This is a genomic window from Stenotrophomonas sp. (genome assembly GCF_032099025.1).
Classification (GTDB): domain Bacteria; phylum Pseudomonadota; class Gammaproteobacteria; order Xanthomonadales; family Xanthomonadaceae; genus Stenotrophomonas.
This window is the reverse complement of record NZ_DAMCID010000002.1, coordinates 185,231-242,901: the sequence shown is the minus strand read 5'-3', so window position 1 is coordinate 242,901 and position 57,671 is coordinate 185,231. Positions and strand designations below refer to the sequence as shown.

Genomic DNA, 57,671 nt, shown 5'->3' with positions numbered 1-57,671 from the left:
CCGTCCACCGCGCACCCCGCGCGGACGCCGCCGTGCACGACAAACTGGCACGCCGGCTGCGCCGCCAGGTGGGCCAGGCGATCGCCGATTTCGGCATGATCGAAGAGGGCGACCGGGTCATGGTCTGCCTGTCCGGCGGCAAGGACAGCTACACCCTGCTGGACATCCTGCTGCAGCTGCAGAAGAAGGCCCCGGTGGCGTTCGAACTGGTGGCGGTGAACCTGGACCAGAAGCAGCCGGGGTTTCCCGCGCACGTGCTGCCTGACTACCTGGCCGCGATCGGCGTGCCGTACCAGATCATCGAGCAGGACACCTACTCGGTGGTCAGCCGGGTGATCCCGGAAGGGCGCACGATGTGTTCGCTGTGCTCGCGGCTGCGTCGTGGTGCGCTGTACCGGCATGCGGCCGAGAACGGCTTCACCAAGATCGCGCTGGGCCACCACCGCGATGACAGCGTGGCCACGTTTTTCCTCAACCTGTTCCACCATGCCAAGCTGTCGGCGATGCCACCCAAGCTGCGCAGCGACGATGGCCGCCACGTGGTGATACGCCCCCTGGCGTATGTCAGCGAAGCCGACATCCAGGCGCACGCGCAGGTGCGTGGGTTTCCGATCATTCCGTGCACGCTGTGCGGCAGCCAGGACAACCTGCAGCGCCGCCAGGTGACGCAGATGCTGCAGCAGTGGGAACAGCAGCACCCCGGCCGCATCGACCAGATCGCGCGCGCGCTGGGCAACATCCACCCGTCGCAGCTGGCCGACCCGGCGCTGTTCGACTTCCTGGCGCTGGGCCGTACTGCGGCTCCGCCCCGCCCCCCGACGGCCTGGGCCGACGGGTCATCCGATTCCGGCGGGGATGCCGGCCTGGCCTGAGCCACGCCGTCGCCCTCGCTGTCCCTTTCACGACCTTATTCCGGAATTCCATGTTCTTTCGCAACCTGACGCTGTTCCGCTTCCCGACCGCCACGGACTTCTCCGAAGTCGACACCCTGCTGCCGCAGGTGCTGCTCAAGCCGGTAGGCCCGCTCGAGATGAATTCGCGCGGTTTCATTTCCCCGTTCGGCCGCGAAGAAAAGGCCGTGTTCTCGCACCGTATCGGCGACGCACTGTGGCTGACCGTGGGCGGCGAGGACAAGATCCTGCCGGGTGCGGTGGTCAACGACCTGTTGGCGCGCAAGCTGGAAGAGATCGAAGAGAAGGAAGGGCGCAAGCCAGGCGGCCGCGAGCGCAAGCGCATGAAGGACGACCTGCTGCATGAGCTGATGCCGCGCGCCTTCGTGAAGAGCTCGCGTACCGACGCGCTGATCGACCTGACCCACGGCTACGTGGCGGTGGACTGCTCGAGCAGCAAGAAGGGCGAGAACATGATGTCCGACATCCGTGGCCTGCTCGGCAGCTTCCCGGCCATGCCGCTGAACGCCGAAGTGGCGCCGCGCTCGATCCTGACCGGCTGGATTGCCGGCGAGCCCCTCCCGACCGGGCTCAGCCTGGGCGAAGAGTGCGAGATGAAGGACCCGGCCGAGGGCGGCGCGGTGGTCAAGTGCCAGCACCAGGAACTGCGCTGCGACGAGATCGACAAGCACCTGGACGCCGGCAAGCAGGTGACCAAGCTGGCGCTGGTGTTCGAGGACAACCTGTCCTTCGTGCTGGGCGACGACCTGATCGTGCGCAAGCTGAAGTTCCTGGACGGCGCGCTGGACCAGCTCGAGCATGCCGACGAGGATGGCCGCCGCGCCGAACTGGACGCACGTTTCGCCCTGCAGAGCGGTGAAGTGCGGCGCCTGTTCCTGCTGCTGGAAGACGCCTTCAAGCTCAGCAAGGCCGACTGACGCACCTGTAGAACGGGGCGTTGTCCCGCGGGCCCGGCGCCCTGTGCCCCGGGCCGGCACCCCGCGCTGCGCGTCCGGCTGAACGGCGCGCAGTCATGTGCGGGCCGCCGTCGGCGCTATGCTGTACCCATGTCCGGATTCCTCCGCCGCCTGATCTCGCCGGCTCCCCCTACCGTGCAGCGCGATACCGTGCGCCTGCGCCTGGAGGATGCCGAGATCGATGTACTGCGCGTGCGCGATCCGCGGGCGCGCCGGATCAAGCTCAGCGTGGACGAGCGTGGCGTGCGCCTGACGCTGCCGCCGCGCGCGAGCCTGGTGATGGGCGAACGTTTCCTGGAGCTGCACCGCGACTGGCTGTCCACGCAGCTGCGCAACTACCAGGCGCAGAACCTGCCGCCGCCGCTGGTGATCGGCGAGCCCGGGCAGTTGCCGTTGCGCGGTGCGCTACTGCCACTGCGCTGGGAAACCGGGCGCTATGCGCACCTGGAACTGGATGCCGATGGCGCGTGCATGCATTGGCCCACGCGCGGCACCGATGCGACCCTGCGGCGGACCCTGCGGGAGTTCTACGAAGCACAGACCCGGGCCGACGTCGGCCAGTGGCTGCCGCGCTACCTGCCCGGCCTGCCGCGCGCACCGGCGCGGTTGCGGCTGAAGGTGATGTCCTCGCAATGGGGCTCGCTGGCGCCGGATGGCAGCATGGCGCTGGACTTGGCGCTGGTGCTGGGGCGACCGTCGGCGTTCGAGTACGTGCTGGTGCACGAGCTCTGCCACCTGATCCAGGCCAATCATTCCCCTGCGTTCTGGGAGGAAGTGGAGCAGCGCTTCCCGGCGTGGCGTGCGGAGCGGGATTATTTCCAGCTGGAAGGCCGCCGCTTGAAGGCGATGTTGCGGCAGTTGTTGTGATCGCGCTTGCCACGCAGGGCGTGGCACTACGGTTACGTGCACAGGACGATTGCGCTGGTAGAGCCACGCCGCGCCGCGTGACCGCTGGGCGCCATTCCGATGAACGCGTCGCCACGCGCCGAGGAACTTCCGCCGACACGGGAGAGGATTCTGTTGCGTGGCTGCGCTCCTAGCGCGTTGCCTGCGCGCGCAGCGTGGCCGCCTGCGCCCAGCGCGCGGCCACGCGGGGTGCGGTGATGCACACGGCCTGATCAGTGACGGTGGTGACCGCGCGTTCCAGCAGCTGGATGTCGGCTTCGTGCTGGCGCGCCACGTGCGGGTCCTCGAAGAAGATCGCGCGCTGGCAGCGGCCTTCCAGCACCTGGTCGGCAATCTGCGCATCGCCGCCCATCGGGCCGCTCTGGTAGCGGGTGACCCATTCCTGGTCCTTGGCCCAGCCACGGCTCCAGGCCAGCTCGTTGAGACGCTGGCCGGTGGTGCCGGTGCCGACCCGGCTGCGGAAGCGCGACAGCAGCGCGAAGTGTTCATCGGCGAAGGCCAGCATGGCCGGCTTCATCGCATCGTGTGCGATCAGCGCAAGCGTGTGCTGCTCAAAGGCATGCAGGTCATCCGCACCGGGATCGGCGGCCAGACCGACCTGCACGCGCTCCACCTCCACCCAGTCGCGCGCGGTGGCCACCGTGGAAATGAAGGGTTTGCCGTGGATCACGCACTGGCGCTTGAGCGCCGTCGCCTCCGGAAACACGGAGGAGGGGTCCACCGGATCCATCAGGTAGATGGCGCCATCCAGGGTGCGCTCGGGCGTGCCCATGCCCACCACCTCGGCCACCAGCTTCATCAGACCGCCCTCGCGCCCGTTCGGATATCTGCGCAGGGGAGCGAAATCGGGCAGGAAGCCCAGCCGCTGGATGGCATCGTAGGTGCGGCCGACCGCATGCAGTTCCACGCCCAGCTCGCGCAGCCCGGTATCGCTGGCCCGCAGCCAGCGGAAAAGCGCAGCGTGCTTGTCATGGTGGTGCAGCCGATTGGCGGCCAGGCCGATGCGCATGGAGGTCATCCGGAAAAGGGGCGATAACGACATTACCAGCCCTTCACACGAATTCGTAAAAGTTGCATAGCCGCAGACAGGGCCATAACCGACATTGACGGCTGTCACCCGTTCAATCAGGACAGACCCCCATGCGCCTCTCCACTTCCCGCAACGATCCGTCGGTACAGACCCTGGCCCGCGACCGCAGCGCCCGCATCCGCGCGCTGGGAAGGCTGCTGCGCCATGCCACCGCCGGCGATGCCGACGTGCTGCTGGTGGGCCTGGCGCGCATGCTCGATGCGCACATTGATCGGGACCATGCCGACGAAGCCAGCAATGCCCGCATCCGCGGCCAGCTGGACGAGATCCAGCTGCTGCTGGCGTTGGAGATCGAACAGGCCGGCGTACGCGCCGCCGCCGTAGTGCCGGCCGCTGGCCGGCTCCAGGGGAACCTTGCATCGTGAGGAGCCGGCCAGCGGCCGGCATTGCAGGGGGAACCTTGCATCTTGAGGAGCCGGCCAGCGGCCGGCATTGCAGGGGGAACCCTGCATCTTGAGGAGCCGGCCAGCGGCCGGCACTACGGGGGAACCTTGCATCTTGAGGAGCCGGCCAGCGGCCGGCACTACGGGGGAACCCTGCATCTTGAGGAGCCGGCCAGCGGCCGGCACTACGGGGAACCCTGCATCTTGAGGAGCCGGCCAGCGGCCGGCACTACGGTGCACAGCCGGCCAGCGGCCGGCATTACGCGGTAATGGCCTGCACGATGCTTGCGGCGGCGTCACGGCCCTCGGCCACGGCGGTGACCACCAGGTCGGCACCGCGCACCGCGTCGCCGCCGGCGAACAGCTTCGGGTGGGCGGTCTGGAAGGGCAGGCGGCCACTGCCGCCCGCAACGATGCGGCCGTTGTTGCCCGCCTCCACGCCCTGCGCGGTGAGCCAGGCAGGCACACTCGGCGAGAACCCGAACGCGATGATCACCACGTCCGCTTCCAGCAGCGATTCGCTGCCCTCGATCGGCACGGCGTTGCGGCGGCCCTGCGCATCCGGCGCGCCCAGGTGGGTCTCGACCACGGTCACGCCGATCGCCTCGTCATCGGCGCCGGCCTCGATCGATAGCGGCTGGCGGTTGAACAGGAAGCGCACGCCTTCTTCGCGCGCATTGGCCACCTCGCGTGCCGAGCCCGGCATGCTGGCCTCGTCGCGACGGTAGGCGCAGGTCACGCGGGCGGCACCCAGCCGCACGGCGCTGCGCACGCAATCCATGCCCGTGTCGCCGCCGCCCAGCACCACCACGCGCTTGCCGTCCAGGTCGGGAAGGGCAAGGGTGTCTTCCCAGCCGGCGATGGGCCGACCGTGCGCGTCGCTGCCGCTGACGATGCGGCTGTTCTGCACCAGGAACGGCAGCGCCGGCAGCACGTTCTTCAGGTCCTGGCCGGGCAGGCCACCGTCGGTATAGCGATAGGCACCGGTGCCCACGAACACCGCGTCGTACTCGGCCAGCAACGCGTCCATCTCGACGTCGCGGCCGATCTCCACGCCCAGCCGGAACTGCACGCCCATGCCCTCCAGCACGTTGCGGCGGCGGCTGATCACCGACTTGTCCAGCTTGAAGCTGGGAATGCCGAACTGCAGCAGCCCACCGATCTGTTCGTAACGGTCGTACACCACGGCCTGCACGCCCGCGTGGGCGAGCCGGTCGGCGCAGGCCAGGCCGGCCGGGCCTGCGCCGATCACCGCCACGCGCTTGCCCGTGCTTTCCACCGCGGCCATGTCCGGCCGCCAGCCGGTGGCCAGCGCGGTATCGACGATGTACTTCTCCACCGCGCCGATGGTGACCGCGCCGAACTCCTCCAGCGTGCAGCTGCCTTCGCACAGGCGGTCCTGCGGACACACGCGGCCGCACACTTCGGGCAGAGGATTGGTCGAATGGCACAGCGTGGCCGCTTCATGGATGCGGTTTTCCTGCACCAGCTGCAGCCACTGCGGAATGGCGTTGTGCACCGGGCACTTCCAGCTGCAGTAGGGGTTGCCGCAATCCAGGCAGCGCCCGGCCTGGTACTGGGCGTCTTCCTTGCCGAACTTGCCGTAGAGCTCGCCCCAATCGCCGGACGTGCGCAGCTCCACCGGAATGCGTTGCGGCATGGTCCGGGGCAGGTCGAGGAACTGGAAAGCTTGCTTGCGGCTCATGGGTGGATTCCAAAAAAGGTCAAGCGGCGCGGCGCAGCGATTCGGTGAGCGATTCGATGCTGGCGGCCTTGGGTTTGACCAGCCAGAACTTGCCGACGTAGTCGCGGAACTCGTCGAGGATCTGCTGCGCCCAGATGCTGCCGGTGAGCTCGCGGTGGCGGCTGATCAGCGTGTGCAGGTGCTGGCGATGGTTCTCGAATCCTTCGGCGGAGATGCGGTGGATGTCGATCAGCTCGTGGTTGTAACGGTCGACGAAGTCGCGGTCGATATCCAGCACGTAGGCCAGGCCGCCGGTGAAGCCGGCGCCGAAGTTGAGTCCCACCTTGCCCAGCACCAGCACGATGCCGTCGGTCATGTATTCGCAGCAGTGGTCGCCGGCGCCTTCGATGACCGCCAGCGCGCCGGAGTTGCGCACGCCGAAGCGCTCGCCGGCGCGGCCCGCGGCGAACAGCTCACCGCCGGTGGCGCCGTACAGGCAGGTGTTGCCGATGATGGCGGTGTTGCGCGCCTCGAAGCGTGCGCCACGCGGCGGGCGCACCACCAGCCGGCCACCGGCCATGCCCTTGCCGACGTAATCGTTGGCTTCGCCTTCGACCTCCAGCTGCAGGCCGCCGACATTGAACGCACCGAAACTCTGCCCGGCGGTGCCACGGAAGCGCAGGGTGAGCGGTGCATCGCTCATGCCCTGGTTGCCGTGCACGCGGGCGATCGCGCCGGACAGGCGGGTACCGATCGAGCGGTCGGTGTTGTGGATCAGGAACCGGTGTTCGCCGCCGAGCTTGCCGGCGATGGCCGGGGCCAGCAGGCCATCCATCTGCGTGGCCAGGCTGTCCGGCGATTCGTACAGGCGCTGCGCGGCGCAGTGGCTGCCGCCGTACTCGGCCGGGTTGAGCAGGCGCGACAGATCGACCTTGACGCCGGGGCGCGGCGACACGTCCAGCTGCTGCAGCAGGTCGGTGCGGCCGACGATCTCGTCCAGCGAACGCACGCCCAGATAGGACAGCCAGCCCCGCACTTCCTCGGCCAGCAGCCGGAAGAAGTTCTCCACGCGCTCGGGCAGGCCGGTGAAGTACTGCGCACGCAGGCGCTCGTCCTGGGTGGCCACGCCGGTGGCGCAGTTGTTGAGGTGGCAGATGCGCAGGTACTTGCAGCCCAGCACGATCATCGGCGCGGTGCCGAAGCCGAAGCTGTCCGCACCCAGCAGCGCCGCCTTGATCACGTCCAGGCCGGTCTTCAGGCCACCGTCGGTCTGCAGCAGGGTGCGCCCGCGCAGGTCGTTGGCCACCAGCGCCTGGTGCGACTCGGCCACGCCCAGTTCCCACGGCACGCCCGCATAGCGGATCGAGCTGACCGGGCTGGCACCGGTGCCGCCGTCATGGCCGGACACGGTGATCAGGTCGGCACCGGCCTTGACCACGCCGGCCGCGATGGTGCCCACGCCCGCATGCGAGACCAGCTTCACCGACACCAGCGCATCCGGGTTGACCTGCTTGAGGTCGTAGATGAGCTGGGCCAGGTCTTCGATCGAGTAGATGTCGTGGTGCGGCGGCGGCGAGATCAGGCCGATGCCCGGCTTGGCATAACGCAGCCGCGCGATCAGTTCGTTTACCTTGTGGCCGGGCAGCTGGCCGCCTTCGCCGGGCTTGGCGCCCTGGGCGACCTTGATCTGCAGCACCTCGGCATTGACTAGGTATTCGGCGGTGACGCCGAAGCGGCCCGAGGCCACCTGCTTGATCTTGCTGCGCTTGTTGGTGCCGTAACGCACCGGGTCTTCGCCGCCCTCACCGGAATTGCTGCGCCCGCCCAGAGTGTTCATGGCGATGGCCAGCGCTTCATGCGCTTCGGGCGACAGCGCGCCCAGGCTGATCGCCGCGGTATCGAAGCGGCGGAACAGGTCTTCGGCCGGCGCCACCTCCTCCATCGGGGTGGGCGTGGGCGCGGCCTTGAGCTGCAGCAGGTCGCGCAGCGCCGACACCGGGCGGCCGTGCACCGCCTCGCAGTAGCGCTGCCAATCGGCGGCATCACCGCTGCGCGCGGCGCGCTGCAGGGTCATGACCACGTCGGGGTTGTACATGTGGTATTCGCCACCGTGCACGTACTTGAGCACGCCGCCGACCTCCGGGCGCAGCAGGTCGTTCCAGGCGCGCACGGTGAGTTCGCGCGCCTCGTCGTCGAGCCGTGCGAAGCCCACGCCGGCCACGCGCGAGGGCGTTTCCGGGAAGCACAGGTCCACCACCTCGTCGTCCAGGCCGACGATCTCGAACAGCTGCGCGCCGCGGTAGCTGGCCACGGTACAGATGCCCATCTTGGAGATGATCTTGGACAGGCCCTTGTAGATGCCCTTGCGGTAGCTGCGGCCGATCTGCGACTGCTCGCCGCCCTTCTTCAGCTGCAGGATGCCGCGCCGGCCCAGGTCGAACAGGGTCTGGTAGGCCAGGTACGGGTAGACCGCAGTGGCGCCGAAACCGAGCAGGCACGCCATGTGGTGCGGGTCGCGTGCGGTGCCGGTTTCCAGGATCAGGTTGACGTCGCAGCGCAGCCCGGCATTGGACAGGTGGTGGTGCACGGCACTGGTGGCCAGCAACGCGTGCACCATCGGGCGGTCGGCCACCGGGTAGCGGTCGCTGAGCAGCAGCATGACGATGCCTTCGCGCGCGGCCGCCTCTGCCTCGGCACAGATCCGCTCGATACCGGCCTTCAGCCCTTCGTCCAGGCTGTAGGAGAGGTCGATGAGGCGGTTGCGGTCGACGTACTGCTCCATCTTGATCAGCTGGCGCAGCTTGCGCTGGCTGAGCACCGGCGAATTGAGGATGACGTGGTTCACCGTCTCCGCGCCGGCATGGAAGATGTTGGTCTCCTTGCCGAGCTGGGTGGACAACGACATCACGCAGTCTTCCCGCAGCGGGTCGATCGGCGGGTTGGTGACCTGCGCAAAGGCCTGGCGGAAGTAGTCGTACAGCGGGCGGCTGTGCTGGCTCAGCACCGCCATCGGGGTGTCGTCGCCCATCGAGCCGGTGGCTTCCTGCTCGGTCTCGGCCAGTGGGCGCAGGATCTGCTCCACTTCCTCGGTGCTGAGCTGGAACAGCTTGTGGTAGCTGCGCAGGGTGCGCTCGTCGAAGGGTTCTTCGACCAGCGAGGGGTCGATCAGTTCGGTCTGCAGGTAGGTCACACCCTGCTGCAGCCACTGCTTGTACGGGGCACGGCCGCGGTTGATGCGGTCGATGGCGTCCGAGTCCAGCAGGTCGCCGCGCTTGAGGTCGATGGCCATCATCTCGCCCGGCCCCAGCTTGCCCTTGCGGACCACGCGCTCGGCGGGCACTTCCCACACACCGGCCTCGGAGGCCACCAGGAAGTGGCGGTCGGAGGTGAGCATCCAGCGCGCCGGGCGCAGGCCGTTGCGGTCCAGGGTACAGGCCGCATAGCGCCCGTCGCAGGCGACGATGCCGGCCGGGCCGTCCCACGGCTCGCTGTTGAGCCCGTAGAACTCGTAGAACGCGGCGAGGTCGGCGTCCTTGAACTCCAGCGACTGGGTCGCCGGCGGCACCAGGATGCGCAATGCCTGGATCAGCTCCATGCCGGCACTGACCATCAGCTCCAGCATGTTGTCCAGGCTCTGCGAGTCCGAGCCGTGCATGGAGATCACCGGGTCGAATTCGCCGATGTCGAACCGCGGGGTCTTCCACACCTTGCTGCGCGCCTGCGCCCAGCGCCGGTTACCCTCGATGGTGTTGATCTCGCCGTTGTGGGCGAGCATCCGGAACGGATGCGCCAGCGGCCAGCGCGGCAGCGTGTTGGTGGAGAAGCGCTGGTGGAAGACGATCGCGCTGGAGGCCAGGTCGTTGCGCTGCAGGTCCGGGTAGAAGCGGCTCAGCTTGTCCGGCAGCACCATGCCCTTGTAGCTGATCGCATTCGGGCTGAGCGTGGTGACGTAGTAGTCGGCATGCGCGCGCAGCTGCTGTTCGCTGCGACGGCGCGCCAGGAACAGCGCCAGGGTGAAGGCGGGCTCGTCCTGGCCGGGGCCGGCGTCGACGAACACCTGTTCGATGTGCGGCAGCGTGTCGCGCGCGAGCTGGCCGCACACGCTGGGGTCGGTGGGCACCACGCGCCAACCGAGCGGTCGGCAGCCTGCATCACGCAGCTGCTGCTCGAGGGTGGCACGGCAGGCCTGCGCGGCGTCGGCATCATGCGGGAGGAACACCACGCCGGCGGCAAAATGCGCGCCCAGGGTGATGTCGGCCTCGGCGGCCAGCGCATGCAGGAACGCATCGGGGCTGCGCAGCAACAGGCCGCAGCCGTCACCGGTGACGCCATCGGCGGCAACGCCGCCACGGTGGGTCATGCGCGACAGCGCGGCAATGGCGGTATCGACCAGCAGCCGTGACGGCTGGTCATCGAGTTGCGCCACCATGCCGAAACCACAGGCATCGCGTTCGTCTTGCGGGTCGTAAAGCCCTTGGCGGTTGCGGGGGGCCATCTCTGCCTCAAAGTCGGGTGAGCGGCGACACTCGTCCCCGCTCAATCCGTTGAGCGCATCTGGAGGCACCGGATGCTTCGACTAGAGCATAGTTGCTGCAACGCCGCAATACACGGTTGCAGGCGCAACCAAACCCCTCAAAAAACCGCTCCCGGTGCCCCCAATTCAGCCGCAGCGCAGGCCGGTGATGACGCTCTTTTCGTCCAGCTCGATGTTCAGGCGCTCGCCGACGAATTCCATGGTGGTCACGTCATCGGGCTTGAGCACGCGCAGGTCGCGGGCACTGGCGTCCTGCTGGGCCTGCGCGCCGATATTGTCGGTGTAGGCCTGGCCGATCAGGCTCTGCACCTGGGTGGCGTCGCAGTTGCCGACCGGTGGCGCTTCCGTGGCCTTGCCGGTGGTATCGGCAGGGGCGGCGGCTTCTTCGGCGGCCTTCTGCGCGTGCGTGCCCACGGCTTCCTGCTCGTCCATCGGCGGGGCCTTGCAGGCGCCCAGCAGCAACAGGGTGGGGACCAGGGCGAAGGCCATGACCGTGGGGCCAAACGAACGCCGCATGCGGCGGGACGACAAGGACGACATCGAGACTCCGGAGTTCCAGGCAGGAAAGCAGGGAGGATATCGCCAAGCGGGGCGTGAGGTGTTTGTGTTGCGTTATTGACGCGGCACCGCAGCGCCAGCCACCACACTGCAGGCCCGTTGCCCTCCTGCCCGCCCATGCCCGCACGCATTGCCACCCCTGAAGCCGTTGCCGCCCGCGAGGCCGGCCTGCGTTACGTCACCGACGCGCAACCGGGCATCGCCCGGCGCCGCGCCGGCAAGGGCTTCAGCTATCGCGATGCCGACGGCCACGTGGTCCGCGAGGCGGCGACCCTGGCCCGGATCCGGGCGCTGGCCATTCCGCCGGCCTACAAGGACGTGTGGATCTGCGCCTCGGCCAATGGCCATCTGCAGGCGACCGGGCGCGATGCCCGTGGGCGCAAGCAGTACCGCTACCACCCGGACTGGTCGCGGGTACGCGGCGATGGCAAGTTCGATCGGGTGATCGCCTTCGGCAAGGCGCTGCCCGCGCTGCGCCGGCGCCTGGGGCGCGACCTCAAGCTGCCCGGGTTCCCGCAGGACAAAGTGCTGGCCATCGTCGTGGCGCTGCTGGCGGAGACGCTGGTGCGGGTGGGCAACCCCGAATACGCGCGCGACAACCGGAGCTATGGGCTCACCACCCTGCGCAACCGGCACCTGGAGCTGGTCAGGGGAGGCCGTGCGCGCATGCATTTCCGTGGCAAATCCGGGCAGGAGCATGAGGTGGAGATTGACGACCAACGCCTGGTGGACCTGATCCGGCGCTGCCAGCAGTTGCCGGGACAGGCGCTGTTCCAGTACCGCGATGACGACGGCAAGGTGCAGCCAGTCGATTCCGGGCAGGTCAACGCGTACCTGCGCGATGCGATGGGCACCGACTTCAGCGCCAAGGATTTCCGTACCTGGGGCGGCACCGTGGCGGCGTTGCGCCAGCTGGCGGCCACCGAACTTCCCGAGGCTCCGAGCGAGCGCGCACTGGCCGCGTTGCAGAAGGCGGTGGTGTGCGAGGTGGCCACGCTGCTGGGCAATACGCCCTCGGTGTGCCGCAAGGCCTACATCGATCCCAGCGTCTTCGACGGCTGGCGGGCCGGCGCATTGACCCGCCTTGCCGGACTGCGCGGCGACCGGCAATGGGAGCAGGCCACCCTGAAGTTCCTGCGCAGTGCCCGGCGGGTACCGCGCGCGAAGGCCGCGCGCTGAGGCGCGGCCTGGCCGTCAGCCGCAGTAGATCGCAGTGATGTTGTTGGTACGGCCGGTCTCGATGGTCAGGCGCTCGCCACCGCTCTCCGCACCCGGGCTCGGATTGGCGGCGCCGCTGGCGGTGGGGCCGCTTTCGGTGCGCTGGCCGCGCAGTACCACCACCTGCAGGCTGTCGCTGTCCACGCGGGCGCGTTCAACGGTGGCGGCCGATGCGGCCAGGCCGACCGCGCCGATCACCTTGTCCACGTGGCACTGGCCGGAGATGACGCCGTCGATGGGCTGCACCTGCGCCATCGGCGTGCTGCTGCAGGCGGTGAGGGCAGTCAGTGCGGCAAGCGCGAGCAAGGGACGAAACATGGGGTCACTCCAGCAGGATTCTGGTGCCCACGATGCCGCTGGGGGCGTATGCGGCGGATGAAGCCGTACACGGCATGGCGACATGGCATTCACCGCGTGCGAAAGACGCAGCGGCCACACTGCCCTTGCCTCGCCCTTTCATTCGCACCGAGGCAGACGCAACGAAGGAGTTGACCATGGCCACGGCCAAGAAGACCCGTAAACGCACCCCGTCCGCCGAGACGCCCGCCGAACCGAAGGCACCGCGTGCCCGCGCCCCGGTAGTGAAGACTGCCACCCGCAAGGCCGCCGCCACCGATCCGCGCGCTGCGCGCGTGGCCGCCCGCCAACGCCGCCTGCAGGACCAGGAGAAGGCCAAGGACGCGCGCGTTGCCGCGAAGAAGAAGGCCGCGAAGAAGGCGACGAAAAAGGCCACCCAGGCGGGCAGCCGCACGCAGCCGGAAACCATGCCGGCCCAGCACATCGCCAAGCCCGGCAACGAACACGAACTCACGTTGGCGCCGCGTTTCCTTGCGCCGGACTATGTGGGAAGCGGCAAGCTGCAGGGCAAGCGCGCCATCATCACCGGCGCCGATTCGGGGATCGGCCGTGCCGTCGCCGTGCTGTTCGCACGCGAGGGCGCCGACGTGGCGGTGCTGCACCTGGATGAAGCCAAGGATGCGGACGTCACCCGCCAGCACGTGGAAGCCGAAGGCACCCGCTGCGTGGTGATCGCCGGCGATGTGCGCGATCCGAAATTCTGCAACAAGGCGGTCAAGCAGGTGGCCAAGGCCTTCGGTGGCATCGACATTCTGGTCAACAACGCCGCGTTCCAGCTGCATTGCGAGCGCCTGGAAGACCTGGAAGACGCGCACCTGCAGGAGACGCTGCAGACCAACATCGGCGGCTACATCCAGATGGCGCGCGCGGTGCTGCCGCACCTGGAAGAAGGCGACTGCATCATCAACACCGGCTCGGAAACCGGGCTGTTCGGCAGCAAGGCACTGATTGACTACTCCGCCACCAAGGGCGCCATCCACGCCTTCACCAAGGCGCTGGCCAGCCAGCTGCTGCCGCGTGGTATCCGCGTCAACGCGGTGGCGCCGGGCCCGGTCTGGACGCCGCTCAACCCGGCCGACAAGCAGGCGCCGGACGTGGCCGAGTTCGGCAAGGACAGCGACATGGGGCGCCCGGCGCAGCCGGAAGAGCTGTCGCCGGCCTATGTGTTCCTGGCCTCGCCGATCACGGCCAGCTACATCAGTGGGGTGATCCTGCCGGTGATGGGCGGGCCGCGCGGGTAGTGGACGCGTCAACGCATGCGCGCTGACGCCCCGGATGCATTGTGGTAGTGCCGGCCGCTGGCCGGCTCCCGGCGAACGACGGCACCGCCCGCGACCCGGCCCTTTATTGCGAGGAGCCGGCCAGCGGCCGGCACTACTCGCCGGCGGCCGTCCGTGGGTCGTGACCGCGTTCGACCGTTCGTCGGGATGCGTCGTCCGGCACTTGACGACATCTGTAGTCACGGGCATGGTGACGACACGTGTAGTCAACGGAGTGTGCCATGCGCGGCAAGACCATCGGGGACCAGGAACTGGCCCTGCTGCAGTACATAGCGGAACAGGACGGCGCCAGCGTCGGTGAAGTGGCGGCCAACTTTGGCGAGGCGCGCGGGTTGGCGCGTTCGACGGTGCTCACCATGATGGAACGCCTGCGCGGCAAGGCCTACCTGCAGCGCGCGCAGGTCGAGGGCGTGTACCGCTACTCGGCCACCGGCGAGCAGGAGAGCGTGGTGCAGGGCGCAGTAGCGAGCTTCGTGGAGAAAACGCTGCAGGGCTCGGTCTCGCCCTTCGTGGCCTTCATGTCGCACAAGGCCGAGGTCAGCGACACCGAACTGGCCGAACTGGAAGCGCTGGTCGCACAGCTGCAATCACGCAAGCGGGAGAGCTGAGCCATGGACACCCTGATGATGGAACTGCTGACCCGGCTGGCCTGGACCAGCGTGCAGAGCGCGGTGCTGGTGGCCTTGGTGTGGGGCGTGTGCCGCCTGCTGCCGCGCCTGCCGGCCGCCACGCGTTGCCGGCTGTGGTGGCTGGTGGCGCTGCAGGCGGTGCTGGGGCTGGCCTGGAGCAGCCCGTTGGAACTGTCCGTGCTGCCCGCCGCGGGCATCGACACGGCGAGCCTGGTCGCGCAGCCCTGGGTACACGACGGCACTGCGCTCACCCCGATGGCAACGGGGTTGGCCACCCACGCAGCGCCGGTGATGGAACCGATGTTGTCCTGGCCGCTGGCCCTGCTCGCCCTCTGGGCATCAGGTGTGCTGCTGGTCGGGCTGCACAGCCTGCGCGCCTACCGTCAGAGCCGCGCGCTGGTTCGCAACGCCGCTCCCTGCACCGACGCAGGCCTGCAGCAGGCGCTGCAGTTGGCCGCCGAGGCGCACGGGCTCGCCTGCGCACCGCAGTTGAAGACCTCGTCGCAGATCCGTTCGCCGCAGTTGATCGGGCCCTGGAACCCGGTGCTGCTGCTGCCAGCGCGCGAGCTTCCGGCGATGGCCGCCGATGACCTGGACATGGCGCTGACCCATGAGCTGGTGCACCTGCAGCGGCGTGACCTGTGGTGGGGCCTGCTGCCCGCATTGGCGCAGCACGTGATGTTCTTCCATCCGCTGCTGCACCTGGCCGCACGCGAATATGCGCTGGCCCGCGAAGAGGCCTGCGACAGCGCGGTGGTGGCCGGCCATGGGCATTGCCGGCACGACTACGGGCGCCTGCTGGTCCAGCTCGGCGTTGCGCCGCGCCCGGCCGTTGGCGTGGCCAGTGCGTCGCCGAACTTCCGCAGTCTCAAGCGTCGCCTGGTGACCCTGCAGCAGACCGGCAGCTTCCCGCGCGTGGCGTCGCTGGCGATCACCGCGCTGTTCGTCGTGATCGGGGTGGCACCAATGCGTCTGGTGGCCGCCGTTCCGCCGCCGCCGCCGGCACCCCCGGCCGCCCCCGCCGTTCCGGCCGCCCCCGACGCGCCGCGGGCACCGGCCGCTGTCGCCGCACCGGTGTCCGTACCGGCACCGCCGACGGTTCCAGCGCTCCGGTCGCCGGCCCCGCCGGCAGCACCCGCTGCGCCGGCGGCGCCCACGCATCCCGACGAGGCCACCAGCATGGTCACCCACGGTCGCCTGGATCTGGGCCATCAGCCTGCGCAGGCCTACGTGCTGATGGGGGACGGCGACAACTTCGTCAATGCCTCACTGGCCGACCTCAAGCAGGCAAAGCGCGATGTGCAGGGCCGCGACCGCGTGTTGTGGGTAAGGCGTGGCAACGAGCGCTATGTGATCCGTGATCCGGTCCTGCTCGCATCGCTGACCACGGCACAGCGCCAGGTGGCCAGCATCGGCAACCAGCAGGGCGCGCTGGGCGACCAGCAGGGCGAACTGGGTGAGCGCATCGCCGCGCTGTCCGAGCAGGCCACGCGTGACGCGATGGAGACGATGGACGCGGCGGCCATGGCCAACAATGCCGCGCGCAGGGGCGTGGGCGATGCAGCCGTGGCAGAGCGCGCCGCGCGACGGGCAGCGGCCGATGCCGAAGCCGCCATCGATCACCGCCGCATCGCCGAGATCGCCCGCCAGCAGGCCGAGCTGGCCCGCCAGCAGTCGGCCCTCGCGCAACGGCAGAGCGTGGCCACGGCCCAGATCGCGCGCGATGTCCGCACCGCCATCGACAAGGCGATGGCGGACGGCACCGCGCAACGGCTGAGGTAGCACAGGGGCCGCCCCGCCCGCGTAGAGCCACGCCCTGCGTGGCTGGCGGGAGGCCGAACGAAGCGCAACCGCGCAGGGCGTGGCTCTACGTGGCGCGGATCAGTTGCAGCCGATGCGTACGATCTTGTTGTCTGCGTCCACGTTGATCGTCAATCGGTCTTCGCGGAAGTCCATGGTGACGGCCATGCCCGGCTTCACCACGCGCGCGTTCCTCGCACCGCTGGCGGCCACCGCCTTCTTCACCAGCGCTTCGGTCGCTTTTTGTCCATTGAACTGCTCGAGAACCTCGGGATTGCACGTCATGGTGCCTCCATCAGCGACGTGCGGCACCGGGTCGACCACGGCCGGATCGGTGCTGCTCTTGGGCGGGGTGCTGCACGCGGTAAGCGGCAGGGCACAAGCAAGCAACAGCAGGGGCATACGCATGGCCGGTCTCCGTGGGCGGGTAAGTGCGGCCAGCTTGCACCGCCCCGGCTGCACAGGGTGTCAACGCCACTCAGCCCGGGATGGGGCCGCACTCCAGCGCCAGTGTTTCGCGCTCGCGGCGTTCTTCAGCCACCAGCCGCAGCATCAGCAGCGACAGGGTCACCACGTCCTGATGGTTGTGCTCGGCCACCCGGCGCAGGTTCAGTGCGCTGCCACCGCGAAGGTAGTTCAGCCACGCCGCCGGCGCTTCCGAGCCGGGCAGGTCATCCTCACGCACGATCTGCAGCAGCTGCCGTTCGATGGTGGCGAGACGGCAGTTCTCCCACGTGCCGCGGTAACGGCGGCGGGTGGGGAACAGCAGGTCCACATGGTCCAGCGGGGTCATCGGGCAGCGCTGGCGCGCCAGCCGGTAGCGGGTCTTCAACAGCGGCGCGTCGTAGCAGCGGCCGTTGTAGCTGGAAAACACCGTGGACGGCTGCAGCCAGCGGGCGAACTCGGACAACATCGCGGTCTCGGCCGCCATGGTGGTCATCAGCAGCTGGCGGATGCGCAGGCCGTCGCCGCGCGCGGCGTCGCGGTGCCAGTCGGCCGCGCCGATCATGAAGGCGCGGGTGCCGGTGCCGCCGGCCAGGCCGGTGGTCTCGGTATCGAAGAACAACAGGTCCTGCGGCAGCACGGCCTCGCCGTCGCGCTTGGCGAAGGCCAGCGACAGCGGCTGGGTCGGAATGGCCTGCGCCAGGAACGATTCGATCAGGAACAGCCCGGGCGCGATCTCCTCGCCGGGCACGTGCCTGTCCTGCGCGTTCGCGCGCGGCCGCGCCGCCTGGCCCGCGCCACGATCGCGCAGACCGAGCAGACGATGCAGGCCACCGACGTCGGGCCTGCGCAGGGCGGGCGCCGTCGCGGGCGGTGCAGAAACCCCCGCCGCCCCACCGGTCGGCTTGTGGCGGATCTCCTGCTCGACCCACGCGAACACCGACGCCGGTGCCGGTGCACGTGCCCGTGCGTCGTTGGCGGCGGTGGGGAGGGCGGCGCCGGGCGGTCCGTTGCGACGTTCCGCATCTGCCGCAACGGCGCTCCCGGTAGAAGCACCGGTCGTTGTCTGCGTTGCCGGATCACGGGCAGGCGCCGGCGTGGCATCACCGGCCTGTCGCCGCAGCAGGCGCAGCTTGTTCAGGCTCAGGCTCAAAACGGCACCACGTCGGCATCCTGCTGCGCGCGCGCGGTGGCCTCGGGCAACGCATGCGCATCGAACAGCGCCAGCACCTTGAGCGCCAGCGCCTTGGGCGTGGTGGCGTCCTCTTCCTGGCCGGCCAGCACCGGGCCCACGCAGGCCGGGCAACCGGCCTTGCAGTCGCAGCGCTGCACCAGTTCCTGCGCGCGCTGCAGCAACTCGGCCTGGCGCAGCCACAGCGGCTCGCTCAGGCCCACGCCGCCGGGGAAGTTGTCGTACAGGTACACGGTGGGCACGAACTGCTGCTGCAGTTCGATCGCGCTGGCGTCGAATTCGGCGCCGCGCAGCTGGCCGCGGCCGCTCTGGTCGGCCACCGCGAACCACGCGCCGTCGCCGTTGCCGACCGCCTTCTGCAGGTCGCGCGCATCGGCCATCACCGCCACGGTGGCCACGACGTGCAGCGCGTAAGCAGCGCCCAGGAAGCCGTCCAGCGCCTCCTGCTTGCTGTCGAACGCGGTCAGCAGCAGCGACTGCGGCAACTGCCACCACACCGCGGTGGTGTGCAGTTCCTGGTCGGGCAGGTTGACCGGCCCGTAGCCGATGTTTTCGTGGGTGTAATAGCGGATCTTCTTGTAGCCGGCCACGCGCCGCACCACGTGCACTTCGCCATGGTGCGAATCGCCCTGGCCGGCGATGCAGCCGTCGAAGCGGTCCAGCACCTTGAGCTTGGTGAAGTCGATGCTGTCGGTGTAGTAGTCCACGTGGGTGCGGGTGACGTAGGCCTTGCGGCCTTCCCAATCCAGCCGCTCCACCTGGTAGGGCGTGGACTGGACCATGTGGATGGCCCCTTCGTACAGCGTGAGCGCGGCGGCGGAATAGTCCACCTCGGCGATGATCTGCTGCTTGCCATCGCTGCGGTCAACCACGACGAAGTTGCCGTCGGCCACCGAACGCAGGCTCACCGCATTGGCCGGATAGCTGTCGGCGATCCATTCCCAGCGGTCGCCCTCGCGGTGCACCACCTCGGTTTCGGCCAGCGCCTCCAGGAACACCAGCGGGTCGATCGGCCCGAACGGGTCGCCGGCCAGGAACGGCAGCTCGAAGGCGGCGCAGCGGATATGGTCGAACAGGATCAGCGGCTGGTCCGGGGCGATGCGCGCGTGCTCGGGCGAGGCATCGGCGAAGAAATCCGGGTGCCGCACCACGTACTGGTCCAGCGGCTGCGAGCTGGCCACCAGCACACCCAGCGCGGGCTGCTGGCGGCGGCCGGCGCGGCCGAAGCGCTGCCAGGTGGCGGCCACGCTGCCGGGGTAGCCGTTGAGCACCACCACGTCCAGGCTGCCGATATCCACGCCCAGCTCCAGCGCCGAGGTGCTGACGATGCCATCGATGTTGCCGGCGCGCATGGCGCGCTCGGTCTCGCGGCGTTCGGTGGGCAGGTAGCCGCCGCGATAGGCGCGGATGCGCGGGGGCTTGCGCGGGTCGTGGTCGAAGATGTCCTTGAGGTACTTGGTCAGCACTTCGACCATCAACCGGCTCTGGGCGAAGATCAGCGTCTTCAGACCGGACTTGATCGCGATGCGCGCGATCCGGTTGCTCTGCGAACGCGCCGAGGCACGCAGGCCCAGGTCGGCGTTGACCACCGGCGGGTTCCACAGCAGCACATGCTTGGGTCCGCTGGGCGCACCGGACTCGGTGATGGCGCTGACCGGCGCTTCGATCAGCGCCTCGGCATGCGCCTGCGGGTTGCCGATGGTGGCCGAGCACAGGATGAACTGCGGCTCCACGCCGTAGAAGGCGCAGATGCGCTTGAGCCGGCGCAGCACGTTGGTGACATGGCTGCCGAACACGCCGCGATAGGTGTGTACCTCGTCGATCACCACATAGCGCAGGTTCTCGAAGAACTGCGCCCACTTGGTGTGATGCGGCAGGATGGCCTGGTGCAGCATGTCGGGGTTGGAGACCACGATGTCGCCGTGCAGGCGGATCGCCTGGCGGGCATCGCCGGGGGTGTCGCCGTCGAAGGTGAACGCCTTGACCCCCAGGTCGCCGGCGCGGTTGAGCTCCAGCAGTTCGGCGACCTGGTCCTGGGCCAACGCCTTGGTCGGGAACAGGTACAGCGCCTTGGCCTTGCCCTGCATGGCGGCGCTGACCACGGGCAGGGTGTAGCACAGCGACTTGCCGCTGGCGGTCGGGGTGACGATGGCGACGTGCTCACCGCGCTGGCTGGCATCCCAGGCCTCGGCCTGGTGGCTGTACAGCTGCTCGATGCCACGCGCGTTGAGGGCGGCGGTGAGTGCGGCCGGCACGTCGGCGGGAATCGGCGCGTAGCGCCCTTCCCGGCCAGGCATGGTGAAGCTGCCGGTGATGCGGTCCGCGTAGCGCTGCTGCAGCCGTGCGGTCAGCAGTGCGCCATTGCGCGAGGGCAGGCCATCGGTGGTGGACAGGCGGCGCTCGGCGTCTTCGGTGCGCTTGGCGAGTTCGTAGGCCATGGTGACAACGGTCTGCAAAGGACGCCATGGAAGCACAAACCGGTCTCAGTGATTGAGACACCGACGGCTGGGTGGGTGAATGATTCAGTGCCGGCCACTCGCCAACGAAATCTGAAGGTCGCCTCCGTATCCTGCGCGCAGGACGCTGCCGACAGGACGACACGTGGCACTACGCGCAAGGATTTCTGTGATCCGCAACAGGGCTGCGCAGCGCCGGCGGGGGACTGAGCCGCTATTCTGACCACCGCCTCTTCGATCCTGACGCCATGCCTCTGCGCTCACTGTGCCTGCTCACCCTGCTGCTTCCCCTGCCCGCACTCGCCAGCGACATGGCCGATGGCGGCAGCTGCCGCAACGGGGCGTTCCCGTCGGAGCAGAGTAATTTCGCGCAGGCCAAGGTGATCGGGGCGCAGCGCCTGTACCTGCTCGATGACATGAACGGTTGCCCGGCAAAAGGCGAGCCGGCGTGCCGCCACGGCACCTATGTTGTGACCGGCGACACCGTCATCAGCGGTCGCGACCTGGGCGGCTACCGCTGCGTGTTCTTTCCCAACAAGGTCGGCGGCAGTGCCGGCTGGGTAGACAAGACCCGGCTGCAGACCCTGCCTGCGCAGACCCCTGCGCTGAAGGACTGGGCCGGGCACTGGCGCAACGGGGATGACAGCCTGGTCATCCGCGTGCAGGGCAACACGCTGCAGGTCGAGGGCGACGCCTACTGGCCTTCGGCGAACCCGACGCTGGAACAGCGCCCGGGCGGCCCGAACCTGGGCCAGGTAGCGGCGAGCGCCGCCCCCACCGGTGCCACCGTCGTGTTCCGCGAAGACACCTGCGAAGTGCGCGCACAGTGGCTCGGTGACACGTTGCTGGTGGCCGACAACGCCGAATGCGGCGGCATGAATGTGCGTTTCAACGGGGTGTATCGGTTGAAGAAATAGCGTGGTCGCTAAGCCGTCGGCGCCGTTGGCCGCCGCCGTTCGAGCCACCACAGCAGGCCGGCGATGGCGATGAAGCCCAGCAGCCACGGCCAGCGGGGGCCGGGAACCTGGCCGGGCGTTGCGGCGGCACCCGCCGTCGTTTCAGCCAGCCGGCGCGCGGTGGCGGCGCGCAGCTGCTGCCGGTACAGCGGTTGCGCGGTGACCGGGTCGAACACGTAGAACGCCTGCACGGTATCGCCGTGCTGGAGCTGGTGCCAGCCGGGCTGCTGCGGCCAGTAGCCGGCGCAGTGGCTGCTGCCGCTGGCGGGATCTATCCGAAGCGGTACCGTGCGGCCTTCCGCGTCGCGGACCTGGCTGCCGCTGGGCACCTCGCACAAGGTCAGGCGCTCGCCCGACCAGGGCGTCGCGGCCTGCAGACGAACGGCGGGCGCGCCCGGCAGCGCGCGGGCCACGCTGGCCAGCACGCCGGACCACAGTTCGGCATGGCGGTCGTCGCGGCCGGCAAGCACCAGCCGGTAACTGTCGGTGACCGGCAACAGCGCCACGCGGCCGCGGCCGACGCCGCGCCAGCCGCCGACGGCGTTGCCCTTTGCATCGTCGAACAGGGCGTCTGCACCGGGCAGCACCGCGTCGAACCGCTCCAGCGCGGGCGGCGCGGCACTGTGCGAGGCGGCATCGGCATCGTCGATCCAGCCCGTGCTGTCGGTGGCCGGTCGCTGCGGGCCGCGCCGCGCCTGCAGCAGTGCGGCGTCTGGATCAGCCTGCAGCTGCAGCGGTGCCGCGCGGGTGCCGCCGCTCACCGGCAGGCCCCAGCCCCGCAGCGTCTGGCGGGCCGCATCGTTCAGCGGGCCGCTGCTGCGGACCAGCACACCAAGGCCCTCACGCACTGCCTGCTGCACCAGGGTGCGTTGTGCCGCACCGAGTGCGGCCAGGCTGCGTTCGTCCAGCACCAGCACATCGGTGGCGGCCAGGCGGGCGGCGCTCAGCGCAACCGGTGCATCGCCCAGCAGCACGCCGCCGCCGGCGCTGGCCTGGGTCTGTACGGCCAGGCCGGTATCGGTGGCCCAGCGGCGCAGGTACTTCAGTTCCGGGCCGGGCGCGCCAGCGAGGATCAGTACGCGCGGCGGCGGGGTTGCCACGGTCTGCAGCGGCATCGTGATGCTGTCCACCACGTGCTGCTGCGCATCGAGCAGGCGCAGGGTGAATTCGCTGCGCCCGGCGGCGCGCGCGCTGCCGTACAGGCGAACCCCGCCCTGTGCGTCGAGCGCGGCGCGGTCCACCACGACCCCGGCCGGGTCCAGCAACTCGGCGCGCGCGGCGTCCACGCCGCCGGCGCGTGCGCCGACGGCGAACAACGCACCGGGCGCAGCGGGCGGCGGCGGCTGCAGCTCGATCCAGCCGCGTGGCGCGGGCGGTGTCTGCATTACCACCCGCAACGGCAACGCGGTATCGCGGTCGCGCGCGGACAGTCCATCACCGATCAGCAGCAACGAGGTGCTGCCCGGATGCTGGCGTAGCGCGGTGGCCAGGTCGGGGGCGCGTACGGCGTCTGCACTGGGCGTTGCTTCCGGCAGCGCGATCATGGTTGCGCCGGCGGGCACGGTGCCTGCGGATGCGGCGTTGCCGGTCAGTACGGTCAGCTGGCCCGCTTCCACGCTGCGCTGTGGTGGTACGAGGGTGAAGTAGAGCAACAGGGCGGACAGGGCCTGCAACCCGAGCAACGCGGTGCGTCTGGGCGAAGGCAGCCACGCAGGGCGTGGCTCTACGCGGAGGATGCGCACGCTGCCCACGACCGTGACCAGGGCCAAGGCGATCGCGGTCCATACGGCCATGCTCATCGCGTGCCCTCCACTGCATCCAGGTAACGTTGCGCCATCGGGTCCGGCGCGCTGCGCCGCTCCAGCTGTGGCAACGGACGCAGCAGCGCACGCCACAGCTGCGCACGCAGGGTGGTGCGGCAGGTAGTGCAGTCCGGAGCCAGGCGCAGCTCCTCGATCGCCGCCGCCAGGCTGAGCGGATCGGACAGCCGCGACTGATGGCGGCCCAGCCACTGGCTCAGCGCGTCCAGGTCCGGCGTGCTGTTGGCGTCGGCCAGCTGCTGCCAGACCGCCACGATGGCTGGATCGGGTGCGTCCACGGGGATGATGGTCGAGGTACGGCTGCCGATATCGGTACGGTCACCGCTCATGCGGCGGCTCTCGTCGATGGGCGGCAGCTCCGGTCCCACGCGGGCCAGGTAGATGCGTTCGGCCTGCTGGACCTGCTTGATGAAGGCCAGCGCCTTGTTGGCGAACGGCAGTGCGCGCTCCGGCTGGCCCTGCCGCAGCTCGCCTTCCGACGACCACATCTGGTCCAGCGCCGCCTTCAGGATCGCGCGGGTCTGCGGATCCAGCAGGGTGGCTGCTTCGGCATGGTCGTGGGTGTGGCCGTATTCGGAGAGCACGTCGGTGGCGGCGCCGAACACGGGCGGGCCGTCGGCCTTGGCGGCGCCATGGTCGTGATCATCGTGGCCGGCCTGCGCACCGGTGGCTTCGTGGTCATGGTCATCCGCGTGATCCGCCCCAGGCGCGTCGCTGGTCGGCAGGCTGTCGCTGGTCGGCGGCGGCTTGGCCCCGCCTTCGCTCTCTTCGCCCAGGAACTGACCATAGCGAAGGCGCAGGATGCGCTGGTCCACGCCGATCGCATCGGAGCGCTTCACGAACTCCTCGGCCGGCAGCTGGCGGCGCAGTTTGATCAGCGCTTCAGCGTCGATGATGATCTGGCGCTGGCTGCGGAAGTACGCCGGCAGCGTCTTCTTGACCATGCCTTCCAGGTCCGCGCCCAGCACCTGTTCTTCGCTGGGCAGGCGCAGGATCAGGCTGGTGCTCTGCGCGGTCTGCGCCGTGGGCGTGCGGTTGTCGCGGACCTGCAGCTGCGCGATCACATCGTTGCCCGGCCCTGCACCCAGCGCCGCCAGGTCCAGCGTGCGGGCGAAGCGGCGCTGCGTTGCCGGGCCGGTGCCGGTCAGCGCGATGCGCTGCTCGCGGAAGGTGATGTTCTCGCCGCTGCCCTGCGCCAGGGTGAGGTGCAGCTCGGCGTTGCTGGCCACGCCGAAGTCATCGGTGGCCTCGAACTGCAGCGTCCATTGGCGCTGGCCGGGCGTGGCCAGCACCAGTGTGCGGTCCGGCGCGATCACCCGCACGCTGGGCGGGCGGTCGGCAACGACGTCGAGGCGATGGAGCTTGGGCGCGGTCAGTGCCGGCTCGGTGACGATGCGGTACAGCGTCGGCCTGGCGGCCTTCCACTGCGCCACCCATCCGTCGCCGTCGCGGCGCAGAGCGATGCGTGTGCCGTCGTGCAGCTGCAGTGCGGCCTGTGTGGGCTGTGCGCTGAAACGCAACGACCATTCCAGCGCGCTGCCCTGCACCACCTTGGCATCCAGTGCTGTCTGCGTGCGCAGGGCCTGCCCGGTGTAGCCCGGTGCCTGGATCTGCAGCCGGGACGACTGCAGCCTGGGCGGCTGCGCCGCGCTGGCAGGAGGCGTAGCACGGTCGGGAAGCGCCGGCAGCGGTGTGCCCGGCGCGGGCCAGCCTACGGCGAGCGCGGCCACCAGCATTCCGCCACACCATGACAAGGCCAGCCAGCGCTTCGGCCATGCGGCGCGCAGATCCGGCGGCGCGGCCTGCAGCGCGGCGGTGATGCGAGCGTGCTGGCGTTGCTGCAGGGGATTCAGTGTGGCGCCATCGGCGAACAGAAGGTCGGCGCTGTCCTGGGCGATGGCATGCGTGTCCAGCTGGCGCACCAGCCAGTGCCGGTCCAGCCGCCGCGCGCGCCGGGTGGCGGCACCCGCGACGGCCAGCAGGGTGGCCAGCAGCACGATGGAGCCGATATTGATGCCCGCCACGCGCGCAGCGCTGGCGGTGATGGCCAGCGCCAGCGGCACCAGCAGAAGCGCGGTGATCCACCACCGCCGGCGACGCGCGCGCTGCCATGCACGCTGAACGTGGTTCATGCGCTCGCCCCGCGTCGCGGTGCGGTGGCCATCCAGCGTTCCAGCGCGAACAGCAGCACGATCAGCACCAGCAGCCACGGCGCAAGATCGCGCGGCTGTGCCAACGGGGCAGGGGCGCCGCTCAGCGGTGCGTGCGTGGCGGCAGGCGCCAACTGCGGCGGCGGTACCGGCTGCAGTTGTTCCAGCAGGCGGCGCGGGAACGACGGCTCGCGCAGGATCGGCAGCGCGTCGGGCGAGAGCGCTGCAGTGAAGCGCAGTACCTGGCCGCGACCGAGTGCGTGGCGCACGACGGCGGCGTTGCCGTTGTCGTCCTGAAGCACCGTCGACCCCGTGCCGGGGGCCAGTCGGGTCGAAACGCCCAGCACGCTGCCGCCGGCCCGCACCCAGGCCTGCCAGGCCGGCGGCGGTGGCGCATCGGCCAGCCACACGCCGACCTGCCCGTCTTCCGGCACGGCAGCGGCGGCGAGCGCCGGGGGCAGCACCTGCCCGCTCCACGCGCGCTGCAGGGCATCGAGCACGCGCAGCGCCGAGGGTGTGTGGGCCGTGCCGGCGACGCGCAGCTGTGGCGCGGGGTTGCGCGCCGGCGCAGCCGCCGCCATGGCCACGGGTCGCCATTGCACGGCACGCGACAGCCGCGGGCGCTCGCCATCGAGTCCCGGCATCGGATCGGGGACGTATACGGTCAATGCCGTGCCCTTCGGCAGCGTCTGATCCAGCTCGCGCAGCAGGCTGGCAAGGGGTTGTGCAGACGCCGGCACCGCCTCCCGCAGCGGCGGGAATCCGGCCGCCAACCAGCGTCCTTCGCTGCCCTCAGGCAGCGAAGGCGGGCTCAGTCCAGGCGCGACCACCACCCACGGCGGCGTCTGTACCGGCGCACCCTGCAGCAGCGGGCGCGCCAGCAGAATGGCCAACGCAGCCAGCAGCAGCAGGCGAACCAGCAGCAGTGGCCATTCGTCGAATCGGACGCGCTGGCGCGGGCGTGCCTTCGCGCGCAGCCAGCGCAGCGCGGCGAACTCCAGCGGTGCGTAGTGATGGCGGCGCGCCAGGTGGATCAGCAACGGCACCAACAGCGACGCCAGCGCCAGCAGCCCCAGCGGGAACAGCAGCGACAGGCTCATCGCGCACTCCCGGCCAGCATCCGCAGCGGCGCATCCAGTGGTTGGTCGGTATGAGTCACCACATGGGCAACGCCGCCGCGCTGCAGCCGTGCCTGCAGCATGCGCTGCGCCTCGGCGAAGCGGGCCAGATAGTCCGTGCGGATCGCGCGGCCATCGCCCAGCAGTTCCTCGCCGGTTTCCGGGTCGCGGAAGCGGTGCCCGTCCTGGAAGGGAAAGTCGCGCTCGTCGGCGGTCAGGACCTGCAGCTGCACCACGTCGCGGCGGGCGGCGGCCAGACGCTCCAGCAGCACGGTGCCGGTGTCGTCAAAGCCGTCGCCGAGCGCGACCAGCAGGTCGTTGGCCTGCACCCGCTCCCACACCGGGCGCAGCGCGTCGGCGGCCGGCCACGCGCCGCTGGCGCGGAGCCGATGCAGCAGCAGGTGGATGCGGTCGCGCTGGCGTGCACCGCTGCCGGACGGTACCAGGTGCACGCCTTCCCCATTGACCGCGATCAGGCCGAAGCGGTCGCCCTGCTGCAGCGCCAGCTCCACGATGCAGGCGGCGGTGGCGCAGAGGTGATCCAGCCGCGACAGGTCGGGCCGCGCGCGATCGCGCTGGCCCGCGGACGCCGTCGCGTCGATCAGGATCCAGATCGTGACCGGGCTTTCGCGCTCGGATTCGCGCACGAAGAAGCGGTCCGACCGCGCGTACAGCTTCCAGTCGATCTGGCGCAGTTCGTCACCTGGCTCATACGCCCGGTACTGCGCAAACTCCAGACCGGCACCGCGGCTGCGGCTGGCGTGCTGGCCGATGCCCTTCGCACCGCTCGCACGCCGCGGCAACAGCCGCAGCGCCTTCAGGCGGCTGCGGACATCGGCGGGGATGGCGATAGGGGCGTGCGGGCTCACGGCAGGCTCAGGCAGGGAACGGCACGGCCTGCAGCAACGCGGCGATCACATCGTCGGCGCTCTTCTGCTCGGCCTCGGCGGCGAAGGACAGCAGCAGGCGATGGCGCATGACCGGGGCGATCAGCGCCTGCACGTCCTCGCGGGTGGCGGCAAAGCGTCCCTGCAGCAGTGCCCGTGCCTTGGCCGCCAGCACCAGCGACTGCCCGGCGCGCGGGCCAGCGCCCCACTTGATCCAGTGGTTGACCGCGTCCGGCGCGCCGGTGCCGGGCCGGCTGGCGCGCACCAGCCGGGTGATCCAGCTGAGCACGTCATCGCTGACATGCACCTGGCGCACGGCGCCCTGCAGCGCCAGCACATCCTCGGCGTGCATCACTTTCGGCACGGCGCTACTGCTGCTGCCGGTGGTCTGCACCAGGATGTCGCGCTCTTCCTGTTCGGTGGGGTAGTCCACCCGCACGTGCAGCAGGAAACGGTCCAGCTGGGCTTCCGGCAGCGGGTAGGTGCCGGCCTGTTCGATGGGATTCTGGGTGGCCAGCACGAAGAACGGCGCGGGCAGGGCGTAGGTGGTGCCGGCGTAGCTGACCGTGCGCTCCTGCATCGCTTCCAGCAGCGCGGCCTGGGTCTTGGGCGGGGTGCGGTTGAGCTCGTCGGCCAGCAGCAGGTGGGTGAAGATCGGGCCCTGCTGGAAGCGGAAGTGACGGTGGCCGGTACCGTGGTCTTCCTCCAGCAACTCGGTGCCCAGGATGTCGCTGGGCATCAGGTCGGGGGTGAACTGCACCCGCCGGAACTGCAGCTCCAGCGCCTGGCCCAACGAGCGCACCAGCAGCGTCTTGCCCAGCCCTGGCGCACCTTCCAGCAGCACATGGCCACCGGCCAGCAGGCCGATCAGCAGCTGCTCCACCACGTCATGCTGGCCGACCACGGCCTGCCCCAGCGCATCGCGCAGCGGCTGCAATTTTGCCAGGAGGTGATCAATCGGGCTGTGATTCTGCATAAAACACTCGCGGGGATAGGTGTAGAGCCAGGTCCTGCCTGGCTGCACGGAAACAATGGAGAATCAATTGTTCAACGCATACATCACGATGTTGACGGCAAAACGGGTGTTGTCTTCGGCCAGGAACCGTTTGTTGCGCCAGTCGTAGTCCCACTCGCAGCCGTAATCCTTGTTGCTGTAGAGCACGCCCAACCGACCGTCGACCTCGATGCCCTTCAGGTAATCGTGCACCAGGTCGTCGCCCCAGCCATTGAGCTCGAAGCCGGTGGCCGGCGGCCCGTCCGGGAAACGGAAGAAGCTCCGGTACAACGCGTGGTTGTTGGGCAGCTTCTTCAACGCGGCCGCGCCGAACAGCTTGGCCATCTGTGCCTCGAACGACTTGGCGAACAGGCCGTCGATATCGTGGTTGCAGTCATCCACGAACACGAAGCCGCCGTTGCGCACATAGCGCACGAAGTTCTGCCGTTCGGCCGCATTGAATTCGACCAGCGTATGCCCGGCCAGGTAGCAGAACGGCGCTTCCAGCATGCGCGGGTCCGACAGCGCGACCACGTGTTCGGTCGGATCGACCCGCAGCGAGGTGTAATCGATCAGCGAGGTGACCACGTTGGACGGCATGCGCGCATCCACGTCCCAGTCGCCGGAATCGTACTTGAGGCGGGTGAACCAGAAGTCGTACCGCCCGGCCTGCGCACGGGCGAACGAGGGCAGGGCCGCCAGGGCGGCCCCGCCAAGCATCAACCGCAGGAACTGCGCGCGGTTCATCGCCGCGCGGCGTCCCCAGGGCGGCCGCTGCTACCGCGTTCCATCAGACGGCGTCGGACAGCGAGGTGAAGGTGAAGTCGCGCAGCTTCATCGGCGGAATCATCATCACGAAGCTCGACTCGTCACCGGCCACGCGCACCGGCTTGCCCAGCTCTTCGATGTTGTTGAGCATGATCACCGGCGATTCGTTGAAGCGGAAGTTCTTCACCGGGTACTTGATCTGGCCGTTCTCGATGTAGAAGGTGCCGTCGCGGGTCAGACCGGTGAGCAGCACGGTCTGCGGGTCGACCATGCGGATGTACCAGGTGCGGGTGACCAGGATGCCCTTCTGGGTGCCGCGGACCAGCTCGGCGGTGCTCTTGTCGCCGCCGCTCATCAGCAGGTTGCCCGGGCTGGCGTTGGCGGTCTTGCCCTGCTTCTGCGCCCAGAAGCGCGAGTAGTCCAGGTTGGCGACCTTGCCGTTCTCGATGATGGCCAGCTTGTTGCGCGGCAGGCCCTGCTGGTCCCACGGCAGCACCGGTGCCTCGGGGTGCCACGGATCGGCATACATGTTCACGCGCGGGTCGTAGACCTGCTCGCCGAGCTTGTTGCCGCCGCCCTTTTTGGACAGGAAGCTGCGGCCTTCATCGGCCGAACGCGCGTCGAAGAAGTTCATCATGAAGCTGATCAGGCCGGCGGCCGCCGCCGGTTCCAGGATCACGGTGTACTTGCCCGGCTCCAGCGCCTTGGCCTCGGACGACTCGGTGGCCTTGCGCATGGCGATGCGCACGTCCTGGTCGGCCTTGAAGTCGGCAGCGTCCTTGAGGTTGCGGCCGACCCAGCCCGACCCACGCCCGTCTTCGGTGCGCACGGTGCAGGTGTAGTCGAAGTTGGTGGTGCGTTGGTAGCCGAAGTTGCCATTGCTGTTGGCGGTGGCCTGGAAGCCCTGGCCGTCTTCGAGGAAGCCGGCGGCGATCAGGCCGTTGCCACGGCATGGCGCGATCGAGTCGGCGGCGACCTTGGCGCGGAACGCCGGATCGATGGCCGCGGTGGAGGTGCTGAAGGTGGGGCTGGCGGTGTACGCCTGCTTGCCGATGGCCGGCAGGAACTCCGGGTTCTCCGGGGCCAGCTTGGCCAGGTCTTCGGCGCGGCGCACCACGCGTTCCAGCGCGGCATCGTCGAACTCGTTGATCGATGCGGTACCGACGCGCTTGCCGAACGCCACGGTGACGGCCAGCTCGGTGTTGTCGACGATGCCGCTGGTGGAGACGTTGTTCAGCGCGAAACGGATGTTGCCGTTGATCGAGCCGGCCAGCACCGCGGTGGTCTCATCGGCCTTGGACAGCGCGATGACCTTGTCGAGGATGGCCTTGGCCTGGGCTTCGGTGAAGATACTCATGAATTAAGGCTCCTGACCGGTCAGCCGAGGCTGCGCGCGGTGTTGATGACGTTGATGCCGTTGAAGCGCGCGGTGGACGAGCCGTGCGAGACCGCCGAGACCTGGCCCGGCTGGCCCTTGCCGTCGAAGAACGAGCCGCCCAGGCGGTAATCGCGTTCGTCGGCGACTGCACTGCAGGCGTTCCAGAATTCCGGCGTGCGGATCTGGTAGGCCACGTCCTCGAGCATGCGGGTGATCTGGCCGTTCTTGATTTCATAGAACAGCTGGCCACCAAACTGCGCGTTGTAGCGCTGCTGGTCGATCGAGAACGAACCATCGCCGATGATGTAGATGCCGTTCTCCACGTCCTTGACCAGGTCGGCCACGCTCAGCGGGGTCTTGCCCGGTGCCAGGGAGACGTTGGCCATGCGCTGGAACTGCACGCTGGACCAGGAGTCGGCGTAGCAGCAGCCGTCCGATTCGGTCTTGCCCAGGATATGGGCCTGGTCGCGGATGGTCTGGTAGTCGACCAGCTTGCCGTTGCTGATGAGGTCCCAGCGCTTGGTCTTGACGCCCTCGTCGTCGTAGGCGACGGCGCCGAGGCTGCCGGTCTGGGTCTTGTCGGCGAAGATGTTGACCAGGTCGCTGCCGTACTGGAAGTGCTGCTCGCGCTTGTCCAGGGTGGCGAAGCTGGTGCCGGCGTAATTGGCCTCGTAGCCCAGCACGCGGTCCAGTTCGAGCGGGTGGCCGACGGATTCGTGGATGGTCAGCCAGGTGTGCGACGGGTCGAGCACGAGGTCGTACTTGCCCGGCTTCACCGACGGCGCCTTGAGCTTCTCCTGCGCCTGCTTCGCCGCCGCGATGGCGTCTTCCTTCATGTCGTAGGACGAGCTGTAGTTGACCACGCCATTGGGCGTGAGCACCTTGCCTGCCGCCGCGCCGTCCAGGTATTCGTAGCCCATGCCCATCGGCGAGGACAGGCCTTCGCGGGTGCGGAACTTGCCGCTGGCCTTGTCGATGGCGGTGACCGTCATCGGTGCCCAGATGCGGTGCACGTCCTGGTCGATGTAGGAGCCGTCGGTGGACGCGAAATATTTCTGTTCGTTGACCAGGAACAGCATTGAATTGACGAAGCTGGCACCGGCGCCGATCGCGGCGGCATTGACGTCCAGCAGCAGCTCGACCTTCTCCTTGATCGGTACGTCCATCGCGTTCTTGCGGATCGGCGTCTTCCAGCTCACCTCGCCAACGCCGGGTGCGGCAGCCAGCTGCACCGGCGCGGTCTGCACGCCGGCATTGGCCTTGGCGATGGCCACCGCCTGCTGGGCGGCGCGCGCCACGTCGGTGGGGCTGAGCTGGTTGGTGGCGGCAAAGCCCCAGGCGCCGTTGACGATCACGCGGATGCCCACACCGGTGGATTCGGTGTTGACCACGTTCTGCACCTTGTCCTCGCGGGTGATCACGAACTGGCGCAGGTAACGCCCGATACGCACGTCGCAGTACGTCGCGCCGGCCTGGCGCGCGGAGGCCAGGGCCGCATCGGCCAGGCGCTTCTTCAGCGCCGGGTCGAGCGTGCTGTGCAGCTGCTCGGCGGCGATCACCTTGCCGAAGAACGACGGCACGATGAGTCCGCCAGCAGTAAGCCCGGTCAGGGCAAGGAAGTCACGTCTTTGCAAGGCAGCTCTCCACGTCGGTGTGGGGGGGGCGGAAACAGCGTTGGTTCGATTCTTGCGGGCGCAGCGGTCCAACGGTAGTGACGTTTGGCACGGTGGCCGGGCGGGTCAGCCCAGGCTGCGTGCGGTGTTGATGATGTTGATGCCATCGAAGCGGCTGGTCGCCGAGCCGTGCGACACCGCCGAGACCTGCCCCGGCTGGCCCTTGCCATCGAAGAACGAACCGCCGAAGCGGAAGTCGCGCTCGTCGCAGATCGCCGTGCAGGCGTTCCAGAACTCCGGCGTGCGGATCTGGTAGGCCGCGTCTTCAACCATCCCGGCGATCTGGCCGTTCCTGATCTGGTAGTAGAGCTGCCCGCCGAACTGCGCGTTGAAGCGCTGCTGGTCGATGGAGTACGAGCCGCGGCCATGGATGTAGATGCCGTTCTCCACGTCCTTGATCATGTCGGCCACGCTCAACGGGGTCTTGCCCGGGGCCAGTGAGACATTGGCCATGCGCTGGAACTGCACGCTGGACCAGGAGTCGGCGTAGCTGCAGCCGTGCGATTCGGTTTCCCCCAGCAGGTGCACCTCGTCGCGGGTGGCCTGGTAGTTGACCAGGATGCCGTCCTTGACCAGGTCCCAGCGTTTGGTCTTGACCCCTTCGTCGTCATAGCCGACCGCGCCCAGGCTGCCGGGCGAGGTCTTGTCGGCGAAGAAGTTGACGCGTTCGCTGCCCCAGCGGTAGCCCGCATCCCGCTTGTCCAGGGTGGCGAAGCTGGTGCCGGCATAGTTGGCCTCGTAGCCCAGCACGCGGTCGAGCTCGAGCGGGTGGCCGACGTTTTCGTGGATGGTGAGGAACAGATTGGAGGGGTCCAGCACCAGATCGTACTTGCCCGGTTTCACCGACGGCGCCTTGAGCTTCTCGCGGGCGTGGCGGGCGGCGGCGATGGCGTCCTCGACCGGGTCGTAGGAGTCGCGGTAGGCGGTAAGGCCACCCGGCAGCGCGATCTTGCCGCGCGCGTCGCCCTCGAGGAATTCGTAGCCCATGCCCATCGGCGAGGACAGCCCGGCGCGGGTGCGGAACTTGCCGGTGCTCTTGTCGATCGCGGTGGCGGTGAACGGCAGCCAGATCCGGTGGACGTCCTGGTCGATGAAGGAGCCATCGCTGGAGGCGAAGTACTTCTGCTCGTTCACCAGGAACAGCGTGGAGTTGATGAAGTCGGCGCCGGCGTTGATCGCGGCCGCGTTCAGGCTGAGCAGCAGGTCGACTTTGTCCTGGATCGGCACGGCCATGGCGTTCCGACGGATCGGCGTCTTCCAGCTCACCTCGCCTGCGCCGGTGACCGGGGCCAGCTGCACCGGGCGGGTCTGGATGCTGGCATTGGCCTTGGCGATGGCGGCCGCCTGCGCGACCGTGGCCAGGACCGCCGCCGGGGTCTGCTGGTGGGTGGCGGCGAAGCCCCAGGCGCCGTTGACGATCACCCGGATGCCGATCCCCGACGACTCGCTGTTGGTGACATTCTGTACCCGCGCCTCGCGGGTGATCACCGACTGGTTGAGGTAGCGGCCAATGCGCACGTCGCAGTAGCTGGCCCCGGCCCGTTTGGCGGCGGCCAGTGCAGCTTCGGCCAGCGCTTTGTTGCGGACCGCGTTGACCGGCTCGAGCAGCTGCTCGGCGGCAATCAGGCGGGAGTGCGGCAGCATCAGGCCAGCCAGGCCCATACCAGACAGCGTCAGAAACTCTCGGCGTTGCACAGCTTGCGATTCCCCGGGTAGGCGCCTGCGGAGCGCGGGCGACAATGAACAGCCCTCGACTTTCGGTGGCCCCCGGCGGTGGCACAAGTGACTGCGGTCATGGTTGGATGTGCGTTGTTACGACATTTTGGAAGCGACATGACCCAACAGCGCTGGTCCGAGGCCTGTGAGCGCAACCGCGACCCGATCCTGGCGGCGCTGCGCCCGCACCTGCGCGACCGCCGGCAGGTCCTGGAGATCGGCAGCGGTACCGGCCAGCACGCCAAGTACTTCGCCGCCCAGCTGCCGCACCTGCTGTGGCAGGCCAGTGACCATCCCGACCATCTGCCCGGCATTGCCGAGCGCCTGGCTGGGGCCGCCCTGCCCAACGCGCCTGCACCGTGGCCCCTGCAGGCGGTGCTGGCACCCGTGCCCGGGCTGGCGCCGCTGCCGGCCGACCGGCTGGGCTTCGATGCCGTGTTCAGTGCCAATACGCTGCACATCATGAGCTGGCGGCACGTGCAGGCGTTGTTCGCCGGACTGCCCGCGGTGATGGCCGACGATGCGCTGCTGTGCGTGTATGGGCCGTTCAATTACAACGGTAACTACAGCAGTGACAGCAACCGGCAGTTCGACGGGTGGCTGAAGGCGCGGGATCCGGACTCGGGCATCCGGGATGCCGAGGCGGTGGATGCGTTGGCGGCTGCGCAGGGGCTGGCGTTGATCGAGGACGTCGCGATGCCCGCAAACAACCGGTTGCGGGTGTGGCGGCGCGGGTAATCAGACTTCGCTGGAAAATCTGGCAAGGCATCGCGCGCAGCTGGCGGCGATCTCCTGGACCAGCGTCTCCAGAATGGGATGCGCGATATCTTCGTCTTCCAACTGCAGGCGCTGCTCCTCGGCAACGGCGGGCAGCTCCAGCGCCATGCGGGCCAGCATCTCCATGGCCATGGCCGGCGCAAGGCGCATCGCGGTAGCAGTGGCCTGCCAATCACGCAGCGTGATGTCCCACCAGCGATAGTGGCTGCCAATCTTCATGGCGAGCTTGATCTTGCGCTTCTGAAGCTGTGGGTAGGGCAGGGTGCTGGAAATGTCGTACAGCGGTGCCAGGCGGACCTGCTCGCTGTCCAGAAGCAGCGAGTAGTTCTTGGCGTGGGCATCGGTCCCGCCGATCAGGTAGTTGAAGGCCAACGCGTTGAAGAGCATTGCCACGTCCTGCTGTGGATGGCTGCCGTGCTGCCAGAGGATATCGGCCATGTCTGCCGCGCCCGGCCCGCCCTGATTCTGGTATTTGATCTGCGGCATGACGCCCAGCGCCTGGCAGAAGTCTTCCTGATGAATGCGGGTCCATCCGTCGGCGGTACGCGCGCGGTCGTAGCGTTCGACGCAGATGGCGGACTCGCCCTCGATCTCGATCTTCTCTGAATGCGCGGCCGGCATGCCCATCGCGCGGGCCAGGCGCAGGCAGAACATCTCGTTCTCGACAAAGCCGCCGTAATCGCCGCCGGGTGGTTTGAGGATGTGCGTGGTGGGAATGCGACCGCTGGGCACGGCCCAGCCATCATCCAGTTTAAGCAGGGCAATCTTGGCCTGCGCACCGGCAAGACTGAACTGACCGATATCACCGAGCCAACGCCCACTGCCAACGTCGCGCCGGACCTGTGAAAGGCGCGAGGCGACCTGCGCGTCGCTCAGGGGCTCGATACCATCGGCTTGGCCTGCAATGACCGCCTCTACGCGGTCGGGGGCAACGAACTGGACGGCGCCAGCGCAGTCCTCGCCCACGTGTGCAAGCAGGGAAACAGGATTGCGAGCCGAAACGTGGAAGCGCGACGCCCAACCCTGCAGCGTGGTGTCGTTGTCAGGCAGCAGTCCCCATGCGACGGCCGCTACTGCGCGGGGCGCGTGGAATGCGGCGGTCAGCGGCAGGCACAGCGACAACGGGAAGGCGCCGCCAGCGTCCCGCCACTCCGGGCTGTACGCGAAGTGTGGGGTGCCGTGTGCATCCTGCCGCAACGTGCCCATGGGTACACCCTGCATCAGCACGTGCAGGCTCATTTCGTCGTCCGACGCTTACCCGCATACGGCTTGGGCGTCTCGTGGACGCTCGGCGTCTCCTCGGTGCGCTGGCTACCGGTGGCGGCGCGCGCGCGTTCCAGGATCTGGGCATACGACAACGGCGCGCGATGGGGGGCTGCCCGGGGCGATGCCCCAGGAACCTCGCGGTGGTGGTCGAGGATGTCATCCAGCCCGGCGCTGGGGATCGTGATACGGGCGGCCTCCGCCTGCTGATCCACGGCAGCCAGCTTCAGGCCAAGCACGTTCATGACCCGCAATACCAACTGCAGCTCTGCACGCGGTTTGCCTTTTTCGATATCCACAACCCATTGGCGGCTGACGCCGCATTCATCGGCCAGGCGCGCCTGGTCCCATCCCAGTGCCTTTCGGCGCTGCCGGATGATGTTGCCTACATCTTCCGCTGTCCTGAACATTGCCATGACGGGAATGTAACCGAGCGAACACACTCCCGCAAGTGTCTTCGAACGCGGACATTTCAATGACAGAGGGCGATTCCATCTGTCCATTCAATTGCCGTGTCTTCGATCGACTACATTTCCCGCGAAGTCACCGATCGAAGATATTCGTGGAATATCTGCGTTCGGTGACATTTCCCTGGCGTCGCGGGGCAACCTGTGGGTTGCCTTTTGCGAAGGCACCCCATGTGTTGCGTCCCGTGTTGGGCAGGGGGGTTACGCCACCTGCACGATATGCAGCGCCTTGGGGTTGCGCCACTGCGCCAGCAGCGTCGCTTCACGCGCCTTGGCCTTGTTCAGGTGCGCTTCCTTTACATGACCATAGCCGCGGATGTGCTCGGGGATACTGGCAATCTCCACCGCCAACGCCACGCGGTCATCGCTCAGCCCCTCCAGCAGCACCGCCACGGTCTGCTCGTAATCGGCGATCAGCTGGCGCTCGCCCCGGCGCTCTTCGGTGCGGCCGAAGACGTCGAACGTGCCGCCGCGCAGGAACTTCAGCTTCGCCAGCAGACCAAAGGCCTTGAGCATCCACGGCCCGTACTCCTGCTTGATCAGCCGGCCCTGCTCGTCCTTCTTCGCGAACAGCGGCGGGGCGAGGTGGAAGCGCACTTCGAAGTCACCCTCGAACTGCTGCTGCAGGCGGCGCTGGAAGTCGCCGCTGGTGTACAGGCGCGCCACTTCGTACTCGTCCTTGTAGGCCAACAGTTTGAAGTAGTAGCGGGCCACGGTCTCGGTCAGGGCGGTGCTGCCGGCCTTGTCCCATTCCACCGCACGCACCTTCTCCACCAGCTGGCGGTAGCGGGCGGCGTAGGCGCTGTCCTGGTAGTCGGTGAGGAAGCGCACGCGGCGCTCCACCAGCTCGTCCAGCGAGCGCGACAGGCGCTCGTCGTCCAGCGGCAGGAAGGCCACGTCGCCGCTTCCGCCATGCCCCGGCAGGCCGCGCAGCTCGCGCTCGTCGCCGGTCTCGCGCGGCGCCGCAGTGGCGCCCCATTCGTTGCCTTCCCATTCGCCCGGCGGCAGGTCATGCAGCGGACCTGGCGTGCGTTCGGCATCGGTGTGGCCGTTGCGGACCAGACCGGCGGCCTGCTGCACCGCCTGCGGATCGACAGCGGCCAGTCGGCCCCATGCGAACGCCTGCTGGTTCATGGCCACCGCCGCGCCGTTGAGCTCCACGGCACGCATCAGCGCCTCGAACGAGATCGGCACCAGCCCCTGCTGCCAGGCGTAGCCCAGGATGAACAGGTTCGACGCGATCGCATCGCCGAGCAGCGCGGTGGCGAGCTGGGTGGCATCGAGCAGCAGTGGCTCGCGGCCGCCCAGCGCCACGCGGATGCCGGCGATGATGTCGGCGGCGGGGAACTGCATGTCCGGGCGGGTGGTGAAGGTGCCCGGCATTGCTTCATACGTATTGAGCACCACCTGCGAACGCTCGGCGCGCACCTTGGACAGCGCCCAGTAGTCGTTGACCACCACCATGTCGCAGCCCAGCACCAGGTCCGCTTCGCCGGCCGCGATGCGCACTGCATGGATGTCCTCGGGGGTCCGGGCGATGCGGATGTGGGTGGTCACCGCGCCGCCCTTCTGGGCCAGCCCGGTCTGATCGAGCACGCTTGCGCCCTTGCCCTCCAGGTGGCCGGCCATGCCCAGCAGTGCGCCGATGGTGACCACCCCGGTGCCACCGACGCCGGTGATCAGGATGTTCCAGGGCTGCTCGAGCGTGGTGCGGAAGGTCGGTGCGGGCAGGTTGTCGAGCAGGGCGCTGCGCTCGCTGCGCGACCCCTTGCGCAGCTTGCCGCCGTGCACGGTGACGAAGCTTGGGCAGAAGCCGGTGGTGCAGGCATAGTCCTTGTTGCAGTTGGACTGGTCGATGTCGCGCTTGCGCCCGAACTCGGTTTCCTTCGGCAGCACCGACACGCAGAAGCTCTTCTGCCCGCAGTCGCCGCAGCCTTCGCAGACCAGCGAATTGACCACCACGCGCTTGGGTGGATCCACCAGCTTGCCGCGCTTGCGGCGGCGGCGCTTCTCGGTGGCGCAGGTCTGTTCGTAGATCAGGATGCTGGTGCCCTTCACCTCGCGCAGCTGCTTCTGCACTGCATCGAGTTCGGCGCGGTCGTGGAATTCCACGCCGTCCGGGAACAGCTCGCGCTTGTTCCACTTGCCGATCTCGTCGCTCACCAGCACGATCGTCTGCACGCCTTCGGCGCGCATCTGGTGGGCGATCTGCGGCACGGTCAGGGTGCCGTCGACCGGCTGCCCGCCGGTCATCGCCACCGCATCGTTGTAGAGGATCTTGTAGGTGATGTTCACCCCGGCGGCGATCGCCTGGCGGATCGCCAGCGAACCGCTGTGGAAATAAGTGCCGTCGCCGAGGTTCTGGAACACGTGCTCGGTGTCGGTGAACGCCGCCTGCCCGGCCCAGGTCACGCCTTCGCCGCCCATGTGGGTGAAGGTGTCGGTGCTGCGGTCCATCCAGGTGACCATGTAATGACAGCCGATGCCGCCCAGCGCACGCGAACCGTCCGGCACGCGGGTGGAGGTGTTGTGCGGGCAGCCCGAGCAGTAATGCGGCACGCGCGGGAAGCTGGCGCGCGGCAGCGCAAGCTCGGCTTCCTTGGCGTCCATCCAGCGCAGGCGCTGTTCGATGGATTCATTGGTGAAGAAGCGCTGGATCCGGCGACCGATGACACCGGCGATCGTGGCAGGCGTCAGTTCATTGGTGGACGGCAGGATCCACGTGCCCTGCTCGTCGTACTTGCCGACGATCGACGGACGCGGGCCGGCGCTGGCCGGCCAGTTGTAGAACTGTTCCTTCATCTGGCGCTCGATGAAGGCACGCTTCTCCTCCACCACCACGATGTCTTCCAGCCCCTGTGCGAAGCGCGCGATGCCGTCCGGCTCCAGCGGCCAGGTCATGCCGACCTTGTACACGCGGATGCCGATATCGGCGCAGGCGCGTTCGTCCAGGCCCAGGTATTCCAGCGCCTGCAGCACGTCCAGGTAGCTCTTGCCGGTGGTGACGATGCCCAGCCGCGCGCGCGGCGAGTCCATCACGACGCGGTCGATGCCGTTGGCACGGGCGAAGGCCTGGGCGGCCTTGACCGCATAGCGGTGCAGGCGCATTTCCTGGTCCAGCGGCGGGTCGGGCCAGCGGATGTTGAGGCCACCGGCGGGCATCTCGAAGTCTTCCGGCAGCACGATCCGGCGCGCGAACGGATCGACCTGCACCGACGCCGAGGATTCCACGGTTTCGGCGATGGTCTTGAAGCCGATCCAGCGCCCGGTGTAGCGGCTCATGGCCCAGCCAAGCAGGCCCATGTCCAGGATGTCCTGCACACCGGCCGGGTTCAGCACCGGCATCATCGCGCTCACGAATTCATCTTCGCTGCCGTGCGGCAGGGTCGAGCTGCGGCAGGCATGGTCGTCGGCGGCCAGCGCCAGCACGCCACCGTGCACCGAGGTGCCGGCGGCGTTGGCATGCTTGAACACGTCGCCGCAGCGGTCCACGCCCGGGCCCTTGCCGTACCACATGCCGTAAACGCCCTGGACCCTGGCGCCCGGGAACAGGTTGGTCTGCTGGGTACCCCAGACCATGGTGGCGCCCAGGTCCTCGTTGAGGCCGGGGGTGAACTTCACCCGGGCCGCGTCCAGGTGCTGGCGGGCCCGCCACAGCTCCAGATCGAAGCCGCCCAGCGGGCTGCCGCGGTAGCCGCTGATGAAGCCGGCCGTGTCCAGCCCGGCCGCCTGGTCACGCAGCCGCTGCATCAGCGGCAGGCGCACCAGCGCCTGTACGCCGCTCAGGTAGATGCGGCCGTCGGTCCGGGTGTACTTGTGATCCAGCGTGTACCCGTCGTCCAGGCCGCCAGCGGCGGGAGCATTGGCGGACGAGGGGGAGGTGAGTTCGGCGGTACTGGTCATGGCTGGCCCGGAATGACGGCTGGCACGGCCCCACGGGTGCGGCCGGAAAGGCCCGGATTGTACCAGTCGCGCCATTTCGGCCCGGCAGCACTCGCATCCGGGGGCGTGCTGCGGTTAGGATCGGGGAGGGAGGTTGTTGTGACAACCTGGGGGAGTTTGTATGGCAGTGGCAAGAAAAAGGCTCGCCGGCCTCGTGCTGGCGGCTGGGGTGACGGTGTTCGGGGCGGCAGCGCAATCGCTGCCGGTGCTGCAGGAGTTCTACTTCGATGACGATGTCGCCGCCGTGGCGCCCGTGGTCGTGCCTGCTGACAGCGCCGATGTCGTCGATCAGTTGATGAAACAACGCGAACGCGGGCGCAAGGCACTGGAAGCAACCGTGCAGCTGGCCAGCGTGGCCTATGCGCAGGGGCGTCCGGAACTGGGGCGCGAGCTCTACGCGGATGCCGAGAAGACCGCGCCGGCCAGCTCGGCACAGGGCCGCATGGTGCGCTGGAACCACGGCTGGGACCTGTTCCGCCAAGGCGATGCCGAGGCGGCGTTGGCGCAGTGGCACAGTGCCCAGAGCGGGATGCGTGGCAACCCGTCGTGGGTACCGCCGACCTTCGCGCTGGCGCTGTGGCAACTGGGGCGCAAGGACGAGGCGGTGAAGTGGTATGCCGCGGCCGTGCGCACCGAGCCGCAACGCTGGAGCAGCAGCGCAGGCTTCGCACAGCAGTTGCCGACCTGGCGCGACACCGAGCGCGCCAGCCTGGCCGACGTGCAGCAGGCGTGGGCGGCACAGCCCCCGGCCTGGCCGTAAGCGCGGGTACCACCGCCGGCTTCGACCAAGGTCGGAGCCGGCATCGCGGTGACTTCCGCTAGGCTGGCGCGATGGCCTTCGATGCATTCGCGCTGATCCTGACCATGCTCGGCCTGGGCATGCTGTTCGCACGGCTGCGCGCGCTGCCCGACAACAGCGCCGAGGTGCTCAACCGGGTGGTGCTGCTGGTATGCCTGCCCGCGGCGGTACTGACCTACGTGCCGCGCCTGGTGCTGGATGCCAGCCTGGTCGGGCTGATGGCCACGCCGTGGTTGTTGATGCTGGTGACGGTGGCCCTGGTCAGTCTGGCCACGCGCGTGTTCGGTTTCGCCCGCGACGTGCATGCGGTGCTGCTCATCTGCGTGGCCTTGGCCAATTCCAGTTTCATCGGCTACCCCATGGTGCGCGCGCTGCTGGGCGACCACGCGTTGCCGTATGCGGTGGTGTACGACCAGTTCGGCACCTTCGTGCTGCTGTCTACGTTCGGGCTGTACGTGATTGCCCGCTACAGCGGCGACACACCGCCGACGGCGCGCCAGGTGCTGGCCCGCATCGCAGGCTTCCCGCCGCTGTGGGCGTTGCTGTTCGCGCTCACCCTGATGCCGGAGCAGCCCCCGGCCTGGATTGGCGCCGGGCTCAAGCAGCTGGCCGATGCGATGCTGCCGCTGGTGATGCTGGCCGTGGGCCTGTCGATCCGGCTGCGGCTGTCGCGCGGAGAACTCACGCCGCTGGGCATCGGCCTGCTGTTGAAGCTGGTGCTGATGCCCGCGCTGGCCCTGCCGATCGCCTGGGCCTTCGGCCTGCAGGGCGCCATGTTGCAGGTGAATGTGCTGGAATCGGCGATGCCGACCATGATCACCGCCGCAGCGCTGGCGATCTCGCACCGCCTGGCGCCCCGGCTGGCTGCGGCGATGGTGGGCTACGGCATTCTGCTTTCGCTGCTGACCCTGCCGGCGTGGGTGTGGGTGTTGGAGAGCGTGGAGCGGACGGGGTAGGTCCGCTGCTTCAAACGCAGCGGACTAACAGTCCGCTCTACAGTCGGCTCTACAGTCCGTACCGGTCGGCGCTACTCATCCGCGCTGACCGTTCGGCCGCGCGCCCAGTCGCGCAGCGCGTTGACCTGTTCGGCCATCAGCACCGACAGCGGGCGGCTGCCGCGGATCTCGGTCATCAGCAGCTCGGTGTCCAGCGTGCGCTCCTCGGCGTGTGCCGCGTACAGCCCGGCCACCACCGCCTGCTCGATCTCCGCGCCGGAGAAGCCATCGCTGGCCGCAGCCAGTGCCGGCAGCGCGAAGTCGTCGGCGTTGAGCTGGCGCCGGCCCAGATGCAGGCGCAGCAGTTCCACCCGGGTGTTGGCATCGGGCAGGTCAACGAAGAAGATTTCGTCGAAGCGGCCCTTGCGCAGCAGCTCGGCCGGCAACTCGTGGACCTGGTTGGCGGTGGCGACGATGAATACCGTGCTCTTGCGCTCGGCCAGCCAGGTCAGCAGGTGGCCCAGCACGCGCCGGGATACGCCACCGTCCTCGCCGCCGCTGGCCAGGCCCTTCTCGATCTCGTCGATCCACAGCACGCACGGCGCCAGCTGTTCGGCCGAGGCCAGCGCGTCGCGCAGGTTCTTCTCGGTTTCGCCGTGGTACTTGTCGTACAGGCTGCCGAAGTCCAGGCGCAGCAACGGCACCCCGAAGCCGGCGGCGGTGGCCTTGGCCAGCATCGACTTGCCGCAGCCCTGCACGCCCAGCAGCAGCATGCCCTTGGGCGGGTCAAGCCCGGCGGGGCCCTGGCCGCCCAGGAACACCGGCCGGCGCTGGTTGACCCACCGCTTGAGCCGGTTGGCCCCGGCCACGTCGGCGAAGCGGGTGGTGTCATATTCGTAATGCAGGTGCCCGGCGCGGTTGAGCAGCTCGAACTTCAGCTTGGCCAGCTGCGGCAGGTCGTCTTCCCGGATCGCGCCGTCGGCGAAGATCAGCTGGCGGGCGATCCGGCGGGCATCGACCAGGCTCAGGCCGCGCAGGTTGTGCAGGATCTTCTTGACCGCGTCGTTGTCGACCTCCACGCGGCGACCGCCGTTCTCGCGCGCATAGGCGGCCACTTCCTCGCGCAGCATCTTGAGCAGCGCGTTGGGGTCGGGCAGGCGCGGGTTGAAGCGGGTTGCCAGCGCTTCCAGCTCGGCCGGCAGTTCCACCTTGGCACCGACCAGCACCAGCACATGGGCCTCGCAATGACGGCGCTGGATCAGGTCGCGCAGTGCGCGTTGGTGGCTGGCATAGCCCAGGTAGGGGTGGAAATCGAGCAGCAGGTAGATGCCCCGCTGGTCGGCCTGGCGGATCATCTGCAGCGCCGAGCTGGCGTCGGGCGGACCGACCGCGTCGTCTTCGCGGTCCATGTCGATACGGCGCAGGCCTTCGGTGATCGACCAGCGGTGCAGCGCCCGCCAGACATGCATCAGGGTCTGGCGGAACAACTCAACAACGCGGCCCTCATCCTGGGTCTCGATGATGATCAGTGGGGTGTTGGCGCGGATAAGCGCGCTGAGATCCTGTAACTCGCTCATACCGGCATGCAGTCCATTGGATTGCGCACGATAGCAAAGCGCCGGGGCATGCAGGAGGTTCAGCCGCGCGACTATCTCCATCACGGACGGCGGTGTACGCTCGGGACACGTTCCCCGGAAGCGAGGCTGGCATGAAGACGATCCTGGTAGCCGGTTCCAAGGGTGGGGTGGGTAAATCCACCGTCGCCACCCACCTGGCGGCGCAGGCCGCCCTGGCCGGCAAACGGACCGTGCTGGCCGACGCCGACCCGCAGGGCTCCAGCACACGCTGGGCCGAACGCCGCGCGGGACTGGAAAGCGCCGTGCTGCCCATCGACGCCACCGGCAAGAACCCCCTCAAGAAGGTGCCCGGCGATACCGAGGTGCTGGTCATCGACGCCCCCGCCGGGGCCCGGGCCGGGGACCTGCAGGCCTTCCTGGACGTCGCCGACGCCGTGGTGGTGCCGGTGCTGCCCTCGGCGCTGGACATCGAGGCCATCGTCGGCTTCCTCAACAGTCTGTCCAAAGTGCCGCGCGTGCACAGCCGCAAGCTGCCGGTCGGGCTGGTGCTCAACCGCACCAAGCCGTGGACCCAGACCTCCCGCCAGGCCTCGCAGATGCTGGAGGAATGGCCGTACCCGGTGGTCGCCCAGCTGCGCGACAGCCAGGGCTACGTCGTGATGACCGGCCTGGGCCGGAGTCTGTTCGATTACCGCTCCGCGCAGGTGCGCGAGCACCAGAGTGACTGGGAGCCACTGTTGCAGTGGTTGAATAACGCCTGATCAGAAAGAGAGCCTTATGCGAGAACTGATACTGCTGCGCCATGCCCACGCCGAACCTGCCGGTACCGGCCAGGCGGACCTGGACCGCCCCTTGTCGCCGATCGGCCTGGCCGAAGCCGAGGCGGCCGGCCGCTGGCTGAAGGAAAACAACTTTCGACCCGATTGCGTGTTGTGTTCCCCCGCGCGCCGCACCCGGGAGACCCTGGAAGCGGTGCTGGACATCACCGGCTATGTGGAGCAGAAGCTCGAAGACGCCGTCTACGAGGCCACGCCCGGCACCCTGATCGGCCTGGTGGCCGACCGCAGTGATGTCGAACGGTTGATGGTGGTCGGGCACAACCCTGGCCTGGAACGGCTGGTGCCCTTCCTCACCGAAGGCACCAGCAGCGATGGCCGCGGCATGCCACCGGGCGGCGTTGCCATCCTGACCTTCGAGGACGACGTTGCCATCGAACCCGGCGTGGCCAAGCTGACCAAATTCTGGTGGCCGTAAGCCGTGGCAGCAGTACGCATCCTGTTGAGCTGTCTGTTGGGTCTGGCGGCGGGGGCGGCGTACGCCGAGCCCCCGGTGCCGGCCTTGCCCCCGGCCCAGACCACGCCAACGCGGGTCCTGGAGCTGGATACGGCACGCTCGCGCTTCGGCTTCGAAATCCGTACCCGGCTGGGCCAGCGCATCGAGGGCGTGTTCCCGCGCTTTGAAGGGCGCATCGACGTATTGCCCGATGGCCGTCACCAGGTCCACCTGCGCATGTTCACCGGGTACGTGGAGATTCCGGGCAAGGCCCGGTACACCGGCTGGATGCGGGGCGAGGAGTTCTTCGACGCCGGTCGCTACCCGGTGGTCGAGTTCGATTCGGTGCCATACCTGCCGGATCTGGTCGAAAAGGGCGGCGGAATCCATGGCCGGCTGATCCTGCGCGGCGTGTCCCACCCGGAGACCCTGCAGGTGGAACCGGCGGCGTGCCCCCGGGCCGGGTATGATTGCGACGTGGTCAGCCGCGGTACCGTGCTGCGTGGCCGGTATGGAATGGACAGCTGGCAACTAGCAGTGAGTGATCGAGTGACCTTCGTCTTGCGTGCGCGTCTCAGTGAGGCGCCGAAACCGTGAATCCAATTCTGCGGGTGTTGGTGCTGGCAACGCTGTTGCTGGGCAGCGGCTGTGCGTCGCTGTCCAACGCGCAGCGCGACCGCGCGGCCGGCATTGCGGCCCAGGCCCGCTCCACCGTTGTTGACTGCGACACACCCGACCGCTGCGCGCTTGATTCGCCGCTGCGTGCGCTGGGCGGGCACGCCTTCAGCGAATCGACCGAGGCTGCCCCGCGCCACTACGCCACCATCCTGGACGAGGGCGAGGTGGCCCTGGTGGCCCGCATCAACCTGATCCGCAGCGCCACCCGCAGCATCGACCTGCAGACCTACATCTTCGACAAGGACGACAGCGCCCGGCTGGTGCTGGACGAACTGCTGGGCGCGGCGCGGCGCGGGGTCAAGGTGCGCGTGCTGATCGACCAGCTCTCGGCCATCTCGGACCTGCAGATCCTGGGCGCGCTGGCCAGCAGCCACCAGAACTTCGAGCTGCGCGTGTACAACCCCACCTTCGGCAAGGCGCGGCTGAACTACGCCGACTATGCCGGCAGCGTGCTGTGCTGCTTCCGCCGCTTCAACCAGCGCATGCACAACAAGCTGCTGGTGATCGACGACGCGCTGGGCGTGGTGGGCGGCCGCAACTACCAGGACGACTATTACGACTGGGACAGCGAATACAACTTCCGCGACCGCGACGTGGTGATCGCCGGCCCCGAGGCGCGTGGCATGGCCGCCAACTTCGACGCGTTCTGGCATGCGCCGCGCAGCGTGCCGGCGGAACGTCTCAATGACGTGGGCCGCACGCTGCTCAAGCAGGGTGCCCCGACCATGCCGCCCCTCGACTACCGCCGCCCGGACCGGGTGCAGCAGGTCATCGAGGAAGCCATCGATGCGGAGTACGTGCGCCGTACCTTCGTCGATACCGCGATGCCGGTCGCTTCGGTACGTTACGTGGCCGACCTGCCGCGCAAGCATCGTCGCGAACGCGCCAGCCAGCCTGCCAACGGCCAGCACGTGACCGAGCCGCAACTGGATGCACTGATCTCGGGCGCGCAGACCGAAGTGCTGCTGCAGACCCCGTACCTGGTGCTGTCCAAGCCCGCGCGCCAACTGTTCGAGGCGCTGCGCAAGCGCGAGAAGCCGCCGCGCGTGGTGGTCTCCAGCAACAGCCTGGCCGCCACCGACAACCCGATCGTCTACGCGCTCTCCTACAAGTACAAGCGCCGCAACCTGCGCGAGCTGGGCTTCAACATCTACGAATTCAAGCCGTTCCCGCTCGACGCGCCGGTCGATTACCGCAACCTGGTGCCGGCGCCGTTGGGCGAGGTGCCATCGGGCGACGGCAAGCGCAGCAGCCTGCTCGGTGGCAGCGCCGCCGGCAGCAACGCGCGTGGCAGCGGCAGCGGCAAGAGCAACCGCCGCAGCGACGGCGTTGCCGTACCGCCTGCGCCGGCACCGGCCGGGTTGGAGACCGGCAGCGACACCGCTGCCGACCCCGACCGCCGCCAAGCCATCGGCGGCAGCGCGGTCGAACGCCGCGTGCTGCGCGCCGAAACCCGCCCCTCGTTCCTGGGCACCAAGGCGGTCAACAAGCCGCTGCCGGTGACCCGCAGCGGCGCGCGCATGGGCCTGCATGCCAAATCGCTGGTGGTGGACCGCCGCATCGGCGTGATCGGGACCCACAACTTCGACCCGCGCAGCGAGAACTACAACACCGAGGGCGCGGTGATCATCGACGACCCGGTGTTCGCCGAAGCCCTGGCACAGAGCATCCTGCGCGACATCCACCCCAGGAACTCCTGGACGGTGGCGCCACGGACCAAGCCACCGGTGCTGTCGGGCCTGAATTACAGCGTAGGCAAGGCGTCCGAAGCGCTGCCGGTGCTCGACTTCTGGCCGTGGCGCTACGCCACCGACTATGAGTTCCAGCCGGGTCCGGACTGCCCCGAACCACTGAAACGGCAGGACGCGGGCTTCCACGCCTGCTATACCGCCGTGGGCGATTTCCCGGAGGTCAACGTGGGGCCCAAGTGGTTGCTGGTGCGCATGCTCACCGCGTTCGGCGCCGGCCTGGTGCCGATCCTGTAACCCTTTCAGTCGCACGGAGACGCTGCATGTCCCTGATATTCCGCGAACCGGTCTCGATCGAATCGCTCAACGCACTCAGCCGCAACACCCTGATCGAGCACCTCGGCATCGTCTTCACCGCGGCCGGCGATGACTGGGTGAGCGCCACCATGCCGGTCGACGCGCGTACCCGCCAGCCCTACGGCATCCTGCACGGCGGCGCCTCGGTGGTGCTGGCCGAAACCCTGGGCAGCAGTGCCGGCAACCTGTGCGTGGACACCCGCGAACAGGTCTGCGTGGGCCTGGAGATCAACGCCAACCACATCCGGGCCCAGCGCGCAGGCACCGTTACCGGCACCGCGCGCGCGGTGCACGTGGGTCGCAGTACCCAGGTCTGGGACATCCGCATCGAAGACGAGGCGGGCAAGCTGGTGTGCACCTCGCGGCTGACCCTGGCCGTGGTGCCGGCGGTACGACCGGCCTGAGCGACCCACCCGGTGGACGCTGTGTTGCGCCGGCCGGGCCGGTGCAGGCGGTGACGCTGTGCCGCAGCCGGTCACCCGCTTGACCGACCGCGGCGACTGGCCGCCGGTTGTCATCATTTTGTCCGGGATCCGCTGGCAGACCCCGCGGCGCTCGGGTATCGTTCGCGGATGACTTCCCCCACTTCGGCCTCACGTGGCGGCGTGGCGCGTGTGTGCCGTTACCTGTACCGCGTACCGCTGCTGCTGGTCCACCTGTTGCTGTTCCTGCCGATGCTGCTGATCGCCATGCTGCCGCCGTGGGGTCCCCTGCGCGTGGGCGAACGCACGTTCGAGCATGCCGCGGTGAACGCATGGTCCGCCGGGTTGATGTGGATCTTCGGCTTCCGCCTGCACCGCATCGGCACGCCGCTGCCGGGCGCGGTGCTGTTCGTGGCCAACCATGTCAGCTGGGTCGATATCTCCATGCTGCACAGCCAACGGATGATGGGCTTCGTGGCCAAGCGCGAAATCGCCGGCTGGCCGGTGGTGGGTTGGCTGGCTGCACGTGGGCAGACCATCTTCCACCAGCGTGGCAGCACCGAATCGCTCGGTGGCGTCATGCAGGAAATGGTCGTGCGCCTGCAGGAAGGCAAGGCCGTGGGCGTGTTCCCCGAGGGCCGCACGCGGGGCGGCCACGACGTGGGCCCGTTCCATGCGCGCATCTTCCAGGCGGCCGTGGAGACCCAGGTGCCGGTGCAGCCGGTCGCGCTGCGCTACGGCCGGCACGGTGACGCACAGACCGTGGTGGCGTTCGGACCGAAAGAAAGCTTCTTCGCCAACTTCCTGCGCCTGCTGGGAGAACCGGCACGCCGGGCCGAGGTGCATTTCCTCGCGCCCATCGGTACCCAGGACCTGGAAGGCCGCCGCCGCATCGCCGAGACCTCGCGTGCGCGCATCGTGGCGGCAATGGCTGCCGAGTAACGCGATGGCGCCCCTTCACGCGCCAGGGTTGCGTTCGGGTGCAGGCTCGCGCCCATGTTGACCGCTGCCGATTACCGCCCGCCGCGTTGGCTGCGCAATCCGCACCTGCAGTCGATGCTCAGTTCCAGCCGCATGCGCATGCAGCGCGGCCTGGTGCTGCTGGCCGCCACCGGCGCGCAGACCGACGAACTGATCCTCGATGGCGGCGACGGCGTGCGGCTGCAGGGCTGGCACAGCCGCATCGAAGGCCGCGAACCGGTCGGCATGGCGCTGCTGCTGCACGGCTGGGAAGGCAGTTCCGAATCCAGCTACATGCGCATGACCGCCGCGCGCATGCTCGATGCCGGCTTTGACGTGGTGCGCCTGAACTTCCGCGACCACGGCAACACCCACCACCTCAACCCCGGCATCTTCCACTCCAACCTCATCGACGAAGTGGTGCACGCCGCCGGCGATATCGCCCGGCGCTGGCCGCAGCTGCCGCTGGTCGCGGCCGGTTATTCGCTGGGCGGCAACTTCGTGCTGCGCCTGGCCCTGCGTGCCCCGGCCGCCGGGGTGCCGCTGCGCCGTGTGGCATCGGTGTGTCCGGTGCTGGACCCGGCCATCACGATGGAGAACATCGAGAACGGGCCGGCCATGTACGACTGGTACTTCCGCCGCAAGTGGGCCGGTTCGCTGCGCCGCAAGCGCGACCTGTTCCCCGAGCTGAGCGACTGGGACGACCGCGTGCTCAAGCTGGACATCCGCGCGCTGACGTCCTGGCTGGTCGAACACCACACCGACTTCGGCACCCTGCAGGCCTACTTCGACGGTTACTCGATCGCCGGTGACCGCCTCGCCGGGCTCGAAGTACCGGCCGACATCCTGATGGCCCAGGACGATCCGGTGATCCCCTACGCCACCTTCAACGGCTGGCGGCTGCCGGCGCATGCCCGGCTGGAGATCGCCCCGTGGGGCGGTCACTGCGGGTTCCTGGAGAACTGGCGCGGCGACGGCTTCTCCGAGCGCTGGGTGGCCCAGCGGCTGGGTCTGGAAGCCCTGCGCTGAGCCGGCGGCGGCGCGCCCGGCGGCGTGCTCTACAATCGGGGTTTGACCCCAAGCCGGACCGTCATGCAAGACAAGATTCTCGAAGCCCTGCGCCGCAACGCGGCCGATGAAGCCGTGCAGCTGGCGCGCGAATGGACCCAGACCGAACCGGAGCAGCCGCAGGCGCACCGTTGGCTGGCCCTGGCGCTGCAGCAGCAGGGCCAGTACCCCGAGGCCCTGGAAAGCCTGCAGCAGGCGCTCACACTGGCCCCGGACAACGCCGACCTGCACCTGCTGCACGCCGGCCTGTTGCTGTCGCTGCGTCAGTTCGAGGCCGCCGATTCGGCGCTGGACCGCACCGCCGAGCTGAATCCCAATGCGCTGCCGGCCTACCTCATGCAGGCGCACCTGGCGCTGGGCCGCAACGACGTGGACGAGGCCGAGCGGATCACCCGTACCGCCGCCCGCGTCGACGAAGAGCACCCGGAAGTGGTCGCACTGCTGGGCATGATCGCGCTGCGCCGTGGCGATGGTGATCGCGCGCTGGCACTGCTGTCGGCGGCCAGCCAGGCGATGCCCAACGATCCGCGCATTCTCTATGCCCTGGGGTTTGCCTACCTGGGCAAGGACATGCTGGCCTTCGCCGAGCAGGCGTTCCGTCGCGTGCTGGAACTCAACCCCGGCATCACCTCGCTGCAGGGCCTGCTGGTCCATCTGGCCTTGCGCCAGGGCAATACCGAGTCCGCCGCTGCAACGATGCGCCACGTGCTGTCAAAGCCGGACACCGACACCCCCGCGATGCGTCGTCTGGCCGGTGAGCTGGAGTTGCAGTCCGGGCAGCCGTTGCAGGCCATCGAACACCTGGTACCGGTGCTGGAACAGTGGCCGGCCGACCGCCAGACCCTGCAGTTGCTGCTGATGGCCTGGCAGCGCCTGGGGCGGGAACAGCAGGCCCGCGAGACCCTTGATGCGGCCTTGGCGGGCAACACCGGCGAGCACAACCTGTGGCTGGCCCGGCTCTCCGTGGAGCCGGTCGGCAGCGCGGACGCCGCTGCCGTTGCGGAACGCTGGATCGAGGCCATGCCCGCGCATCTGCCGGCGCTGGAGACCCGCATGCGCCTGCACGACATGAACGGTGAGGGCGACGCCGCCGAAGCCGTGGCCCGCCGCATCACCGGGATTGAGCCGGGCCGCACCAGCGGCGAAAACCGCGTTGTGGAAGCGCTGCTTGCGCGCGATCCCGCTGCAGCAGTTGCGCATGTGCAGGGCCTCGTTGCCGCTGCACCGGCCGAGATCCGCGCGGACCTGCGTGCGTGGCTGGGTTCCGTGCAGGACCGCGCTGGCCTGCATGCAGATGCGCTGGCGACCTGGGTCGACGTCCACCAGGTCCAGGCCACGCAGCGCCTGCCCTTGCCGCCGCAGGCCAAGGCTCCGCTGGATTGGCCGGAGATGGGCAGCATTCCGGAGGGCGTCTCCGCACGCCCGATGTTCGTCTGGGGGGCGCCAGGTTCGGGGGTCGAACGCGTGATCGCGGCTATCGCCGTCGGCAGTCCGGTAGTGCGCGGGGATCGCTTCGGTCCCAACCCGCCCAATGATGCCTTCCAGAGCTATCACACACTGCAGGAGCTCTCCACCGGCAAGCTCAGCTCCGAACAGCTGGTGTCGCAATGGCGCGATCTGCTGCCCTCGCGGGGCCTGTCCGATGCCAACATGATTGATTGGCTGCTGTGGTGGGACAACGCACTGCTGTGGTCGCTGCGCCCGCAGTTGCCCGAGGGACGCCTGCTGCTGGTGCTGCGCGACCCGCGCGACATGCTGCTGGAGTGGCTGGCGCATGGCTCGCCTGCTCCGTTTGCGGTGAATTCGGTCGGTGAAGCATCCGAGTGGCTGAACCGGGCGCTGTCGCAGGTCGCCACGCTGCACGAGCAGGACCTGTACCCCCATGCACTGGTGCGCATTGATGACATCGGCACCAACCCCGCAGCAATGGCGGACCACCTCGGCCGCCTGTTCGGCGTGCAGCTTGCGCCTGCCCCCTCCCTGGGGCCGGTGCGCCTGCCTGCGGGCCACTGGCGCCAGTACCGCGATGTCCTGTCCGCCGCGTTCGCACAGCTGACCCCGGTCGCCGTGCGCCTTGGCTACCCGGAAGCCTGAGGAGACCTCGTCATGAAGTTGAGCAGTACCCGCCTTACGAACGGCGAACCCATTGCCAGCACCTTCGCGGCCGGCGACGCGGACGGCTTCGCCGCCAACCGCAACCCGCCGCTGGCGTGGAGCGAGGTGCCCGACGGCACCCGTTCCTTCGCGCTCCTGTGCGTCGACCCGGACGTGCCCACCGTGCCCGAGACGGTGGGCCGCCACGACCGCAGCGTGCCCCGCGACCAGCCGCGTGCCGACTTCGTCCATTGGGCAATGGCCGACATTCCCGCCGATCTGCGCGGAATTGCCGAAGGCAGCTGCAGCGAGGGCTTCACCGTGAAGGGCAAGCCGCAGCCGGCCGGTCCGGCCGGTGCACGCCAGGGCCTGAACGACTTCACCGGCTGGTTCGCCGGCAACCCGGACATGGCCGGGCAGTACCTGGGCTATGACGGCCCGTACCCGCCGTTCAACGACGAGCGCGTGCACCGTTACTTCTTCCGCCTGTTTGCGCTGGACGTGGCCACGCTGGACCTGCCCACCCCGTTCACCGCCGCCGACGTGCACAGGGCCATGCACGGCCACGTGCTCGCCGAAGCGGCGCTGCACGGGACGTATACGCTCAACGCGGCGTTGCGCTGATCGGCGGCGCCGCCCGACCCGGGGTGCCCGCTTGCGCAGGCACCCGTTGGGTCATTCCTCCGCGCGTTCGCGGGTGGTCCGGAGCGCGCCCTTGGAGACGTATGCCCAGGAGGGCTTCGGCCCACTGATCGCGAACCGTTTCACGAGCAGTACGTTGCTCAGGCCGTCCTCGTGGCTGAAACCCTCGATCTGCCAGGGCACGCTCACGAACTCACCTTCGCTTGCCAGCATGCTGCCGTTGCTGCCGTAGTGCACTTCCCGAACCTGCAGGCACTGCGCGCCCGTGGGCGATGCACAGGGCGCGGTGCGCGATGCCAACTCCAGGTACAACGTCTCCCCAGGGCTCCCATAGCGTGTCTCCGGTGTTGGCTCCGGAAGGAATACCAGCACCTCCCCATGTGCCGTGCGCCAGGCCAGCGCTCCGTCGTCGGCCTGCGTCAGCGTTGCCGACGAAGAGTGGGTGATCAGGGCAATGGCCCGGCTCTCCTGCTCGGCTACCTCGTCCCTGCAGCCGACGACGGTTCGCTCTCCCTGTACGACGAAGAGATGGCTGCCCTGCAGGCGGTAGCCAGCACCCATGGCGTTGCAGAGATTCAACACGCCCAGCTGGCCCTGCGTGAACCGTACGGCCAGCGGGGGGCGGCCCTCCACGAACAGCGCATCAATACGTTCGCCACGCGCATCCGTCGCCTCGGACAGATGCCAGACATACGCTTCGAGATGTGCATGAGTGGGAGCAGTGCTGGCCACTGCAGCGTTCTGGAACGCGGTCAGCAGCACGATCAGGCACAGCGGAAAAATGTACGGGCGCCTCATGCCTGTCTCCTTGGCGTGCTTGCATTGCAACGAAGAAGGGCAGCCGCAGGCTGCCCTTCAGAAGTTACGGTTTGACCGTTTCCGACTCCACCACCATGTCCAGCACATACGCCTTCGACGAACCGTCGGCCGGCGGGTTGGCGACGTTGAAGCGCTTCACCCGCAGCACGTTGCGCGTGCCGGCTTCGTGGGTATAGCCCTCGATGACGTCGTAGAAGTTTTCGAACGCCCCCGGCGTGCCCTGCTTCAGGCCCTTGTCGTCGAACTGGATCTCACGGGTCTGCAGGCACTGCTTGTCGCGGATCATCGGGTGCGGGCACGGCTTGGTCTGCGCGGCCACCTCGATGAACACCGTCTCACCCGGACCGCCGAAGCGGGTCTCGGCGGTCGCCTGCGGGTTGAACACCAGCACGTCGCCGCTGGCGGTGCGCAGGGTCAGCTGGCCTTCGCCGCCCAGTTCGGTCTTCGATGCGCCTTCCAGGCGTGAGCCCACCGCCTGGTCCAGTGCCATCAGCGCCTTGTCCGTGCAGGCCATCATGGTCGAGGCCATCGGCGAAACGGTCAGGCTGCCGTCGGCCAGGGTATAGCCGCCTCCCATCCGGTTGCAGGTGTTGCTGACCGCCAGGCGGCCGTCGATGAAGTCCAGCGTGACCGGCTTGTCGGCGCGCGCGAACAGCGCATCGATACGCTTGCCGCTGGCATCAGTGGCGCTGTCGAGCACCCAGTGGTTGCCCTGCAGGCGCTGCGCATCCAGCTGCGCCACTGCCTTCTGGTCGGCAGCCGCCGTCGGCGCCGGGGCGAGGTCGTCGCGGCCGGACACGGCCGGGGCCTCCGTGGACGGGTTGCTGCACGCGGCCAGCACGGCCAGCGGCAGGATCAGCATCAGGTTGCGGGTACGTTTCATGGATATCTCCTTTTTCAGTTTCAGTTGCCGGCAGGCAGGAACAGCAGCAGGCCCGCGCCGAGTGCGATCCGGTAGAACGCGAAGGCGGTGAAGCGGTGGGCCTTGATGTAGCCCAGCAACCACTTCACTACGACGAAGCCGGTGATGACCGCGGCAACGAACGCCACGCCCACATCGGTCCAGTTCTCGCTGGCAAGTTTGCCGTCCTTGGCCAGTTCCAGGAACGCGTACGCACTGGCCGCGAACATGGTGGGAATGCCCACCAGGAACACGAATTCAGTCGCCGCCGCGCGCCGGCTCAGGCCGAACAGCATGGCAATGAAGATCGCCGCGGCCGAGCGCGAGGTGCCGGGGAACACGCCGGCCACCACCTGCGCCAGGCCGACCAGCACGGCCACCTTCCAGGTCACCTCGTCGCGGTCGGGCAGGCGCGCGGCGCGCGCTTCCACCAGGATCATCCAGATGCCGCCGATGATCAGCGCCCAGGCCACCGGGGTTACCGTCTCCGGCAGCTCCCAGCCGGCCAGGCGCACGGGCAGGCCGACCACTGCCGTCACCAGGAACGCGGTGCCCAGCTTGAGCACGTAATCGCGGTTGGCCCGGTCCTGCAGGCCGGTGGCCAGCGTCCACAGGCGCTGGCGGAACACCAGGGTGATGGCCAGGATCGCGCCGGCCTGGATCACGATGTTGAAGAAGTCCGACCGCGCGCCCAGCCAGTGCTGGGCGATCAGCAGGTGACCGGTACTGGAAATCGGAAGGAATTCGGTGAGGCCTTCAAGAATGCCCAACAACAGGGCAGAGAACAGATCGGACATCGGCGGGCGGTTGCTCGAAAATAAAGGGGTACAGCCGGGCCCGGCCCGGCTGCGTGCGTGACGAAGCATAAAACATCAGACGCCGCACCAAATGTGTGCATGGTGCGGCCCTTGCACCGCAATGGTGCGCAGCGTTCAGCGTCCATCCGGGTGCACACCGTGTGAAATCAACCACTTGTGCGGTCCGGAAAGTTGGCACGGGGATTGCTCTATCCACACAGGCAATCACCCATCTGAGGTTTCACCGATGTCTGTGGAAAACGTTGAGAAGCTGATCAAGGACAACCAGATCGAATTCATCGACCTGCGCTTTGTCGACATGCGCGGTATCGAGCAGCACGTCACCTTCCCGGTCAGCATCGTGGAACCGTCCCTGTTTGAAGAAGGCAAGATGTTCGACGGCAGCTCGATCGCCGGCTGGAAGGGCATCAACGAGTCCGACATGGTCCTGCTGCCGGATCCGTCCAGCGCGTACGTCGACCCGTTCTACGCCGACCCGACCCTGGTCATCAGCTGCGACATCCTTGACCCGGCCACCATGCAGCCGTACGGCCGCTGCCCGCGCGGCATCGCCAAGCGCGCCGAGGCCTACCTGAAGTCCTCCGGCATTGCCGAGCAGGCCTTCTTCGGTCCGGAGCCGGAGTTCTTCATCTTCGACTCGGTCCGCTTCGCCAACGACATGGGCAACACCTTCTTCAAGATCGACTCCGAAGAAGCGGCCTGGAGCACCGGCGACAAGTTCGGCGGTGCCAACAGCGGTTACCGTCCGGCAGTGAAGGGGGGTTACTTCCCCGTTCCGCCGACCGATTCGCTGCACGACCTGCGCGCTGAAATGTGCAAGACGCTGGAACAGGTCGGCATCGAAGTCGAAGTGCAGCACCACGAAGTGGCCACCGCCGGCCAGTGCGAAATCGGCACCAAGTTCAGCACCCTGGTGCAGAAGGCCGACGAACTGCTGCGCATGAAGCACGTCATCAAGAACGTGGCCCACCGCAACGGCAAGACCGCCACCTTCATGCCCAAGCCGATCGTCGGCGACAACGGCAGCGGCATGCACGTGCACCAGTCCCTGTCCAAGGGCGGCACCAACCTGTTCTCCGGTGACGGCTACGGCGGCCTGAGCCAGCTGGCGCTGTGGTACATCGGCGGCATCTTCAAGCACGCCAAGGCGATCAACGCCTTCGCCAATTCCGGCACCAACAGCTACAAGCGCCTGGTGCCGGGCTTCGAAGCCCCGGTGATGCTGGCCTATTCGGCCCGCAACCGTTCGGCCTCGTGCCGCATTCCGTGGGTGTCCAACCCGAAGGCGCGCCGCATTGAAATGCGCTTCCCCGATCCGATCCAGTCCGGCTACCTGACCTTCACCGTGCTGATGATGGCCGGCCTGGACGGCATCAAGAACCAGATCGACCCGGGCGAACCGAGCGACAAGGATCTGTACGACCTGCCGCCGGAAGAAGAGAAGCTGATCCCGCAGGTCTGCTCCTCGCTCGACCAGGCCCTGGAAGCGCTGGACAAGGACCGCGAGTTCCTCAAGGCCGGTGGCGTGATGAGCGACGACTTCATCGATGGCTATATCGCGCTGAAGATGCAGGAAGTGACCCGCTTCCGCGCCGCCACCCACCCGCTCGAATACCAGATGTACTACGCCAACTGAGCAACAGGTGACGATGCCGAAGGACTTCCCTCCCACCTTCGTCATCGTCACCGCTTCACCAACGCGCGACGGCTGGGGAGCCGAACCGCAAGACGGTAGAACCGACCGGGTAAAACCGAGTAAACCAACACCAGGGGCAAGAGAGACCGGACGCGCAGCATGGGCCTTCCTCCCTCCCGCGTCACCGCTGCCGCCGCCCTTACGGGTATCGGCAACGGCGTGGTCCATGCAACGTCCGGCGCAACGACCGGCGGCCATGTGCAAGTGGCCGCCGGTTGACCTGACATCGGCCTGCCAGCGCAGGCCGGTTCCATCCACCATCGGGATATGCGCATGAAACTGATCTCCGCCATCATCCGACCGTTCAAGCTCGACGAGGTCCGCGAGGCCCTCTCCGATGCGGGCGTGTCGGGCATCACCGTGACCGAGGTCAAGGGTTTCGGTCGCCAGAAGGGTCACACCGAGTTGTACCGCGGCGCGGAGTACGTCGTGGACTTCCTGCCGAAGATCAAGATTGAAACCGTGGTCACCGACGACCGCCTGGATGCCGTGGTCGAAGCGATCCAGACCGCGGCCGGCACCGGCAAGATCGGTGACGGCAAGATCTTCGTCACCGCGGTCGAACAGGTCGTCCGCATCCGCACCGGCGAAATCGGCGCGGACGCGCTCTAACTCTCACTCGGAGCCCACAATGAAGA

The 57,671-nt window shown here is 68.4% G+C and carries 48 protein-coding genes (2 of these 48 running past the window's edge); 24 read left to right on the top strand and 24 right to left on the bottom strand.

Features of this window, described 5'->3' with window-relative positions:
- The 3 genes from ttcA to RT456_RS03275 form a co-directional block, all read left to right on the top strand.
- Window positions 1–872, top strand: partial view of a tRNA 2-thiocytidine(32) synthetase TtcA gene (gene ttcA, locus RT456_RS03285; protein WP_313342430.1) — the 3' portion only. 28 nt of this gene lie to the left of the window's left edge; only the last 872 of its 900 coding nucleotides appear in the window; its start codon lies beyond the left edge, outside the window; its stop codon occupies window positions 870–872.
- 50 nt (window positions 873–922) lie between these two features.
- Complete coding sequence (locus RT456_RS03280) at window positions 923–1,828, top strand: recombination-associated protein RdgC (RefSeq protein WP_313342427.1); 906 nt, start codon at window positions 923–925, stop codon at window positions 1,826–1,828.
- Window positions 1,829–1,957: 129 nt separating this feature from the next.
- The gene (locus RT456_RS03275) at window positions 1,958–2,734 is read left to right on the top strand and encodes a SprT family zinc-dependent metalloprotease (RefSeq protein ID WP_313342424.1); all 777 of its coding nucleotides are present in this window, start codon (window positions 1,958–1,960) and stop codon (window positions 2,732–2,734) included.
- 169 nt (window positions 2,735–2,903) lie between these two features.
- On the opposite strand, the gene RT456_RS03270 is transcribed toward RT456_RS03275, so the two are convergent.
- Window positions 2,904–3,782 (bottom strand): methylglyoxal synthase, encoded by an 879-nt coding sequence (locus RT456_RS03270; RefSeq protein WP_313342421.1) that lies wholly within the window; start codon window positions 3,780–3,782, stop codon window positions 2,904–2,906.
- A 131-nt stretch (window positions 3,783–3,913) separates the two neighbouring features.
- On the opposite strand from RT456_RS03270, the gene RT456_RS03265 reads away from it, so the two are divergent.
- Window positions 3,914–4,228, top strand: coding sequence for a hypothetical protein (locus RT456_RS03265; RefSeq protein WP_313342419.1), 315 nt, complete (start codon window positions 3,914–3,916; stop codon window positions 4,226–4,228).
- A 277-nt stretch (window positions 4,229–4,505) separates the two neighbouring features.
- On the opposite strand, the gene RT456_RS03260 is transcribed toward RT456_RS03265, so the two are convergent.
- The 3 genes from RT456_RS03260 to RT456_RS03250 form a co-directional block, all read right to left on the bottom strand.
- The gene (locus tag RT456_RS03260; protein WP_313342416.1) at window positions 4,506–5,951 is read right to left on the bottom strand and encodes an FAD-dependent oxidoreductase; all 1,446 of its coding nucleotides are present in this window, start codon (window positions 5,949–5,951) and stop codon (window positions 4,506–4,508) included.
- Between the two features lie 19 nt (window positions 5,952–5,970).
- Complete coding sequence (gene gltB / locus RT456_RS03255) at window positions 5,971–10,425, bottom strand: glutamate synthase large subunit (protein ID WP_313342414.1); 4,455 nt, start codon at window positions 10,423–10,425, stop codon at window positions 5,971–5,973.
- 165 nt (window positions 10,426–10,590) lie between these two features.
- Window positions 10,591–10,953 (bottom strand): I78 family peptidase inhibitor, encoded by a 363-nt coding sequence (locus RT456_RS03250; RefSeq protein WP_313342471.1) that lies wholly within the window; start codon window positions 10,951–10,953, stop codon window positions 10,591–10,593.
- Window positions 10,954–11,139: 186 nt separating this feature from the next.
- Between RT456_RS03250 and RT456_RS03245 the strand changes: the two genes are divergently transcribed.
- A complete protein-coding gene (locus RT456_RS03245; RefSeq protein ID WP_313342412.1) occupies window positions 11,140–12,201 on the top strand; it encodes a DNA topoisomerase IB in 1,062 nt (353 codons plus the stop codon).
- A 15-nt stretch (window positions 12,202–12,216) separates the two neighbouring features.
- Here RT456_RS03245 and RT456_RS03240 read toward each other — a convergent pair whose 3' ends face one another.
- The gene (locus RT456_RS03240; protein ID WP_313342409.1) at window positions 12,217–12,558 is read right to left on the bottom strand and encodes a hypothetical protein; all 342 of its coding nucleotides are present in this window, start codon (window positions 12,556–12,558) and stop codon (window positions 12,217–12,219) included.
- 176 nt (window positions 12,559–12,734) lie between these two features.
- On the opposite strand from RT456_RS03240, the gene RT456_RS03235 reads away from it, so the two are divergent.
- From RT456_RS03235 to RT456_RS03225, 3 genes are all read left to right on the top strand, one after another.
- Window positions 12,735–13,838: an SDR family oxidoreductase gene (locus RT456_RS03235; protein WP_313342406.1), complete on the top strand. Its 1,104-nt coding sequence runs from the start codon at window positions 12,735–12,737 to the stop codon at window positions 13,836–13,838.
- Window positions 13,839–14,098: 260 nt separating this feature from the next.
- The gene (locus tag RT456_RS03230; RefSeq protein WP_313342403.1) at window positions 14,099–14,485 is read left to right on the top strand and encodes a BlaI/MecI/CopY family transcriptional regulator; all 387 of its coding nucleotides are present in this window, start codon (window positions 14,099–14,101) and stop codon (window positions 14,483–14,485) included.
- 3 nt (window positions 14,486–14,488) lie between these two features.
- Window positions 14,489–16,288, top strand: coding sequence for a M56 family metallopeptidase (locus RT456_RS03225; RefSeq protein WP_313342400.1), 1,800 nt, complete (start codon window positions 14,489–14,491; stop codon window positions 16,286–16,288).
- A gap of 99 nt (window positions 16,289–16,387) precedes the next feature.
- Here the strand turns inward: RT456_RS03225 and RT456_RS03220 are convergent, their stop codons facing one another.
- From RT456_RS03220 to RT456_RS03210, 3 genes are all read right to left on the bottom strand, one after another.
- Entirely contained in the window at window positions 16,388–16,714 is a 327-nt protein-coding gene (locus RT456_RS03220; RefSeq protein WP_313342398.1) for an I78 family peptidase inhibitor, read from the bottom strand.
- Window positions 16,715–16,784: 70 nt separating this feature from the next.
- Window positions 16,785–17,903 (bottom strand): ribonuclease H-like domain-containing protein, encoded by a 1,119-nt coding sequence (locus tag RT456_RS03215; protein WP_313342395.1) that lies wholly within the window; start codon window positions 17,901–17,903, stop codon window positions 16,785–16,787.
- A complete protein-coding gene (locus RT456_RS03210) occupies window positions 17,900–20,380 on the bottom strand; it encodes a DEAD/DEAH box helicase (protein ID WP_313342392.1) in 2,481 nt (826 codons plus the stop codon). Before RT456_RS03210 ends, RT456_RS03215 begins: the two co-directional genes overlap by 4 nt.
- 266 nt (window positions 20,381–20,646) lie before the next feature.
- On the opposite strand from RT456_RS03210, the gene RT456_RS03205 reads away from it, so the two are divergent.
- A complete protein-coding gene (locus RT456_RS03205) occupies window positions 20,647–21,315 on the top strand; it encodes a hypothetical protein (protein WP_313342389.1) in 669 nt (222 codons plus the stop codon).
- A gap of 8 nt (window positions 21,316–21,323) precedes the next feature.
- On the opposite strand, the gene RT456_RS03200 is transcribed toward RT456_RS03205, so the two are convergent.
- The 9 genes from RT456_RS03200 to RT456_RS03160 all read right to left on the bottom strand — a co-directional run bounded on the left by RT456_RS03200 (window position 21,324) and on the right by RT456_RS03160 (window position 33,837).
- Window positions 21,324–23,153, bottom strand: coding sequence for a hypothetical protein (locus tag RT456_RS03200; protein ID WP_313342387.1), 1,830 nt, complete (start codon window positions 23,151–23,153; stop codon window positions 21,324–21,326).
- Window positions 23,150–25,306 carry a hypothetical protein gene (locus tag RT456_RS03195; protein WP_313342384.1) on the bottom strand — a complete coding sequence of 719 codons (2,157 nt, stop codon included), beginning with the start codon at window positions 25,304–25,306 and terminating at the stop codon, window positions 23,150–23,152. Before RT456_RS03195 ends, RT456_RS03200 begins: the two co-directional genes overlap by 4 nt.
- Complete coding sequence (locus tag RT456_RS03190) at window positions 25,303–26,424, bottom strand: BatA domain-containing protein (RefSeq protein ID WP_313342382.1); 1,122 nt, start codon at window positions 26,422–26,424, stop codon at window positions 25,303–25,305. The genes RT456_RS03195 and RT456_RS03190 overlap by 4 nt, the downstream gene beginning before the upstream one ends.
- The gene (locus RT456_RS03185) at window positions 26,421–27,311 is read right to left on the bottom strand and encodes a DUF58 domain-containing protein (RefSeq protein ID WP_313342380.1); all 891 of its coding nucleotides are present in this window, start codon (window positions 27,309–27,311) and stop codon (window positions 26,421–26,423) included. The genes RT456_RS03190 and RT456_RS03185 overlap by 4 nt, the downstream gene beginning before the upstream one ends.
- A 7-nt stretch (window positions 27,312–27,318) precedes the next feature.
- On the bottom strand, window positions 27,319–28,305 hold the full coding sequence (locus RT456_RS03180; protein WP_313342377.1) for a MoxR family ATPase: 987 nt from the start codon (window positions 28,303–28,305) through the stop codon (window positions 27,319–27,321).
- A gap of 63 nt (window positions 28,306–28,368) precedes the next feature.
- A complete protein-coding gene (locus RT456_RS03175; RefSeq protein WP_313342374.1) occupies window positions 28,369–29,070 on the bottom strand; it encodes a DUF4159 domain-containing protein in 702 nt (233 codons plus the stop codon).
- A gap of 43 nt (window positions 29,071–29,113) precedes the next feature.
- The gene (locus RT456_RS03170; protein WP_313342371.1) at window positions 29,114–30,448 is read right to left on the bottom strand and encodes a TldD/PmbA family protein; all 1,335 of its coding nucleotides are present in this window, start codon (window positions 30,446–30,448) and stop codon (window positions 29,114–29,116) included.
- 20 nt (window positions 30,449–30,468) lie between these two features.
- Window positions 30,469–32,103: a TldD/PmbA family protein gene (locus tag RT456_RS03165; RefSeq protein ID WP_313342368.1), complete on the bottom strand. Its 1,635-nt coding sequence runs from the start codon at window positions 32,101–32,103 to the stop codon at window positions 30,469–30,471.
- Window positions 32,104–32,208: 105 nt separating this feature from the next.
- Entirely contained in the window at window positions 32,209–33,837 is a 1,629-nt protein-coding gene (locus tag RT456_RS03160) for a TldD/PmbA family protein (protein WP_313342365.1), read from the bottom strand.
- Window positions 33,838–33,975: 138 nt separating this feature from the next.
- On the opposite strand from RT456_RS03160, the gene RT456_RS03155 reads away from it, so the two are divergent.
- Complete coding sequence (locus RT456_RS03155) at window positions 33,976–34,596, top strand: DUF938 domain-containing protein (RefSeq protein ID WP_313342363.1); 621 nt, start codon at window positions 33,976–33,978, stop codon at window positions 34,594–34,596.
- On the opposite strand, the gene RT456_RS03150 is transcribed toward RT456_RS03155, so the two are convergent.
- From RT456_RS03150 to RT456_RS03140, 3 genes are all read right to left on the bottom strand, one after another.
- Window positions 34,597–35,874, bottom strand: coding sequence for a type II toxin-antitoxin system HipA family toxin (locus RT456_RS03150; protein ID WP_313342360.1), 1,278 nt, complete (start codon window positions 35,872–35,874; stop codon window positions 34,597–34,599).
- Window positions 35,871–36,314 carry a helix-turn-helix transcriptional regulator gene (locus RT456_RS03145; protein ID WP_313342357.1) on the bottom strand — a complete coding sequence of 148 codons (444 nt, stop codon included), beginning with the start codon at window positions 36,312–36,314 and terminating at the stop codon, window positions 35,871–35,873. Before RT456_RS03145 ends, RT456_RS03150 begins: the two co-directional genes overlap by 4 nt.
- Before the next feature lie 252 nt (window positions 36,315–36,566).
- On the bottom strand, window positions 36,567–40,268 hold the full coding sequence (locus tag RT456_RS03140; RefSeq protein ID WP_313342355.1) for an indolepyruvate ferredoxin oxidoreductase family protein: 3,702 nt from the start codon (window positions 40,266–40,268) through the stop codon (window positions 36,567–36,569).
- Window positions 40,269–40,428: 160 nt separating this feature from the next.
- Between RT456_RS03140 and RT456_RS03135 the strand changes: the two genes are divergently transcribed.
- Together RT456_RS03135 and RT456_RS03130 are read left to right on the top strand one after the other, a co-directional pair.
- Complete coding sequence (locus RT456_RS03135) at window positions 40,429–41,067, top strand: tetratricopeptide repeat protein (RefSeq protein ID WP_313342353.1); 639 nt, start codon at window positions 40,429–40,431, stop codon at window positions 41,065–41,067.
- 71 nt (window positions 41,068–41,138) lie between these two features.
- Window positions 41,139–42,062 carry an AEC family transporter gene (locus RT456_RS03130; protein ID WP_313342350.1) on the top strand — a complete coding sequence of 308 codons (924 nt, stop codon included), beginning with the start codon at window positions 41,139–41,141 and terminating at the stop codon, window positions 42,060–42,062.
- 71 nt (window positions 42,063–42,133) lie between these two features.
- On the opposite strand, the gene RT456_RS03125 is transcribed toward RT456_RS03130, so the two are convergent.
- Window positions 42,134–43,618, bottom strand: a complete 1,485-nt coding sequence (locus tag RT456_RS03125) for an AAA family ATPase (RefSeq protein ID WP_313342348.1) — start codon at window positions 43,616–43,618, stop codon at window positions 42,134–42,136.
- A 131-nt stretch (window positions 43,619–43,749) separates the two neighbouring features.
- On the opposite strand from RT456_RS03125, the gene RT456_RS03120 reads away from it, so the two are divergent.
- From RT456_RS03120 to RT456_RS03080, 9 genes are all read left to right on the top strand, one after another.
- Window positions 43,750–44,379, top strand: coding sequence for a ParA family protein (locus RT456_RS03120; protein ID WP_313342345.1), 630 nt, complete (start codon window positions 43,750–43,752; stop codon window positions 44,377–44,379).
- 16 nt (window positions 44,380–44,395) lie between these two features.
- On the top strand, window positions 44,396–44,872 hold the full coding sequence (locus RT456_RS03115) for a histidine phosphatase family protein (RefSeq protein ID WP_313342342.1): 477 nt from the start codon (window positions 44,396–44,398) through the stop codon (window positions 44,870–44,872).
- A gap of 75 nt (window positions 44,873–44,947) precedes the next feature.
- Entirely contained in the window at window positions 44,948–45,487 is a 540-nt protein-coding gene (locus RT456_RS03110) for a YceI family protein (protein WP_313342468.1), read from the top strand.
- Window positions 45,484–47,553 (top strand): phospholipase D family protein, encoded by a 2,070-nt coding sequence (locus tag RT456_RS03105; RefSeq protein ID WP_313342340.1) that lies wholly within the window; start codon window positions 45,484–45,486, stop codon window positions 47,551–47,553. Before RT456_RS03110 ends, RT456_RS03105 begins: the two co-directional genes overlap by 4 nt.
- Before the next feature lie 32 nt (window positions 47,554–47,585).
- Entirely contained in the window at window positions 47,586–48,017 is a 432-nt protein-coding gene (locus RT456_RS03100) for a hotdog fold thioesterase (protein WP_313342466.1), read from the top strand.
- Window positions 48,018–48,185: 168 nt separating this feature from the next.
- Window positions 48,186–48,977 carry a lysophospholipid acyltransferase family protein gene (locus RT456_RS03095; protein ID WP_313342338.1) on the top strand — a complete coding sequence of 264 codons (792 nt, stop codon included), beginning with the start codon at window positions 48,186–48,188 and terminating at the stop codon, window positions 48,975–48,977.
- Window positions 48,978–49,031: 54 nt separating this feature from the next.
- Window positions 49,032–50,024 (top strand): alpha/beta fold hydrolase, encoded by a 993-nt coding sequence (locus RT456_RS03090; RefSeq protein WP_313342335.1) that lies wholly within the window; start codon window positions 49,032–49,034, stop codon window positions 50,022–50,024.
- A gap of 63 nt (window positions 50,025–50,087) precedes the next feature.
- The gene (locus tag RT456_RS03085; protein ID WP_313342332.1) at window positions 50,088–52,157 is read left to right on the top strand and encodes a tetratricopeptide repeat protein; all 2,070 of its coding nucleotides are present in this window, start codon (window positions 50,088–50,090) and stop codon (window positions 52,155–52,157) included.
- Window positions 52,158–52,169: 12 nt separating this feature from the next.
- Window positions 52,170–52,781: a YbhB/YbcL family Raf kinase inhibitor-like protein gene (locus tag RT456_RS03080; protein ID WP_313342329.1), complete on the top strand. Its 612-nt coding sequence runs from the start codon at window positions 52,170–52,172 to the stop codon at window positions 52,779–52,781.
- A gap of 51 nt (window positions 52,782–52,832) precedes the next feature.
- Here RT456_RS03080 and RT456_RS03075 read toward each other — a convergent pair whose 3' ends face one another.
- From RT456_RS03075 to RT456_RS03065, 3 genes are all read right to left on the bottom strand, one after another.
- On the bottom strand, window positions 52,833–53,597 hold the full coding sequence (locus tag RT456_RS03075; RefSeq protein ID WP_313342326.1) for a DUF4377 domain-containing protein: 765 nt from the start codon (window positions 53,595–53,597) through the stop codon (window positions 52,833–52,835).
- A gap of 64 nt (window positions 53,598–53,661) precedes the next feature.
- The gene (locus RT456_RS03070; RefSeq protein WP_313342324.1) at window positions 53,662–54,501 is read right to left on the bottom strand and encodes an META and DUF4377 domain-containing protein; all 840 of its coding nucleotides are present in this window, start codon (window positions 54,499–54,501) and stop codon (window positions 53,662–53,664) included.
- Between the two features lie 20 nt (window positions 54,502–54,521).
- Window positions 54,522–55,316, bottom strand: a complete 795-nt coding sequence (locus tag RT456_RS03065; protein ID WP_313342321.1) for an undecaprenyl-diphosphate phosphatase — start codon at window positions 55,314–55,316, stop codon at window positions 54,522–54,524.
- Between the two features lie 247 nt (window positions 55,317–55,563).
- On the opposite strand from RT456_RS03065, the gene glnA reads away from it, so the two are divergent.
- From glnA to amt, 3 genes are all read left to right on the top strand, one after another.
- Window positions 55,564–56,973 carry a type I glutamate--ammonia ligase gene (gene glnA / locus RT456_RS03060; RefSeq protein ID WP_313342318.1) on the top strand — a complete coding sequence of 470 codons (1,410 nt, stop codon included), beginning with the start codon at window positions 55,564–55,566 and terminating at the stop codon, window positions 56,971–56,973.
- Between the two features lie 333 nt (window positions 56,974–57,306).
- Window positions 57,307–57,645: a P-II family nitrogen regulator gene (locus RT456_RS03055; protein ID WP_088434834.1), complete on the top strand. Its 339-nt coding sequence runs from the start codon at window positions 57,307–57,309 to the stop codon at window positions 57,643–57,645.
- 19 nt (window positions 57,646–57,664) lie between these two features.
- On the top strand, window positions 57,665–57,671 hold the beginning of the coding sequence (amt, locus tag RT456_RS03050; protein ID WP_313342314.1) for an ammonium transporter. 1,427 nt of this gene lie beyond the right edge of the window; 7 of the gene's 1,434 nt are visible here — the first part of the coding sequence; its start codon is at window positions 57,665–57,667; the stop codon falls past the right edge of the window.

Coding starts and splice junctions, on each gene's coding strand:
- RT456_RS03140 (WP_313342355.1), bottom strand. CDS start 40,268: ATGACCAGTACCGCCGAACTCACCTCCCCCTCGTCCGCCAATGCTCCC.
- RT456_RS03270 (WP_313342421.1), bottom strand. CDS start 3,782: ATGCGCATCGGCCTGGCCGCCAATCGGCTGCACCACCATGACAAGCAC.
- RT456_RS03080 (WP_313342329.1), top strand. CDS start 52,170: ATGAAGTTGAGCAGTACCCGCCTTACGAACGGCGAACCCATTGCCAGC.
- RT456_RS03085 (WP_313342332.1), top strand. CDS start 50,088: ATGCAAGACAAGATTCTCGAAGCCCTGCGCCGCAACGCGGCCGATGAA.
- RT456_RS03175 (WP_313342374.1), bottom strand. CDS start 29,070: ATGAACCGCGCGCAGTTCCTGCGGTTGATGCTTGGCGGGGCCGCCCTG.
- RT456_RS03130 (WP_313342350.1), top strand. CDS start 41,139: ATGGCCTTCGATGCATTCGCGCTGATCCTGACCATGCTCGGCCTGGGC.
- RT456_RS03155 (WP_313342363.1), top strand. CDS start 33,976: ATGACCCAACAGCGCTGGTCCGAGGCCTGTGAGCGCAACCGCGACCCG.
- RT456_RS03205 (WP_313342389.1), top strand. CDS start 20,647: ATGCCTCTGCGCTCACTGTGCCTGCTCACCCTGCTGCTTCCCCTGCCC.
- RT456_RS03090 (WP_313342335.1), top strand. CDS start 49,032: ATGTTGACCGCTGCCGATTACCGCCCGCCGCGTTGGCTGCGCAATCCG.
- RT456_RS03260 (WP_313342416.1), bottom strand. CDS start 5,951: ATGAGCCGCAAGCAAGCTTTCCAGTTCCTCGACCTGCCCCGGACCATG.
- RT456_RS03055 (WP_088434834.1), top strand. CDS start 57,307: ATGAAACTGATCTCCGCCATCATCCGACCGTTCAAGCTCGACGAGGTC.
- RT456_RS03070 (WP_313342324.1), bottom strand. CDS start 54,501: ATGAAACGTACCCGCAACCTGATGCTGATCCTGCCGCTGGCCGTGCTG.
- RT456_RS03280 (WP_313342427.1), top strand. CDS start 923: ATGTTCTTTCGCAACCTGACGCTGTTCCGCTTCCCGACCGCCACGGAC.
- RT456_RS03275 (WP_313342424.1), top strand. CDS start 1,958: ATGTCCGGATTCCTCCGCCGCCTGATCTCGCCGGCTCCCCCTACCGTG.
- RT456_RS03200 (WP_313342387.1), bottom strand. CDS start 23,153: ATGAGCATGGCCGTATGGACCGCGATCGCCTTGGCCCTGGTCACGGTC.
- RT456_RS03065 (WP_313342321.1), bottom strand. CDS start 55,316: ATGTCCGATCTGTTCTCTGCCCTGTTGTTGGGCATTCTTGAAGGCCTC.
- RT456_RS03075 (WP_313342326.1), bottom strand. CDS start 53,597: ATGAGGCGCCCGTACATTTTTCCGCTGTGCCTGATCGTGCTGCTGACC.
- RT456_RS03180 (WP_313342377.1), bottom strand. CDS start 28,305: ATGCAGAATCACAGCCCGATTGATCACCTCCTGGCAAAATTGCAGCCG.
- RT456_RS03235 (WP_313342406.1), top strand. CDS start 12,735: ATGGCCACGGCCAAGAAGACCCGTAAACGCACCCCGTCCGCCGAGACG.
- RT456_RS03245 (WP_313342412.1), top strand. CDS start 11,140: ATGCCCGCACGCATTGCCACCCCTGAAGCCGTTGCCGCCCGCGAGGCC.
- RT456_RS03120 (WP_313342345.1), top strand. CDS start 43,750: ATGAAGACGATCCTGGTAGCCGGTTCCAAGGGTGGGGTGGGTAAATCC.
- RT456_RS03265 (WP_313342419.1), top strand. CDS start 3,914: ATGCGCCTCTCCACTTCCCGCAACGATCCGTCGGTACAGACCCTGGCC.
- RT456_RS03230 (WP_313342403.1), top strand. CDS start 14,099: ATGCGCGGCAAGACCATCGGGGACCAGGAACTGGCCCTGCTGCAGTAC.
- RT456_RS03095 (WP_313342338.1), top strand. CDS start 48,186: ATGACTTCCCCCACTTCGGCCTCACGTGGCGGCGTGGCGCGTGTGTGC.
- gltB (WP_313342414.1), bottom strand. CDS start 10,425: ATGGCCCCCCGCAACCGCCAAGGGCTTTACGACCCGCAAGACGAACGC.
- RT456_RS03135 (WP_313342353.1), top strand. CDS start 40,429: ATGGCAGTGGCAAGAAAAAGGCTCGCCGGCCTCGTGCTGGCGGCTGGG.
- RT456_RS03190 (WP_313342382.1), bottom strand. CDS start 26,424: ATGAGCCTGTCGCTGCTGTTCCCGCTGGGGCTGCTGGCGCTGGCGTCG.
- RT456_RS03250 (WP_313342471.1), bottom strand. CDS start 10,953: ATGGCCTTCGCCCTGGTCCCCACCCTGTTGCTGCTGGGCGCCTGCAAG.
- RT456_RS03225 (WP_313342400.1), top strand. CDS start 14,489: ATGGACACCCTGATGATGGAACTGCTGACCCGGCTGGCCTGGACCAGC.
- RT456_RS03145 (WP_313342357.1), bottom strand. CDS start 36,314: ATGGCAATGTTCAGGACAGCGGAAGATGTAGGCAACATCATCCGGCAG.
- RT456_RS03170 (WP_313342371.1), bottom strand. CDS start 30,448: ATGAGTATCTTCACCGAAGCCCAGGCCAAGGCCATCCTCGACAAGGTC.
- RT456_RS03195 (WP_313342384.1), bottom strand. CDS start 25,306: ATGAACCACGTTCAGCGTGCATGGCAGCGCGCGCGTCGCCGGCGGTGG.
- RT456_RS03220 (WP_313342398.1), bottom strand. CDS start 16,714: ATGCGTATGCCCCTGCTGTTGCTTGCTTGTGCCCTGCCGCTTACCGCG.
- RT456_RS03240 (WP_313342409.1), bottom strand. CDS start 12,558: ATGTTTCGTCCCTTGCTCGCGCTTGCCGCACTGACTGCCCTCACCGCC.
- RT456_RS03115 (WP_313342342.1), top strand. CDS start 44,396: ATGCGAGAACTGATACTGCTGCGCCATGCCCACGCCGAACCTGCCGGT.
- RT456_RS03150 (WP_313342360.1), bottom strand. CDS start 35,874: ATGAGCCTGCACGTGCTGATGCAGGGTGTACCCATGGGCACGTTGCGG.
- RT456_RS03210 (WP_313342392.1), bottom strand. CDS start 20,380: ATGGCCTACGAACTCGCCAAGCGCACCGAAGACGCCGAGCGCCGCCTG.
- RT456_RS03125 (WP_313342348.1), bottom strand. CDS start 43,618: ATGAGCGAGTTACAGGATCTCAGCGCGCTTATCCGCGCCAACACCCCA.
- glnA (WP_313342318.1), top strand. CDS start 55,564: ATGTCTGTGGAAAACGTTGAGAAGCTGATCAAGGACAACCAGATCGAA.